The sequence below is a fragment of the Janthinobacterium sp. 1_2014MBL_MicDiv genome (genome assembly GCF_001865675.1).
Lineage (GTDB): Bacteria > Pseudomonadota > Gammaproteobacteria > Burkholderiales > Burkholderiaceae_D > Janthinobacterium.
In genome coordinates, this window is the sequence record NZ_CP011319.1 from 6,383,896 (window position 1) to 6,441,026 (window position 57,131).

Genomic DNA, 57,131 nt, shown 5'->3' on the forward strand with positions numbered 1-57,131 from the left:
CCAATTTTTTCTTTAAATGCCATTGTAACAATTACTCCGTAGTAGTTTTAATAACGACAAGCGGCACACGAGCACCGATAAAGCCATCGGATAGATGGCCTGCGGCGGCGTGTACGGTAGGCGGAACCACATCGGAAGGAGGTGGAAGACTACTTAGCGCAATATTGTTATAAATGCACTTTTGACTTGTCGAGACAAACATTATGTCTTCTCAGCAAGGAAAAATGCATATCAACCGTGTCGGATTTGGCAAGAAATCGCCGATACTGAAGAATATTCAATTTATTTGTTAAATCGCAGTTTTATATTTCAAAATATCACTGTTTTAAAAAATGAATAATGGCGTTTTTTTACAACATTAAATTAATGTATTGGCAATTCGATGTTTCGCCAACAATAATTCGATGAAAACTGTTGCATTACGGAATTTATGCAAAGTAAAAAAATGTAAAAAAAGCCCGCTGAAAGCGGGCTTGTCGAGGTGCTGCAGAGTGGAAGTCAGGCGGCTTGCTTGCCTGTCTTTCTGCGGCGCGCCATGAAGCCGACCAGGCCGAGGCCGGCCAGCAGCATGGCGTATGTTTCCGGTTCAGGCACTGCGGCCACCGGTGAAGCGAAAGTACCGGTAAAGGTAGAGTAATTGCCATACTGGTTGCTGGCAGATTGTGCGGTCGCGGCGCCATAGCCGAAATAGGTGCTGATGCCGACGGTGTTGGCGCCGACGGCAACATTGCTCAAGGTAATGCTGAAGTTGGCGGTCGAGCCTGGCGTGTACACGGATTGCGTGTATTGGCCCCACCAGGTATAGGCGGCATAGCCCGAGGGCGCCACGAGGTTTTGCGAGCCGTCGCCGCCCAGGTCGAGCTGGGCGCTGGTGCCTTGCGACCAGAAGCCGGGCGCGCCATTCAAGGGCGCGGGGGCGGTGGAGCTGACCAGCGTGGCGGAAACGGGCACGAAAATCGTGAAGCCGTCCAGGCCCGTCTGGCCGCCGATGCCCTGGTTATTGTTCAAGACGCTGTAATCGAAGGTCCACGTGTTCGCGCCTGCGGCCGTGGCCGATGCCGTCACGGTGTATTCATTCGTCAGGTTCGTCGTTGCGTGGGCGGCGCCGCTCAGCGCAAACGCGGCGGCCATGGCGCCCAGTTGGAACAGTTGTGCAGCCGATTTGCGCTTGGTCATGATGGGTTTCCCAGAAAGGGTTAGTCGATGACCTGAATATAGCATTGAACCCCAGGAAAAAATTGCAATTATGAACAAATATATTGTTTTTTTACTTTCTTTATTTCCGTATGGGAATTAATGGGCAAATTCTTTATTTTTCTGGAAATGTTGCAGCAGATTTTTGTTGTTGCGCTGCGACGTTGTCGCAGCGCAATGGCATTACAGCGGCTGGAACACGCCGGCGGCGCGGTTCTTCTGCACATTGTCCCAGGCGAAGATCTGGCCATTCATGGCCACGTACACGCCGGCTGGCAAGGTTTGCGCCACGCCGCAGGCAAAGCCCAGGTTGAACAAGGCGTCGGAATTGTCGATCTCGTACGGAATCATGGCGCCCGTCAGGATCACCGTCTGCTGCAGATTCGCCGCGCCCAGTACCTGCGCCGTTTCGCGCATGGTATCGGTGCCGTGGATGATGACGATGGCTTTTTCCTGTGCCGCGCGGCATGAGGCCAGCACGCGCTGGCGATCCGCATCCTGCATGTCGAGCGAGTCGAGCAGCGGCAATTGTTCCAGCGCCACGGGCGCCGTCATGCGCGCGCGGGCGATCGCTGCCGGCAAATGACTGTCGGAAAAGCCCAGGGTGCCGTTCAATTCGTTGTAGTGTTTGTCGAAAGTGCCGCCGGTGGCGAGTATGCGCAAAGTCATGATGTGGTCACGATGTCAGTGGAGAATGACGCGCATGATATCGTGGATTGCCACGATTGCGTCAATGACCGGTTCGATGCGGGTAGCGCTGATGGCGATAGCCTTGCGCCGCGTCTGGAAAATTCGGCCATCTGTGAGTACACTTGTTTCTTTGTTCGCCCAAGGGCCCGACTCCCGTATGAAAGCGCTCGCACCCGGCACCGTCATTTTTCACCGCCACCGCGGTTATGGCGTGATCACGTCCGTCAATCTGCTGACGGGCTGGATCGCCGCGCGATTCGGCAGCGAAGCGCGCACCCTGGACCTGAACCTGTCGACCGACGACGTGCAGTTCGCCGATGGCGAACCCATCCTGTTTCGCCGCGCGCCGCCCGACCGCATGCCGCACGCGCGCCTGATGGCCATGGTGCGCGAACTGCACCAGGCCGGCTATCAAAAACTGTACCTGTATTCCTGGCCGAAACCGTCGGGCCTGCACTGGCGCTGGCATTTGTTTACGGGGCCGCGCGACTGGATGCAGCGGCCATGGCGCGAAGGCTGGTATGGCTCGGGCGCCGACTACAACGTCAATCCCGTGATGGGCTGGGGCGATTCGCCCGGCGCCTCCACGGGCGAACTGATCGACGCGCTGGCGCGCTTCGACCCGCAGGGGCTGGCGCAGGCGCTGGGCCGCGACGACGACCACAGCGAGTGGTTTGCCCGCGTCTGCGACGCCTTGCTGCCGGACTATATGTATAGCCTGGACATGCAGCGGGCCGATGGCGCACCGCTGCAGGACATGCCGCCCGTGCCGGTGGTTGCCGTGCGCGCCGGCGTGGCGCCGTATGCGGGGCCGGCGATCGCCTGGCCACCCGGCTGGGCCGGCTTGTGGCGCGGCCGCCATGTGCTGCCCGCGCCCGCCATCAGCCTGACGGGCACGCCGGACCTGCTGAAGGGATTTCAGCGCTCCTGAGGGGCTTGCCGCGCATGCGTCAGCGCCGCGGGATTGAGCAGGCGCGTACATTGACCCTGCGCAAAATCGACGATGTTTTGCAAGGCGTAGCGGAAATACAGCTCATAGCTGTCGCGCTCGACATAGCCGAGGTGTGGCGTGGCCAGCACATTTGGCAGCAGCAACAGCGGCGAGCCGGGCGGCAAGGGTTCGTCCGTGAACACGTCCAGCGCAGCCGCGCCCGGGCATCCCCGCGGCAGCGCCGCTTCCAGCGCCCCTTCCGCCACCAGTTCGGCGCGGCTCGTGTTGACGAACAGGCTGCTCGGCTTCATGCGCGCCAGGTCCTCTGCCGTCACCAGGCCCCGCGTGGCGTCGGACAGGCGCAAATGCAGGGTCAGCACGTCGGCCTGTTCGAAGAAGGCCTCGCGCGATGGGGCGGCCGTGTCGCCTGCCGCCACGGCTGCCGCGCGGCTCGCTTCGCTGCCCCAGACGAGGATGGTCATGCCGAAGGCGCGGCCATAGCCGGCGATCAGCTGGCCGATCTTGCCGTAGCCCCAGATCGCCAGGGTGCGCCCCTTCAGTACCGTGCCCAAGGTGTTGCGCGCCGGTTCCAGCGACGCCGTCTGCCACAGTCCTTCCTGCAAATGCTGTGCGTAGGGCACGATCTTGCGCTGCGCCGCCATGATCAGGGCCCACGTCAGCTCGGCCGGCGCCGTGGGCGAGCCGATGCCTTCCGCGATGGCGATGCCCAGTTCCGTGGCGGCCGGCACGTCGATGTGCCCGCTGACCTTGCCCGTCTGTGAAATCAGTTTCAGGTTCGGCAGTTTCGACAGCAATGCCCGGTTGAAACTGCTGCGTTCGCGGATCAGCACCAGCGCATCGAACGGCGCCAGGCGGATGGCCAGCTGGCCCAGGCCCCGCGCCGTATTGCTGAACACTTTGACCTCGTGTCCATCAAGCAATTTGAAACAATCGAGGCTGCGCACGGCATCCTGATAATCATCGAGTATGGCAATTTTCATGGTGGATGGCCGATTTTAGTGAGGATTTGGTAGGGAAATAACAGGATACGGGAAATGCTGAATAGCCTACTACATTAGTCAAGCTATTCTCCTACATTTTTGCGAGAATAGCTGTTTTGCGGGTGTACAATCGCCGGCACTTTTGACGCTTCCTGATGAACGAAGTGCAAATGGAGCGCACAATGTTCCAGCAAGTCTGGAGCATGCTCCAGATAAATGCCGCCGGCGCGAACGCCGCGGCTGACACGACACCAGAGCCCTGCCGGCGTGACCTTGCCGCCCGCAGTGAGCCGCAGCCACCTCTCAACGATGCTGCCTGTCTTGCCGGAACGACCAGAATTTCTTTTATTGGTATTGGAGGTAATATGAATCAGCCCGTCATGGGTGGCGTCGCCGCACTCAACGTCCCAGCTTATATTAAACAACAGAAACTGATCAACTGGGTAGCCGACATTGCCGCGCTGACCAAGCCCGAGCGCATCTACTGGTGCGATGGCTCGCAGGAAGAGTACGAGCGCCTGTGCGCCGAGATGGTTGCCAGCGGCACCATGAAAAAACTCAACGCGGAAAAACGCCCGAATTCCTACCTGGCCTGCTCCGACCCGAGCGACGTGGCCCGCGTCGAAGACCGTACCTATATCTGCTCGGCAACGAAAGAAGCGGCCGGCCCGACGAACAACTGGACCGAGCCTGGCGAGATGCGCCACACTCTGAACGGCCTGTTCGACGGCTGCATGCGCGGCCGCACCATGTACGTCGTGCCTTTCTCGATGGGTCCGCTGGGCTCGCCGATCGCGCACATCGGCGTGGAACTGTCCGACTCGCCTTACGTGGCCGTCAACATGAAGATCATGACCCGCATGGGCCGTGCCGTGTATGACGTGCTGGGTACCGATGGCGAGTTCGTGCCCTGCGTGCACAGCGTGGGCGCGCCGCTGGCCGCCGGCCAGGCAGACGTGAAATGGCCGTGCAACAGCACCAAGTACATCGTGCATTTCCCGGAAACGCGCGAAATCTGGTCCTTCGGTTCCGGCTACGGCGGCAACGCCTTGCTGGGCAAGAAATGCTTCGCCCTGCGCATCGCCTCGAACATGGGCTACCAGGAAGCGCAAGCGTCCGACAGCAACCCGGGCTGGCTGGCAGAACACATGCTGATCCTCGGCGTGGAGTCGCCGGAAGGCAAGAAGCATTACGTGGCGGCTGCCTTCCCGTCGGCTTGCGGCAAGACCAACTTCGCCATGCTGATTCCGCCGGCAAGTTTTAACGGCTGGAAAGTAACCACCATCGGCGACGATATCGCCTGGATCAAGCCGGGCGCCGATGGCCGCCTGTACGCGATCAACCCGGAAGCCGGCTACTTCGGCGTGGCGCCGGGCACCAACGAAAAAACCAATTACAACTGCATGGCGTCCATGCGCGACAACACGATCTTCACCAACGTGGCGCTGACGGACGATGGCGACGTGTGGTGGGAAGGCTTGACCAAGGAAGCACCAAGCCACCTGATCGACTGGCAGGGCAAGGACTGGACGCCGGCCTCCGGCACCAAGGCCGCGCATCCGAATGCCCGCTTCACTGTTGCGGCAACGCAAAACCCGGTCATCGACGCGGCCTGGGACGACCCGGCCGGCGTGCCGATCTCGGCCTTCATCTTCGGTGGCCGCCGTTCGACCACCGTGCCGCTGGTGACGGAAGCGCGCAACTGGGTCGAAGGCGTCTACATGGCCGCCACCATGGGCTCGGAAACGACGGCCGCTGCCGTCGGCCAGATGGGTGTCGTGCGCCGCGATCCATTTGCCATGTTGCCGTTTATCGGCTATAACATGAGCGATTACTTCCAGCACTGGCTGGACATGGGCGTCAAGGTGGGTAAGGTCAACCCGGCCGCCCTGCCGAAGGTCTATTGCGTCAACTGGTTCCGTACGGACGAGGCGGGCAAGTTCGTCTGGCCTGGCTTCGGCGACAATATGCGCGTGCTGAAGTGGATGCTGGAGCGCATCGAAGGCAAGGCAGGCGGCGTGGAAAACCTGTTCGGCACGACGCCGCAGTATGGCGACCTGAACTGGGATGGCTTGCCATTCACGCAAGAACAGTTCGACACCATCACTTCGATCGACAAGGCCGCGTGGGTGGAAGAATTGAAATTGCATACGGAGTTGTTTGAAAAACTCGCGTATCATCTGCCGCAAGAATTGGCAGATCACAAGGCTGCGCTGGAAAAGCGGCTGAGTGCATAAGGTTTAATAGTGGGGGAGAAACACGCCGGCATAGACTGGCGTGCTATAAATGACACGCTGGCAATGACTGGCGTGCTAGCAAAAAGAGAAACGGCGCGGATTGCATGAGCAATCCGCGCCGTTTTTTTTGTGGCTTGTCGGTTCAGCGAGACATGGCCGGCACGAAATAGCGCAGCTTGGCGTCATCGTTCATTTTCGGGCACCGGCCAGGTTTTGCTGCCGGAAAGGATGGCGGCAGCAGCGTCGTTTCGTGCAGACGGCCCTCCATTTCCAGCACGCCGGCAAACCGGCACTTACTGCTGCAGCAGCGGCCCCAGGTATTTACCCGTCACGCTGGCCGGGTTCAGCGACACGTCTTCCGGCGTCCCCGTGGCGATGATTTGCCCGCCGCCGGCGCCGCCTTCCGGACCCAGGTCGACGATCCAGTCGGCAGTCTTGATGACGTCCAGGTTGTGTTCGATGATGACGAGGGTGTTGCCCTGGTCGCGCAGGCGGTGGATGACTTTCAGCAGCAAGTCGATATCGTGGAAGTGCAAGCCCGTCGTCGGTTCATCGAGGATGTACAGGGTGCGGCCCGTGTCGCGCTTGGACAGTTCCAGCGACAGTTTCACGCGCTGCGCCTCGCCGCCCGACAGCGTGGTGGCGCTCTGGCCCAGCTTGATGTAGCCGAGGCCCACGTCGAGCAGGGTTTGCAGCTTGCGCGCGATCAACGGTACGGGCTTGAAGAATTCATGCGCCTCTTCCACCGTCATGCCCAGCACTTCCGTGATGTTCTTGCCCTTGTATTGGACTTCCAGGGTTTCGCGGTTGTAGCGCTTGCCGTGGCAGACGTCGCACGGCACGTAGACGTCGGGTAAGAAGTGCATCTCGACCTTGATCACGCCATCGCCCTGGCACGCTTCGCAGCGTCCGCCCTTCACGTTGAACGAGAAGCGCCCGGCGCTGTAGCCGCGTTCCTTGGCCGTTGGCACGGTGGAGAACAGGTCGCGGATCGGTGTAAACAAGCCCGTGTACGTGGCCGGATTCGAGCGCGGCGTGCGGCCGATCGGCGCCTGGTCGACGGAGATGACCTTGTCGAAGTGTTCCAGGCCGCTGATCGATTCGTGCGGCGCCGGTTCCGTCTGCGAACCATACAGATGGCGCGACAGGGCCGGGTACAGGGTATCGTTGACGAGCGACGATTTGCCCGAGCCGGACACGCCCGTGACGCACGTCATCAAGCCTACCGGCAAGCTCAGCGACACCTTTTTCAGATTGTTGCCGGTGGCGCCCGTGATCACCAATTGCTTTTCCGGATTGCTGGCGTGGCGCTTGGCCGGCACGGCGATTTTCAGCTTGCCGTTCAGGTACTGCGCCGTCAGCGACTTCTTGTTCTTCAAAATGTCTTGCAAGGTGCCTTCGGCGATGATTTCGCCGCCGTGCACACCGGCGCCGATGCCCATGTCGACGATGTAGTCGGCCGTGCGGATGGCGTCTTCGTCATGCTCGACCACCAGCACACTGTTGCCGATGTCGCGCAAGTGTTTCAGGGTTTCGATCAGGCGGTCATTATCGCGCTGATGCAAGCCGATCGACGGTTCATCGAGCACATACATGACGCCGGTCAAACCGGAGCCGATTTGCGAGGCCAGGCGGATGCGTTGTGCTTCGCCGCCGGACAGCGTGTCGGCGCTGCGGTCCAGCGACAGGTAGTCGAGGCCCACATTGTTGAGGAATTTCAGGCGCGAAATGATTTCTTTCACCACGCGGTCGGCGATCTCTTTCTTCGCGCCCGTCAATTTCAGCTTTTCAAAGAATTCCAGCGTCTCGCGCAGCGGTTTGGCCGCCACTTCATAAATGGCGCGCTGCTGCTTGCCGGTGCCCACCTTGACGAAGCGCGCTTCCACGCGCAGGCGCGCGCCATCGCATGACGGGCAGCATTTTTCATTGATGAACTTGGCCAGTTCTTCCTTCACGGCCATCGAATCCGTTTCGCGGTAGCGGCGCTGCAGATTGTTGACCACGCCTTCGAACGTGTGTTCCTTGATGACGGTGCGGCCCCGTTCATTCACATAGCTGAACGGGATCACTTGCTTGCCGGAACCGTACAGCACGGCCTGCTGTGAATTCAAGTCCAGCTGTTCGAACGGCATGTCGAGGTCGAACTCGTAATAGGCGGCCAGGTTCGACAGCATCTGGAAGTAAAACTGGTTGCGGCGGTCCCAGCCCTTGACGGCGCCCGAGGCCAGCGACAGATTCGGGAACGCGACGATGCGTTTCGGGTCAAAGAATTCAATGTGTCCGAGGCCGTCGCATTCGGGACAGGCGCCCATGGGGTTGTTGAATGAGAATAGACGCGGTTCCAGTTCCTGCAGGGAATAGCCGCACACATTGCAGGCGAACTTGTTGGAGTACACATGTTCCTTGGCCGTATCCATTTCGTAGGCGACGGCGCGGCCGTCGGCCAGGCGCAGTGCCGTCTCGAAACTTTCCGCCAGGCGCTGCTTGATGTCCTGGTTCACCTTGACGCGGTCGATGACGACGTCGATCGTGTGTTTTTCCGTTTTCTTTAATTTCGGGAGGTCATCGACTTCATAGATTTTTGCCGCATGCGTGCCGCTTTGCACGCGAAAGCGCACGAAGCCCTGTGCCTGCATCTGCTCGAACAGGTCCACGTGTTCGCCCTTGCGGTTGGCGACGACGGGCGCCAGGATCATCAGCTTGGTGTCTTCCGGCATGGCCAGCACGGCGTCGACCATTTGCGACACGGATTGCGCGGCCAGCGCGTTTTCCGGATGGTCGGGGCAGTATGGCGTGCCCACGCGCGCATACAACAGGCGCAGGTAGTCGTGGATTTCCGTCACGGTGCCGACGGTCGAGCGCGGGTTGTGCGAAGTTGCCTTCTGTTCGATAGAGATGGCGGGAGATAGCCCTTCGATCAGGTCGACATCGGGCTTTTCCATCAGTTGCAGGAATTGGCGCGCGTAGGCCGACAGCGATTCGACATAGCGGCGCTGGCCTTCCGCGTACAGCGTATCGAAGGCCAGCGACGATTTGCCGGAGCCGGACAAGCCGGTAATCACGATCAGCTTGTTGCGCGGCAAATCGAGATTGATATTCTTGAGGTTATGCGTGCGAGCACCGCGAATGCGGATCTGTTCCATGTGATTGCCTTGCTTTCAGTGAGTGGTGCGGCCGGCGCATTGCGGGAGCTGCCAGATGAGGAGCCACAACGGGTCAACCTGTTACTATAGCCGGGTTTTGATCTGCATGCCTGTGGCGGCTGCGGGCGGATTGCGCCGCCAGGCCAGCGTGCCCCGGGAAAGATTGATACAGATGCGTGCAGACGTTTAAACACTGTATATAATACCAGTATTCAAGTTTCTTGTTTTCACCTGCCGTGAAAAAAACGTGCCGCCGCAAGCTCGTGGCGGCGCTTATAAAGCGTGTGCTTTGCGCGGGCTAGTCGCTTATAATCCTCGTTTAGCAAAAAATCTAACGCGCGCGAGTTCCGGCTCCCGCCGCAGTTCATCAGGAGTTATTCATGGCATCAGTCAACAAAGTCATCATCGTCGGCAATCTGGGCCGTGACCCGGAAATCCGCTACATGCCTAGCGGCGACGCGATCGCCAACATCGCCGTGGCCACTTCGTACAAATCGAAGGACCGCAACACGGGCGAACAAAAAGAATTGACAGAGTGGCACCGTATTTCGTTCTTCGGCCGCCTGGCGGAAATCGTCGGCCAATACCTGAAAAAAGGTTCGTCCGTCTACGTCGAAGGTCGCTTGCAAACCCGTAAATACACGGACAAGGACGGCGTCGAGAAGTACGCAACCGACATCATCGCGGAACAGATGCAAATGCTGGGCGGTCGTTCCGGCATGGGCGGCGACGCCGGCGGTGGCGATGACAGCTACGGCGGTGGCGGCGGCTACGAAGCCCCGGCCCCGCGCCAGGCGCCAGCCCCACGTCCAGCTCCGGCACCGGCGCCACGCCCGGCACCGAAGCCAGCACCGAACTTCTCGGACATGGATGACGATATTCCATTTTAAATCCGCCGTTCTGACGCCCTGTGTCAGACAATAAAAAAGCCGGCTTCATCAGTGAAGCCGGCTTTTTTTATGCAACGGCGGTAGACAGCAATCCGGGGCGGACTGTCGAATTCCACAGCAAGAAGCGGGTGGCGGCGCTGGCCGGATGCTGGTTTGATGGTGGTGTTGACACGGCCGGAGAACAGCATGGATTTTCGCATCACGGGTTTGTCGCCCGAGCCTTTTCTACCCTTTTTTGCCTTATCCGATGCCGAATTGATGGCGCTCGGCATGCGGCGCCATGCGGTCGACCAAAAACCTGGCTTTCCTGACCGCATAGAAATGGTGGAAGCCGAACTGGGCGAAACCGTGTTGTTGCTCAATCATGTGTGCCAGCCCGCCATGACGCCATACCGGGCTTCCCACGCCATCTATGTGCGCGAGGGGGCTACGCAAGCGTACGATGCCGTCAATCAGGTGCCCGAATCGATGCGGCTGCGGCTGTTGTCGCTGCGCGCCTATGCTGCCGATGGCATGATGCTCGATGCCGAGGTGGTGGACGGCGCGGCCGTGGAAACCGTCATCGCGCAGTTATTCGGCCATCCGGACGTCAGTTATATTCACGTCCATAACGCCAAGCGGGGCTGTTATGCAGGCCGCATCGACCGCGTCGCGCCGTGAGATGAGCGTTGAGTGCGCCGGCCGTTCCCTGCTTAATCGCGCAAGCCCATCTCCAGGGTGTAGCTGGCCACCGCATTCCTGCGCGCCGCGTTGCGCATCAAATACACCTGCACCGTGTACTCGCCATCGGCTGGCAGCTTCGCCTGGAAAGTGTTGCCGTTGCTCGAACCGACGAACAGGGCGTCGTCCTGGCCGGCCTGGCGGATGTTGAAGTAATTCGATGATTGATTGGTCTTGAGCTTGACGCTGAGGGTCTGGCCGGCCTTGCCCGTCAGCGTGTATTCGGCCGTGGCGTAGCCCTTGATCTTGCCCGTGACGCGATGCGCGGCCTTGTTCGCCGTCAATGCCACGCTTTCCTTGTGGACGGGATCGGCGCTCCAGGCCGGTGTGCCAAAGGCGAGCGCTGCCAGCAGCAGGCTGGCGCGGATGGGCAGGTGGCGGTGCAGCATGCGTTTCTCCTTGAACGTGGTGCCAGCGTGCGCTGGCGATACCGTCCATCTTACGCCAGCTGCCGCCATGTGCCAGTACGGCAGTGCGCGCATGGGGTGCGTGTATGGCGCGCGTAATGGCATGCTGCGGCGCGTTTTTTTCCACCTTTCTTGACCTGCGCGCTTTTTCCGGCCGCGCACGTTTCAAGAGGCGGCGGATTGAAAATTTCATGTAGGCTGAAGCGTCTCTTCGATGCGAAACCGGCCGCAGGCGCCGCAGTGCCGGACCGGTTTTGCAGCTCATCTTCCCTGTACTGAAAGGAACGCAATATGGGTATTTCCGGAAAAGTCGCGCTGGTCACGGGGGCCGCGCAAGGCATCGGCAAGGCCATCGCCTTGCGCCTGGCCAAGGATGGCGCCGATATCGCGCTCGTCGACCTGAACCAGGAGAAATTGGACCGCGTCGCCGCCGAAGTGCGCGCGCTGGGACGCCGCGCCGTCACCTGCATCGCCGACGTGTCGCAGCTGCACCAGGTGACCGAGGCGGTGGCGTTTGCCGAGAGGGAACTGGGCGGCTTCGACATCATCGTCAACAACGCCGGCATCGCGCAAGTGCAGCCGCTGCTCGACGTGACGCCGGAAGAAGTCGACCGCATCATGCGCATCAATGTGCAGGGCACCCTGTGGGGCATCCAGGCGGCAGCCAAGAGCTTCAAGGCACGCCAGCAGAAAGGCAAAATCATCAATGCGTGCTCGATCGCCGGGCATGACGGTTTCGCCTTGCTGGGCGTGTATTCGGCCACCAAGTTTGCCGTGCGCGCACTGACGCAGGCGGCGGCCAAGGAACTGGCGGCCGACGGCATCACCGTCAATGCGTATTGCCCCGGCGTCGTCGGCACGGACATGTGGGTCGAGATCGACAAGCGCATGGCCGAGCTGACGGGCGCCGAGCTGGGCGCCACGTACAGGAAATACGTGGACGGCATCGCGCTGGGACGCGCCGAGACGCCCGACGATGTGGCCGGCCTTGTGTCCTTCCTGGCCGGACCCGATGCCGATTACATGACGGGCCAGGCGCCATTGATCGATGGTGGCCTCGTGTACCGTTGATGGCTTGATCGCGCACAGGCAACGCATGAAAAACAGGCCGCGTCATCGTCGATGGCGCGGCCTGTTTGCGTTGGGTCAAGGCTCGCCTGGCCTGGTTCGGGCTTAGTGTATGCTGACTTCCTTGCGGTTGTCGCGCGCGACCCGGTCAATCATCTTGTTGTACGGATCGACGCCCACGTCGAACGGTTTGTCCTTCACCGTGATGGTCAGCACCGGGTCGCTGCCCTGCAAGACGCGCTTGTCCGTGAACAAGACTTTTTCATCCTTTTCCTTGGCGCCGGGCGCGCGCGCGAAGATGGCGATTTCCACCGGCTCGTCGTAGGCGCGCAGGCTTTCCTTGCCCTTGCCATCCGATTCCAGTTTGGCCAGGTGCAATTGCACGGTGACATCCCATTGTCCATCCTTGCGCTGCACGGCTGTCGCCTGCGTCACGCGGTTGTCGTAGAAGACGATCTTCTCGAACAGGTCCGTGATCAGCGCCTGCTTGTCCTGCGGCGCTTCGGCGCGGATGTACGCGAGCAGTTCCGACGCGGTGGTGAACGGCGCCTGCTGGTAGCCCTTGTCTTGCAGATAGCGTTTCAGGGCACGGTTCAAGGCGGCTTCGCCGATCTCGTCGCGCAGGCGGTAGAACACCAGGCTGCCCTTGTTGTAGTGGATGTATTGCTGGCCTTCCACGCGCGCCAGCGGCTGTTCCTCGATGGCTTCGCCGCCGCGTCCGCTCAGGTAGCGGTCCAGTTCATAGCGCAGGAAGCGGCGCATCTTGTCGCGTCCGTATTCCTTTTCCATCACCATCAGGGCCGAGTATTGCGCCAGCGATTCCATCAGCATGCTGGCACCCTGCACATTGGCACCGATGACCTGGTGGCCCCACCACTGGTGCGCCATTTCATGCGCGGTGACGTAAAACACGTAGTCGATGTCGTCCTTGTCGCGCAAGTCGGCGATGAAGCCGATGCCTTCCGAATACGGAATCGTATTGGCGAACGATTGCGCAAACGTCTGGTAGCCGGGGAACTCGAGGATGCGCACCTGCTTGTGCTGGTAGGGCGTGAACTCGGTGGTGTAGTAGTCGAGCGACTTTTGCACGGACGTGATCATGCGCTCCGTGTTGTAGCCATGTTTCCTATCGAAATAAATTTCGATCGGCATGCCGCGCCAGTCGCCTTTTTTGACTTCCCAGCGGGCCGACAGATATGCAAAGAATGGCATCATCGGCTGGTCCATCTTGTAGCGGTAATAGCGGCGCCCATCCTGTTCCCAGCTTTTTTGCAGGTAGCCGGGTGCCAGGGCGATCTGATCGCCGCTGGTGGAGACCGTGGTGTCGAAATGGATCCAGTCCGCTTCGCCGCCGAAGACCGTGTTGCCATAGGCGGATGCGTCTTCCCGCTTGGCCATGCGCTGCGGCTCGCCCAGGCCCCGCTTGCGGCGCTCGTTGCGGTCTATCAACTCCATGTCCTGCACGTAGCCGAAGTGGGGGAAATAAGCCTGGTTGTTGAAGAAGCTGCCATTCAGGTTGACCTGGTTGGGCGCGCCGCTGTTGGTAAAGCCCCGGTGCGTGACGGCCACCGTGAAATCCAGCGGCAAGCTGGCGCCCGGCGCCAGGGGCTGGGCCAGCTTGAGGATGCTGAAACCGAGTTCCCTGTCATCCAGTTCGACCCTGTGCGCGGGCAGGTTCAGCCACGCCGTCTGCAGTTCCGGATCGCGCTGGATGCGCAAGGTATCGAGCGCTTGGCCCGTCTTGTTTTGCAGCACGTAGTGACCCTTGATTAACACCTTGCGTTGCTCGGGATAGATATCCACGTCGGCCTGCACATCCGTGATCTTCGGCTGCGGCAAGTCCTTGTACTGCTTGTACAATTTTTCGTAGCGCGCCTGCTTGTCCATGGTGCGGTCCGACGTTTCGTATTGATTCAGCATATTGGTGTTGTAGAAGATCCAGCCACCGGTGCCGGCCCAGCACAGCAGCACCAGGCCCAGCGCGGCGCCCGTACGGCCCCGCAGGCGCTGGCCGGCCAGGCGCAGGCGCGCGCGCCAGCCGGCGGACAGGCCGCGCACCCAGAATGCCTGCGCCAGCATGACGAGGGCCACGGTAAACAGGCTCCAGTACAGCGCGAACCAGGCCCAGCCGGTCAGGAAGTGGCCATAGCCGTTCATGTCCGAGTACTGGATCGCAGGCAAGTTGGCGAAGTTGTACAGCTTGTGTTCAAAGTGCAGCATGCCCAGCACGGCTTGCGCCACCATCAGCAGGATCACCAGCAGGTAGCCGATGAACTTGTTGTTGGCCAGCACTTGCAGGGTGAGCGCGCACAAGCCCATCAGCACGAAGGCGAGGGCGCCCAGCAGGGTGCCTTTCAGGTACAGCCCCAGTTCCACGGGGGCGCCGCCCTTGACGAGCTGGAAGCCGATGACCGCGATGACGCCCACCAGCAGATAGCCGCCGATGACGCCGAGCAAGGCCGTGCATTTGGCCAGCAGCGGCACCCAGTTGGGCACGGGCATGGCGTCGCTGACGTCGGCGATCCTTGCCTGCCGCTCCTTGAAGATCAGTTCGCCCGCGTAAAACGTGACGATGATGATCAACAGGAAGCTGAAGCTGTTACTGATCTGTTGCAACATCAAATGCGTCATCGGATACACGGCCGTGCCGTACATATTCTTGCCGACATTTGCGCCGGCAATCAGGTTTGCCACGCCGAACAGCAGCATGACGAGGAAGGGCAAGCTCTTGAGGACGCCGGCCGCGTCGAAGCGCAGGATTTGCCACCATTGGCGCCAGGCCGTTGCGGCGGTAAACGCGGGGACGCTGCGCGGCAGCTGCGACGGCGCCGCGGCGAAGGCTGCGTCCGCTGATGCCTTGTGCTGGCCGAACAGGCGCTTGCCCGTGCCCGCGCGCTGCGGCTTGAAGAGCAGCACGGTGGCGGTAAACAGCACGGCGGCAATACCCAGCCATAACAGGCGGTTGGCCAGCAGGAAGCCGGACAGCGGCGGCAGGCCCGCATTCGCCTCGGCCGCCGTGAAATAGCGCGTCATGCGGCCAAAGGCGCGGATGCCGAACGGGTCGAGCAGCACGGCGATCCACTCATTGTTGATGTCGCGCGTGAAGGCGCCCGCCGTGCCCCACAGCACGAAAAAGCCCAGCACGCCCACATACACGAGCAGCATCGAGCGCGTGGTGGCCGCCAGCAGCATCAGCAGGGCGCCGATGAAGAGCAGGTTCGGGATCACCAGGACGGCGAAGCTCCACGCATACGTGTGCAGCGCAAACGCGCCCACGCGCTGCGGGTCGACCCAGGGCATCAGGGGACCGAGCATGGTGCCGAAGGCGATGCAGACAAAGATCGCCAGGCAGGCGACAAAGCCGGCGCCGAAGCGGCCGAACAGGTAGTCCCACTTGCGCATGGGCGTGGCGAACAGCATGTCGGCCATGCCGAAGTCGCTGTCGCGCAGCACGGCGCCGGCGATGAAGACGGTGACGAGCAACATCGCCAGCAGGCTGAAGATCGCCAGCAGTTGCGCCACCACGGTGGGCGCATTGCGGTTGATGTTGCCGATGGCGCCGCCGATCTGGATCGAATCGCTGCTGGTGGCGCCAAAGGCCATCAGGGCCAGGATGACGGCAAATACCCACAGCAGCGGCTGTTTCAGCTGGTAGGCCAGGTCAAACTTGAAAAATTCCTTCCACATGGCGGCCCCTTACGCGGCGACTGCGGCCGGCGCGGCGGCGCCATGGCGGGCAGCGTTGTTCACGTGCAAGAAGTACACGTCTTCCAGCGTCGCGGCAAATGGCGTGAAGCCGCTGTCGGGCTGGCTCTCGGCAAACACATTGATCTGCGGCTTGCCGCCCACCAGGCGCGTCGACAGCACATTGTGCGACTGCTGGTATTGCGCCAGTTCATCCGTGGTGACGCTGCGGCGCCAGACCTTGTTGCGCAAGGTGTCGATGGCCGCCTGCGGCTCGCCCTGCACCAGCACTTCGCCCTTGACGATCATGGCCATGCGCGGGCACAGGTCCGTCACGTCGGCCACGATGTGCGTCGACAGGATCACCACCACCTGCTCGCCGATCTTCGCCAGCAGGTTCAGGAAGCGGTTGCGTTCTTCCGGGTCCAGGCCGGCCGTCGGTTCATCGACGATCACCAGGCGCGGCGCGCCCAGCAGCGCCTGGGCGATGCCGAAGCGCTGGCGCATGCCGCCCGAATACGTGCTCAGGTTGCGCTTGCGCGCTTCCCACAGATTGGTCTGCTGCAACAGGGCGTGCACGGCGTCCTTGCGCGCGCCCTTTTCCGTCAAGCCTTTCAGGACGGCAAAGTGGTTGAGCAGGGTTTCCGCGCTGACCTTCGGATACACGCCGAAATCCTGCGGCAGGTAGCCGAGCTGGCGGCGCAGTTCTGTCTTGTCCTTGAGCACGTCGAGGCCATCGAAATGGATGCTGCCGCTATCGGGATCTTGCAGCGTGGCGATGGTACGCATCAGCGAGGACTTGCCCGCGCCATTCGGTCCCAGCAAGCCGAACATTCCATTCGGAATGTCCAGGCTGACATTGTTGATGGCCTTGACGCCATTGGCATACGTTTTGTTCAGCTGTTTGATCGATAGCATGTGCAGCACTCTCCTGAGCTTGGGGTGAAAGCCGGCAGATGCATGTCTGCCGGTCTGTGCAAGGGGATCGCCCTTCTCGTCAACCGCGATGGCGGATGTTACTTAAAAACAATAATGTATCGTCAATTGGATAAAAAATAAGATGTTTGCGACAAGAGGCGACAATGCGGGGATGAAATGCGGGAGAGCCGGCATGAATGACGCGGAGCCAGGATCACGCAGCGCATGCGTGTGCTCCTGGCCTGGGGCGGGACCGGTGACGCGCCGGCCGGCGCTTACAGCGAGCAAGCGGGCCTGCGGCGATGGTGTGATTCTGTTGAAATGCCGGCGCCGGGGGACTGGCGCCGTGGCCGGATCAGGCTTGCCGCGCTGTCGTGCGGAAAGCGGTGGCTGAAGGGGTTAGAAGCGTACTTTCACATACGCCGACGGTCCCGTCAGGCGCACGTTCAAGTCCGCGTCGCGTTCGCTGTCGCGGTGCAGCTTGATTTTCGAGATGCCATAGTCGGCGACGAAGCCGATGTTTTTGAATGGAAACCACTCGACGCCGATATTGCCGCCATAAATGTGGCCGTTGATGCGCCCGCCATTTTTCTTGATGCCCGACGCTTCCGCATACATGCGCAAGTCCGGCGTGAAGGCGTGGCGCCAGCCCACTTCCAGCAGCGGCGCGAATGCATGTTCGCCGATGGAATCGCGCGCCGTGGCCGTCTCGCCATTGACGACGCCGGTGGCCGTGCCGTTCAGGTTGGCATTATAGTAGGCGGCGCCCAGGCCGATGCCGAAGGTGTCGTTGCCGCTGCCGAGCCACCAGCGGTAGGACATCTTGGCCAGGTCCAGCTTCAGGTCCGCGTCCGCGGTGGCCGTGCCCGTGACGGGCTGGCCATTGATGGTGGTCTGGCCCGTCAGGGTGGGGGTGTAGGATTTGTCGTAGCGGTAGTAGTCGAATGCCAGGCCATGGTGGTCGCCGATCAGCAATTCGGCCTTGATGCGGGGTATCGTCGTGCGGCTGGGCTTCGATTCGGGCGCGTCGATGCGGCCAAACTCCGTGTCGGCACCGACATTGATGCGCGGATCGGCCGCGAAGGCGCCCACGGAAATGCTGACGCGGTCCAGGGTGGGCGACGGTTCCGCCCGTGCCGTGGCGGCGGCCGTGGCGACGCCCAATACGCCCAGCATCATGGCGCCGCGCAAGGCAAGGTGGTGCGGACGTGGGGGAGACAGGCGGGCGGACACGGACGTGGAAAACATGGATAACTCCTCAAGATAAAGTGAACACTGCCGCGACGCTGGGGCGGCCTGCATTGGACAGCAATGCAATGAGGAAATGGTAGCAATTGTTACTTTTAAATTACGTAGCCGCACGGCCCAAGTGGCCGTCGGACTTGTCCTACCGCAGGTAAGCCGCCTGTAAAGACTGGTTATGAGAGGAGGTAAGCGATGCAGGAAATCATGGAACTGGTCACGCCGCGGCTGCTGCTGCGGCAATGGCGCGACAGCGACCTGGCGCCGTTCGCGGCCCTGAATGCCGACCCCCGCGTGATGGAATATTTTCCTTCCACGCTGTCGCGCGAGGCCAGCGATGCCATGGCGCGGCGCTGCGGCGACCTGATCGCGGGGCGGGGCTGGGGCTTATGGGCCGTGGCCTTGCGTGAAACCGATCGCTTCATCGGCATGACGGGGCTGCATATTCCCGACGCGCAATTGCCCTGTTCACCGTGCGTGGAAATCGGCTGGCGCCTGGCCTTCGATTACTGGGGACAAGGTTACGCGCAGGAAGCGGCGCAGGCCGCCCTGCGGGCAGCTTACGAACGCTTGCAGCTGCCGGAAATCGTCTCGTTCACGGCCTTGCCGAATCGGCGCTCGAGCGCGCTGATGGCGCGCCTGGGCATGCGCCGCGAAGCCGCCACGTTCGAGCATCCGGCCCTGCCGCCAGGGCACGCATTGCGTACGCATTGCCTGTATCGCCTGACGCGCGCAGAATGGTGCGCAAGGGAGGGAGTTACGACATGAGAATCGCCGCCATATCCGATATCCACGGCAACCTGGACGCGCTTGACGCCGTGCTGGCCGACATCGCCCGGCGTGGCGTGGACGTGACCGTCAACCTCGGCGATATCGTCTCGGGCCATCTGCAGCCGCGCGCCACGGCGGCGCGCCTGATGGCGCTCGGCCTGCCGACCATCCGCGGCAACCACGAGCGCCAGCTGCTGGGCGATCCGGCCCGCATGGGCGTGTCGGACGCCTATGCGCGGGCACAACTGCTGCCGGAGCAACTCGCGTGGATAGACGCGCTGCCCGCCACCTTGCGCCTGCGCACAGACGTGCTGCTCGTGCATGGCACGCCAGGCAGCGACCTCGTGTACTTTCTCGACACCGTCACGCCGCAGGGCAGCCGCGCCGCCACGCCGGACGAGGTAGCCACGCGTGCCGGCGACACTGACGCGGCGCTGATCCTGTGCGGCCACACGCACATGCCGCGCCAGGTGCGCCTGGCCGATGGCCGGCTGATCGTCAATCCGGGCAGCGTGGGCTTGCAGGCCTACGACGACGACCATGGCTATCCGCACCTGATGCAGAACGGCACGCCGCACGCGCGTTATGCGATCGCCGAACAGGACGCGCATGGCGGCTGGACGGCGCAGTGGCACGCGGTGCAATATGACTGGGAAAAGGCGGCGCGGCTGGCGCTGGCCAACGGGCGGCCCGACTGGGTCAGGCCCTTGCGCACGGGCTTCGTCGGCGCCGCCTGAGATTGCTTAGCAGCTCGGCGCGCGCGTGACGGGCACGGGGACCAGCTCCGTCTTGCCTTCCCTGGCGATCACCTGGTTGATGCTGATGCTGCAGCGCTTGCCTTCCCACGAGAACGCGGCTTCGTAATCCTCGCCGGCGCGCGGCGTGAAGGTGATGTCGCCATGGCAGCTGGGCGATACCGTGTCATAGCGCACGCCGTTGGCCACGTAGAACGGCGAGACATCCTGGAAGCCCAGGCGCAGGCTGCTCGGCTTATCGGCGGGAATCTCATATTCGCGGAAATACGCTTTCGAGAAAAAGCCATCCTTGCGTGCCAGGTTTTGCGACGTTTCCGTCTCCGCCATGCCCAGGCTGACATTGCTGACAGTACCGATCAGGGAGCCGAAGGCGGAACCCATGCCGCCGCTGGCCTTTTCCACGCCATCGCTGAACATGCCGCGGATGCAGCTGCTGTCGCGGTAGAGGAAGGCGGTGGCGCCATTCTGGCCGAACAGGCGCAGGCGGCTGATGGCGGAGGTTGCCGGGGCCGCTGGTGCGCTGGCCGCTTCGGTGGAGACGGCGGGCGCTGCGGTGTTGACGGCGTCCTGGGCAAAACTGGCGGCGCAACATAACAGGGACAGCAGGAAAGCAGGTTTTTTCATTGGCTTCAGAAAATTATCAAAAAGAAACAATATATACCATATAGCAATATTATGTTGTTCTTTTGCATAGGCCTGCCGCCCCGCGTTCGCCTAGCGGAACTCTTCCGCCACCAGGTTGTACTTCTGCATCTTGTGATACAGCGTCTGTTTCGGCAAGCCCAGCACGCTGCTCACTTCGCTGACGTTGCCGGAATATGCGCGCAGTTCCTGTTCGATCAACGCGCGTTCGAAGCCATTGACTTGCTCGGCCAGCGACAGGGGACTGGCCTGGCCGCCTGCCAGCAGGCTCGATGCGCCACCGGCGATGCCGAGCACGAAGCGGTCGGCGATATTGCGCAGTTCGCGCACGTTGCCGGGCCAGGAATGCGCCATCAGGTTGCGCATCTGGGCGCTCGAGACGATGGGCGCGGCGCGGTTGTAGCGGGCCGCCGCGGCCAGCACGAAATGCTCGAACAGGATGGGAATGTCTTCGCGCCGTTCGCGCAGCGGCGGCAAATGCAGCACGATCAGGTTCAGGCGGTAGTACAGGTCGCTGCGGAATTTCTGCTGCTGCGACAAGTCTTCCAGGTCCAGCTTGGCCGCCGCGATGACGCGCACGTCGACGGGTGTGGGAATGTTCGAGCCCAGGCGTTCGATATAGCGCTCCTGCAGCACGCGCAGCAGTTTTACCTGCAGCGACAGGGGCAGGCTTTCGATTTCATCGAGGAAGAAGGTGCCGTGGTCCGCATGCTCGATCTTGCCCACCTGGCGCTTGGCCGCGCCCGTAAACGCGCCCGGCTCGTGGCCGAACACTTCGCTCTCGAAGATGCTTTCCGGTATCGCGCCGCAGTTGACGGCGACGAAGTTGTGCTTGCGGCGATGGCTGAAGTCATGCAGGCAGCGGGCCACCATTTCCTTGCCCGTGCCCGTGTCGCCATAGATCAGCACGTCGGCCGGTTCGTTGGCAACGTCGAGGATCAGGCGCCGTATGTCGCGCATCGCCACGGAATTGCCCAGCAGGCGCGCTTCGATGCCGCCGCCGTCCTCGAGCTGGCGGCGCAGGCTGTGCACTTCCAGCATCAGGCGCCGCGTTTCCAGCGCGCGCAGGATGACGTCGACCAGCTGGTCCGAGGAATACGGCTTTTCGATGAAATCGTAGGCGCCCGTGCGCATGGCGTGCACGGCCATCGTGATGTCGCCGTGGCCCGTGACGAGGATCACCGGCAGGTGCGGATCGAGCGTTTTCACGGCTTGCAGCAGCTCGAGGCCGCTCATGCCGGGCAGGCGCACGTCGCTGACGACGATGCCGGGGAAATCCGGCGTCAGCAGTTTATAGGCCAGTTCGGCCGAGTGGAAGGCCAGCACGTCCAGGCCGGCCAGCTGCAGTGCCTGCTCGCTGCCTTCGCGTACGGTGGGGTCGTCCTCGACCAGCAAGACCTTCAAGCCGTCAAACATGTTTTTCCTCCTGCGTTGCAATCTGTAGTTCGATGGTGAAGATGGCGCCGCCGCCGGCGGCGTTTTCGGCGCGCAGCACGCCGCCGAACTGGCGCGTGATCTGTTCGGAAATGGCCAGGCCCAGGCCCAGTCCCAGCCCCTGCGGCTTGGTGGTGAAAAACGGTTCGAACAGGTGTTCGCACACTTCCGTCGACAGGCCAGGTCCCGTGTCGGCCACGTGGATCAGCACCTGTTCCCGCGTGCATTCGACGGACACGCGCAGGCTGCGCACGTCGCTGCCATTCATGGCGTCGAGCGCATTCGCATACAGGTTCACCAGCACCTGCTCGAGGCGGTTGCTTTCGCACATGGCGAAGATGTCTTCGGGCGGCAGATGCAGGCTGAAACGCACATTTTCAACCTGCAGGCGGCGCTCGACGAGGAACAGCGCGTTGCTGATCGCCGTGGGGATCGAGACGGAGGTCAGGCTGGTCGTCGACTTGCGCGCAAAAATCTTCAATTGTCCCGTAATGGTCCCCATCCTGGCCGCAATTTGCGAGATCTTCGCCAGGTTGCGCCGCGCGTCGTCGAGCCGTCCGCGCTCGAGCAGGATGACGGCATTGTCGGACATGGTACGCAGTGCCGTCAGCGGCTGGTTCAGCTCGTGCGTGATGCTGGCCGACATCTGCCCCAGCACGGCCATCTTGCCGGCCTGGAAAAGTTCGTTTTGCGTGATGTGCAGTTTTTGCTCGGCCTTGCTGCGCACCTCGATTTCCTGGCTCAGGCTTTGCGTCATGGCATTGAGTTCCGACGTGCGTTCCTCGACCATGGTTTCCAGGTTGTCGTAGGCGTGCTGCAAGTCTTCGCGGGCGCGCAATTTCTGCGCCACGGCCGCGCGCCGCTGGCGCAGGTAAAAGAACAGCAGCATGAAAAAGCCCAGCAGTACGCAGGAGAAGGCGGCCGCTGCGCGCGCGCTGGCCTTCGCCTGCGCCAGGTCGGACAGGTAAATGAAGGTCCAGTCGCGCGGCGACTTGAGTTTGATCTGCGTCATGACGCTGGAACTGGTCTTCGGCGGCGCGTCGGCCCGCTCCTGCTCGCGCACGCTGATGACGCGCGCGCCGTTGCCCAGCTGGCGGTCGGAGACGAAGGGAATCGCCGCCAGCTGCTTCGAGTAATACTGGCGCGTGCGGTTCAGTTCATCGACGATGGCAGGCGAGAGCGGGGCCAGCGTCTTGTATTTCCAGTCCGGCATGGAACTGAGGAAGATCACGCCATGCTCGTCGGCCAGCATGACCTTGTCCGCGCCCTGCACCCAGCGTTTTTCCAGGTTTTCCAGGTTCACCTTGACCGTCGCCAGGCCCAGCATGCGGCCATTCTGGTAAATGCCATGGGCGAAGAAATAGCCGGGTTCCAGCCGCGTCGTGCCGACGCCATAGAAGCGCCCCGGCGTGCCGCGCAGGGCGTCCTGGGCATACGGGCGGAAGGCGATATTGTCACCGATGAAACTGTCCGGCTGCTGCCAGTTGCTGGCGGCCCGCGTGTTGCCGTCGAGGTTGCTGATGAAGATGGTCGACGATTTCGCCTGGGCATTCATTTGCTCCAGGTAATGGTTGACCGTGTCGACGAGCACGGGGTCTTCCGGGTGCTGCAGCAGGCGGATGACGTCGCGGTTCAGCTCCAGCGTCTTGGGCAGGAAGTCGTATTTTTCCAGCGCATTTTCCAGGCTGCTGACATACACCTCGAGGCGCTGCGCGCCGCTCGCCTGCAGCTTGCCGATGGCGATGCGTTCGGTCCAGAAATACACGAGCCAGACGGTGGCCAGGCAGGCGGCCAGCACCACGCCCCAGGCCAGCGTTTCGCGGCCCGACCGTTGCGACAGGCGCTGGCGCCAGGAAAGAGGTGGTTTGCTGCTGCTATTCATAGTCTGGTGCCAACTTGCAAGAACCGACAGTATCGCATCTTGATGTGTCTCAACATAAAAAAAGCCGCCGGATGTGCATCCGGCGGCTCACGCTGTTATTTCACGGACCTCTCGACGTCCGACAAAATCGTCGCGAGCGGCAGTGAGTTGTGGCTGAGATACGCAACCGTACTCGAGTACGGTGAGCATCGCCGGCCGCAAAGCGCGCCGCGCAGCAGATTTTGCCGACGTCCTTAGAACGTGTGGCGCATGCCCAAGTTGAAACCGCTGTTGCCGGTGCCATTGTCGGTGGCATTGCCGACGACAAAGGTGGCGCCGTTCTTGTTGCTGATGTGGCCATAACCGGTGTACAGGTCGCTGCGCTTGGACAGGGCGTAGTAGGCGCCGATGGCCCACTGCTGGGCGTCACGGTTCAGGTTGCTCTTGTCGTTGTGACGGATATACGACGCGACCAGCTTGGTGGCGCCGAACGGGGCACTGAAGCCGACCAGGATGTCGTTGCTCTTGCTGTCGTCGAGGGCGCGGTTGTCCGCGTAGCCGAAGTTGCCTTGCAGGACGCCGAAGTCATAGCGCGCGGCCAGCAGGGTGTTGCGCGTTTGCTGTGTCGCCAGCGCATTTTCCTTGCGGTGATGCGTGAGCGTCACGTTCAGCGGGCCATCGATGTAGTGCACGGCGCCGCCCATGCTGCGGTTTTTCGCATTGTCGCCCGCCACTTCGCCGAAACCGTAGGCCAGGTCGGCCGACAGGTGGCTCCAGCTTGGCGTGGTGTATTGCATCATGTTGTCGACGCGGATATTCGTTGCCATCAGGTTCGATGCCGTGCCGGCCAGGCCGATGACGAAGGGGTCGGCCACGTCGCGCAGGGCCAGGTAGTACGGCGAGTACTGGCGGCCCAGGGTGACGGCGCCGGCGCTGCCGGACAGGCCGACATACGCCTGGCGGCCGAACAGCAAGCCGCCCTGGCCCGAGGTGCCGGTATCGATATTGAAACCGCTTTCCAGCACGAAATTGGCGTACATGCCGCCGCCCAGGTCTTCCTTGCCCTTGAAGCCGATGCGCGAGCCGGAGGCGACGCCGGAAGCGACGCGGTTCAGGCGGTCGCCGGCCGCGTCCTTGTCGAACACCAGGCCGGCATCGGCCACGCCATAGATGGTCACGCTCGATTGGGCCAGCGCGCCGCCGGAAGCTGCACCAAGGGCCAGCAGGGTAAACAGGACTTTTTTCATGAGAATCTCTCTAGTAAGGGGGATAACTACTGATCGCACTACCTGACTGCTTGTTACTCAACATTGAAAACAAATAAATGGCCCGCTTGTGGCGGGCCATGGCGCTATCAGGCCTTGCTAGCGTGGTCCGCTTCGCCCCAATGGCTTTCCGTATTCTGGTTGGCCGCGTTGGCGGCCGCCGCTTCTTCTTCCGTGGCCAGGCCACCTTCCCACTTGGCAACGACGGCCGTGGCGACGGCATTGCCGACCGCGTTGGTGGCCGAACGGCCCATGTCGAGGAACTGGTCGACGCCCATCAGCAGCAGCAGGCCCGCTTCCGGAATATTGAACTGGTTCAGGGTAGCGGCAATCACCACCAGCGAGGCGCGCGGCACGCCGGCCATGCCCTTCGAGGTCAGCATCAGCAGCAGCAGCATGGTGATCTGCGTGCCGATCGACAGGTCGATGCCGTAGGCCTGGGCGATGAACAGCACGGCGAAGGTGCAGTACATCATCGAGCCATCGAGGTTGAAGGAGTAGCCCATCGGCAGCACGAAGCTGGAAATCTTGCGGTCCACGCCGAACTGGTCGAGCGCCGTCAGCAGTTTTGGATAGGCCGCTTCCGAGCTGGCCGTCGAGAATGCCAGCAGGAACGGTTCGCGGATCAGGCCGACCAGCTTGAAGACGCGCGGGCCGATGACGAGGAAGCCGGCGGCGATCAGCAGTGCCCACAGGCACATCAGGCCCAGGTAGAAACCGCCCATGAATTTGGCGAACGTGACCAGCACGCCCAGGCCATGGGTGGTGATGACGGACGCCATGGCGGCAAACACGGCCAGCGGGGCCAGGTTCATGATGGTGCCGGTGATGCGCAGCATGACTTGCGCCAGCTGGTCGACGACGGCCGTCAGGGTCTTGCCCGACTCGCCCAGGCCGGCCAGTGCGCCGCCAAAGAAGATGGAAAACACCAGCACTTGCAGGATTTCATTGTTGGCCATGGCCTCGATCGGCGATTTCGGCACCAGATGCGTGAAGAAATCCTTCAAGGTAAAGGCGGCCGTCTTCAAGTTGGTCGAGGCGTGGATATCCGGCAATGGCAAGCCCAGGTTGGTGCCGAGCTGCATCAGGTTCGACAGCACCATGCCCAGCGCCAGCGACACGAGCGAGGCGACGACGAACCAGCACATGGCTTTCAGGCCGATACGGCCCGCCGTCTTGCCGTCGCCCATGTGGGCGATGCCGACCGTCAGCGTGGAGAACACCAGCAGCGCGATGATCATCTTGATCAGGCGCAGGAAGACGTCGGTGACGATGGAGATATTGCCAGCGATCTGGGCGCTGACTTTGGCATCAGGGAAGGCGGTGTTGCATCCATAGCCGACGGCGATGCCGAGGATCATGGCAATCAGGATGTACAGGGTTAATGGCCGTTTCTTTTTCATTTTGACTCCTCCAAATGAAGCGCCGCTGTGAGCGGATTATTGATAGCGAGCAACTCAAGCTTGGAGTCAATATTTCTCAAAAACAAGCCCTTGCATGCTGGCGATTATTTGCAGCAAAACCTGTACATAGCAAAGGATATGCCTGAAATGCTTTTTCGACAGAACCTTTCATAAGTTATTGATTTATAGAACTTATTTAAATTCAAGAATGTTGCTATATTGCCGCACTGCGCGAAATATTGGACGGGGGAGGCGATCGCTGTATGACTTTTCATACGCTAGTCGTGGCAGGGCGCCGTTGCGCGAAAAAGACAAGATTATCAGGACAATAAAAAAGCCCCTCCGAAGAGGGGCTGCTGTCGCGCGCAATACCTGTTCTGTCGACTCAGGTAAGCTGCAATATCTTGCTGCGATTTCCGACTTCTATACGCGGCGCTCTGCGATGTTGCCCGCTGCTGGCAGCGGGCCCCTCGCAGAGCCTCCGCTTGTCATGATTTCACGAACATTACTCAGAACTTGATATTCGCCGTCAGGCTGAACGAACGCGGCTGGCTTGGCGTGTAGCGGAAGCCGGACTTGTTGATGGCCGCCACATAGGTTTTGTCGGCCAGGTTGTAGGCGTTCAGCTGCAGGTCGAGGTTCTTGTTGACCGGATACGTCGCCATGGCGTCGAAGACCCAGTAGGAATCGACGCGTGCCGGTGTGCCGACGGCGCCATCGGTGCCGCGCAGCATTTCACCGACGTAACGGGCACCGCCGCCGATCTTCAGGCCGAACGGCAGGGTGTACGAAGTCCAGCTGGTGAACGCCTGCTTGGGCGTGTAGCTGAGGTTGTTGATGCCGCTGGCCGTGACGACCTTGCCCGACTCGACCTTGGTATTCATGCGCGTATAGCCTGCGCTGACCAGCCAGTTATGCATGATTTCGCCCACCACGCCCAGTTCCAGCCCTTCCACGCGTTTTTTACCGGTCTGGTAATAAATGGTGGGGATGACGGGATCCTGTTCCACTTCATTCTTGACGGTGGTCTGGTAGACGGCGGCCGAGAACGACAGTTTTTGCTTCAGGAAGTCCCACTTGGTGCCGATTTCCTTGGTGAGCGTTTCCTGCGGATCGTAGCTCGGGTTTTGCGCGCTGCTGGCGCCTGTGCTCAGGGCGAAGTTGACGCCCGGTGGCGCTTTCGACGTGGCCAGCAAGGCATACACGCTGCTGTCCGGCGTCGGTTTGTACATGGCCGAGATCTTGCCGTTGGCCAAGGTGTCGCTCAGGGTCAGGTGGGTGGGGATGGGCGTGCCCACTGGCAGCTTTTGCACCTGGCCCTGGGCCACGGCCGTTTGCAGCGTGACGGCGTCATACGTGGTGTTGAAATGGTCGAACCGCACGCCGCCGTTGAACAGCCACTTGTCGCCGAACTTGATGGTGTCGAACACATACAGGCTTTGCGTGTTGACTTCGCCTTCCGTGAAGGCGCCGCTGCGCACGGGGTTGTAGCCGGTGACGGGGTCGCGCGGGTTCGGATGGTACAGGTTCGCTGCCGGCAAGGTGCCCAGGGTGGCTGGCACATAGCTGTAGTTGGTCTGCTTTTCGCTGGTGAACTCGGCGCCGGCCACCAGGGAGTGCTTGAGCACGCCCGTGTCGAATTGCGCGCTGACCACGGTCTGGTTGGTCAAGATCGTGTTTTCCTGGTCCTTCACGGTGCGCAGCGAGCGCGCCAGGGTCCAGGTCGCAGGGTTGTCTTTTACCGCCCCGTTCGTTTCCGTATTCAGGTTGGCGGTATTGGCCATGAAGGCCGTCAGCAGGTAGTCCTGCTTGGTCTTGCCGTAGCGCGTGGTGTTCTGGAGCTGCACGGTCGGCGAGAAATCATGGTCGATGCGCAAGGTGCCCATGTCGGCCTTGACCTTGTCGTAGTCCGAGGTGGAGCCGTAGAAATTCTTTGGATCGACCCTGGCGGCGCTGTTCAGGTAGGTACGGATGACCGGCTTCTCCTTCGTGGCGACGTCCGGCGTCGAATAGCCGGGCAAGCCGATGGTCGGCACGCCGCCGTCGGGCACGTTGTCCTGGTCGACGTGCAAATAGCTGGCCGTGATGCGCGTCGGCTTGCCGATGCCGAAGGTGACGGTGGGGGCGAAGGCCCAGCGCTTGTTCGTGACTTCATCGCGCGCCGGGTTGCCGCTGTCCTGCGTCATCAGGTTCAGGCGCAATGCCGTGCCCGAATCGCTGTCGAGGACGCGGTTCCAGTCGGCCGTGGCGCGTTTCTGCTTGCCGCTGCCGGCCGTCAGCAGGGAATTGAATTTGTTTTCCATGGTGGCCGTCTTGCTGACCAGGTTGATCGAGCCTGTCGGCGAACCGCGGCCGCTGTCCGTGCCCGCCGGGCCCTTCAGCACGTCGATCTGTTCGATGTTGAAGACGTCGCGCGAGATCGAGCCGACGTCGCGCACGCCATCGACATAGATGCTGCCCGACGAATCGAAGCCGCGCATGTAGACGGCGTCGCCCGTGTTCGTGTTGCCGTTTTCACCAAGGAAAAAAGTACCGACGCCCGGCGTGTTGCGCAGCGCTTCCGTCAGGGTCAGCGCGCCTTGCTGTTCGATCAATTCCTTCTTGATCACGACGATGGTTTGCGGCGTGTTGACCAGTTCTTCCGTGTATTTCGGCGACGAGGCTTTTTCGGCCTTGAAATCATTTTCCTTGGAACCCACGACCTTGACTTCGTTCAGGGTTTGCTGCGATGCCGGGACGCTCTGGCCGGCCGGGTCGGCAGCCTGGGCGGCAACGGGCAGCAGCATCACGGCCAGGGCGGCGCCGATATGCTGGTTGAAACGGGATTGGACGTGTTTGCGGCTCTTGATTGCCATCTTGCTCTCTCGATAAGGTCAGGGTAGTGGTTCCTGGCTGGCGCTGCGCACAGTGCTATTGCACGCGGGCAAGTGGCTGGCTGGGGAAACGGGTTGTGTGACATTGTAATAATTGGGCGCTATTTCGTAAATGAGAATCGTTATCAGTCTCGTTTACGCAACGAATTGAATGTGCCAGGAAAAAAACACTGTGATGCCGCATGAATGCTTGCTTTGCTGCCCAGCCGCTGCTATGCGCGCAGGCGTCCGGGAGCGGGAGTATGATGAGCAACCTTTACAAATTTCCGCCAAGCATGCTCCATACTCCCGACGCTTTTGTCCCCCTGATCGATGTGCCCGAACCGGCGCCCGCCGCCGCCGAGACGCTGACGTTTGTCTTTCATCGCGGGCGCGTGCTGCTGCGCACGCCGGAACTGGCCTTGCCGACGCAGGCCGAGGTGGCCGCGCTCGATATCGACCTGAGCCAGGCCCAGCCTGTGGGCGTGTGGCAGGGCCGTTATTGCCAGACCGTCTGGCGCGACGACGATGCCTTGCCCCTCGATGGCGGCGTGGCCTGGCATGGCTTGCGCTCGCTGTTCAATGCCGTCGACGATGGTTTCCTGGGCCTGGCCAGCCGCGCCGCGCAACTGGCCGAATGGGCACGCACGCACCGTTATTGCGGCGTCTGCGCCACGCCCATGCAGCGCGCGCGCGGCGAGCGCTGCTTCCAATGCGCCGCCTGCGGCATGCTCGCGTATCCGCGCATTTCGCCGGCCATGATGGTGCTGATCCGCAAGGGCGAGCAGGTGCTGCTGGCCATGCACAGGCATTCGCCATCGCAGCGTTTCAGCCCGCTGGCCGGTTTCCTGGAAGCGGGCGAATCGATCGAGGAAGCCGTGCACCGCGAAGTGATGGAAGAGGTGGGGCTGCGCGTGCATAACTTGCAGTATTTCATGAGCCAATCGTGGCCATTTCCCCATTCGCTGATGATCGCGTTTACGGCCGATTACCTCGATGGCGACATCCGCCTGGACGAGGACGAGATCGCCGAGGCGCGCTGGTTCGGTCCCGGCGATGCGTGGCCGGAAGCGACGTCCAGCGTATCGATATCCGCGTTGCTGGTGCGGGCCCACCGGCCGCCGGCGCCAGAGTAAAAGCAATGGCTGTCGGGGCAGCCTGTCACATTTTCTATATACTGGCGGCAATTGCAAATTTTAGGGTGTTTTAGCATGTCTCAAGAATTCTCCGAAAACGACTGGCGCCGGCTGATCAGCAGCTTTGGCGAAGACCCGCAGCGTCCTGGCTTGCTGGAAACGCCGGCGCGCGTGACCAAGGCCTGGAAGCACTGGACTTCCGGCTATGGCCAGGATCCGGTCGACTTGCTGAAGGCTTTTGAAGATGGTGCGGAACAGTACAACGAGCTGATCGTCGTGCGCGGCATCCCCGTCTACAGCCATTGCGAACATCACCTGGCGCCGTTCTTCGGCAAGGCCACCATCGGTTACGTGCCGAACGGCAAGATCGTCGGCCTGTCGAAACTGACGCGCCTCGTCGACTGCTTCTCCAAGCGCCTGCAAGTGCAGGAACGCATGACGATGCAGATCGCCAACGCGCTGATGGACGTGCTGGAACCGAAATCGGTGGGTGTGGTCGTACGCTGCCGCCACCTGTGCATGGAAAGCCGCGGCATCCGCACGCCGGGCGAGGAAACCATCACCTCGGCCATGCTGGGCGAGATGCAGCCGAATCTGGCGCTGCGCACGGAATTCCTGGCGTTGGCGCGCGAAACCTGATTTTCGCCGAAGATGCATGAGGAAGGCGGCGCGATGCCGCCTTTTTTATTTCCCTTTTGATTCCCTTTCGGCCAGGTAGCGCGCCGGCGGCTTGCCCACGGCCTTGCGGAACATGGTGACAAAACCGCTGGTGTTTTCATAGCCGAGTTCCAGCGCCACCGCTTTCACGCTGTGTCCCACCGCCAGGCGCTGCAGGGCCACGATGACGTGCAGTTGCCGGCGCCAGCGGCCCACGCTCATGCCGATCTCTTCCAACGCCTGCCGGGTCATGCTGCGCTCGCTCATGCCGATGCGTTTGGCCCACTCGGCCAAGGTGCTCTTGTCGGCCGGCTGCGCCAGCAGCAGGGCGGCCAGGCGGCGCAGGCGCGCATCGCGCGGCATCGGCAGGTGCAAGTCTTCCACGGGGGCGGCCGCCAATTCATCGAGCAGGGTGGCCACCAGGCGTTCCTGCGCGCCATGCAGCGCATACAGGGTGGGAAAGCCGGCCGCCTTGGCGATCAGTTCGCGCAGCAGCGGCGAGACGGCCAGGGTGCAGCAGACGGCGGGCAAGGCGGGCGCCATGGCCGGCTCGACAAACAGGCAATAGCACTCGGCCTCGCCCACGCCCTGTGCCGCATGCATCAGGCCGCCCGGTATCCATACGGCGCACTGGGGCGGCACGATCCATACCCCGCTGTCTACCTCGCAATGGATGACGCCGCGCGTGGCGTACAGCAGCTGTCCCTTGCGGTGCTGGTGCGGCGCCTGCTCCCATTCCTCGCGCACGCTGGCCAGGCCCACGGCCAGCAGCGGACGCAGCACGCCATCGACGTCGAAATCCATGAGGGAAGCGGTGGCGTCAAGGCCCAGCTGGGCGGAGAGCATGCTGGGCAGGAGGGGATGGGGCATGGCAGGGGCTTTGGCTGGATTGAATAATATTGTGGCTATTTTATGCAATGACGTCCGACCGCGCCACCGGTATCGTGTGCTGATCCGCAGCCCCGCTTCAACGGCAACCGCCGCCGCCAGTGTTCTGATGAAGGTAAGGAGGAACGGCAACCCCCATTGAAGGAGTCATCACCATGCAGCTTGATCTATCCACTTTCCCCCTCGTCTGGATGCGCCGCGCGGCAGCGCCCGCCCAGCCCGATATCCTGTTCGCCCAGTTCGACGCGCTGCTGGCGCGCCGGCAAGCATTTGTCATCCTCAGCGAGGAAGGCTTTGACGAGGATGGGCATGAACACCCGCAGGAGGAGCGCAAGCGGGCTGCACTGTGGATGAAGCAGAACAAGGCGGCCATCCGCGCCTACATCCAGGGCATGGTGCTGGTCGAACCGAGCGCGGCCAAGCGTCTGGCCGGCAAGGCCTTCGCCGTGATGTTCGGCAAGTTCTGGGGCTATCCCCTGCATTTCGGCACCAGCCGCGACGACGCGCTCGACATCGCCCAGCATTTGCTCAAGGCGTGGCTGCCGCCAAGGGAGGGCTGACAAACTCAAGAGCACCTGACAAAACCGTAGCGAGCGGCAGTGATTTGTGGCTCAGAAGCGCAACCGTACTTCTAGTACGGTGAGCATCGCAGGCCGCAAAGCGCGCCGCGCAGTAGGTTTGGTCAGGTGTTTTAGTAGCGGTAGTCGTTGATGAAATGCTTGGTGAAGTTGTACTTGCTGCCGCCATCGAGCAAGTCGACCAGGCGCTTCGGCGCCGAGGCCGACATGAAGGCGTCGGCCGCGCCGCCCGTGCTGCGGAATTTCATGCCGGGGCTGAGGATCTGGTTGGCGCCGATTTTCAGGTGCTGGAAGCTCTTCGTCTTCTCGTTGTTGAGGATGAAGTGCAATTCCTGCTTGAAGGTGAGGAAGGGAATCTTCAACCACCAGCCCTCGTCCGTGCCATAGCTGGCGACGCTGGCAAAGTGCGTGTTCTTGTCCGTCAGGGTGGGCTTGCCCAGGCGGTCATTGATGCGTTTCATGGCTTCATTCTTGGTCATGCTGTTCTTTCGTGATTCGATCTATCCGGCGTGCATTCTGACACAGGCGCGCCGCCGCGTGCCGCGTATCGCTTCACAGCAGCAAAATCAGCGAGCCGAGCACGATCAAGCCGCCACCGATGGCCGCCTTCAGGGTGAACGGCTCGCCCAGCACGAGCCAGCCGGCCAGCATCACCAGCGCCACGCTGAGCTTGTCGACGGGCGCCACCAGCGAGACGGGGCCCAGTTGCAGCGCGCGGAAATAGCAGAGCCACGACAGGCCCGTGGCGACCCCCGACGCGATCAGGCACGTCCAGCCCACCCAGTTGCCGCCGCCCGGGCGCTGCCATTCCGAGCGCAGCGAGATGATGGCCGCCGTTACCAGCAGGATGACGCCCGTGCGTATCAGGGTGGCCATGTTGCTGTTCATCTCAGCGACGCCCAGCTTGCCCAGGATGGCCGTCATGGCCGCGAACACGGCCGACAGGATGGCAAAGCCTTGCCAGGTCAAGGTAGTCGACATGCTGCTCCTTGTGCAGTGGGGAAGGTGCTGTGACTGTAGCGGAAAAGAGCGACGGGCGCTTGCCGCAGTTTTATTGCGACGCAACATGTCTTGTCGCATCGCATTAACAACACTGCGCTAAAAATTGCTGTATGGCATTGTAAATATCGGTAGTTCAAGCGTATGCTGGAGTCGTCTGAACGGTGCCGCCAGAGCACCGTCGCCGCCGCATTCCTGGCCGCAGAGCTGGAAGCGGGCACGCCCCCTTCGCCGCACACACAGTTGGAGACACCGCATGAAGAAATTGACGTTCCAGCAGAAGTTATGGATTCCCCTGATTTGCAGCTTGCTGTGCATTACGGTTATTTTTGTGTACAACGCCCTGGAGATCCGCAAGATCCGTATCGAGGAGCGTAGCGCCGACTTGAGCAATGCCGCCGACCTGGGCCTGGGCGCCGTGAAGATGTTCGGCGAGCTGGCCGCCAGCGGTGCGCTGAGCAAGGAAGAGGCGCAGAAGCAGGCCACCGCCGTCATCAAGAGCATGCGTTTCGGCGACACCGGTTATTTGTCCATCATCAACCTCGATGCCGTGGTGGTGATGAATCCCGCCGCGCCGCAAACGAATGGCAAGAACATGTCGGACTTCAAGGATGCCAACGGCACCTATCTGTACCGCGACATCGTCGCCGTCGGCAAGAGCGATGCGGGCAAGGGCTTCGTCCACTATTATTTCCCCCGTCCCGGACAGAAAACCCCGGAACCGAAGATGAGCCGCGTGGTGGCCTACAAGCCGTGGGCCTGGACCCTCGTCGTGGGCGTGTACATGGACGATATCGACGCCGCCTTCCGCCAGTCGCTGCTCACTTCGCTGGGCGTGCTGCTGCTGGTGTGCGCGCTGCTGGCGGCCGTCGTCGTGGTCATCAACCGCAGCCTGCGCCATGCGCTGGGCGGCGACCCGGAATACGCGGCCGAAGTGGCGGAAAAGATCGCCAACAACGACTTGAGCGGCAGCGTGCGCACGCATGCCAGCGACCGCCACAGCGTGCTGTACGCGATGAAGACCATGCAGGCCAACCTGGTCGATGCGATCAGCGAAATCCGCCACAGCGCCGAAACCATCGCCACGGCGTCGAGCGAGATTGCCAGCGGCAATATGGACTTGTCGGCGCGCACGGAAATGCAGGCCAGTTCGCTGGAAGAAACGGCCGCCTCGATGGAGGAGCTGACGTCGACCGTGTCGCAAAACACGGGCAACGCCGTGCAGGCCAATGAGCTGGCGCAGTCGGCCTCGAAAGTGGCGCGCCAGGGCGGCGCCGTGGTGGCGCAAGTGATCGGCACCATGGATACCATCAACGCGTCGTCGCGCAAGATCGTCGACATCATCGGCGTCATCGACGGCATCGCCTTCCAGACGAATATCCTCGCCCTGAACGCGGCCGTGGAAGCGGCGCGCGCCGGCGAGCAGGGGCGCGGCTTCGCCGTCGTTGCTTCGGAAGTGCGCAACCTGGCCCAGCGCTCGGCGAGCGCGGCCAAGGAAATCAAGGAACTGATCGGCGCTTCCGTCGACAGCATCGCGGCCGGCAGCACGCTCGTCGCACAGGCGGGCACGACCATGGATCAGGTGGTGGCCAGCGTCTCGCGCGTGACCGACATCATGGCCGACATCACGGCCGCCTCGCATGAGCAAAGCACGGGCATCGGCCACGTCAACCAGGCGATCACGGAGATGGATAGCGTGACGCAGCAAAATGCGGCCCTCGTGGAAGAGGCGGCGGCTGCGGCGTCCAGCATGCAGGACCAGGCGGCCGTGCTGGCGCAGCTGGTGGCGCGCTTCAAACTGTCGGCGCAGGAACAGGGGACGGCGCCGCGTCTGGCCGCTACTGCCGCCGCGCCGCGCGCCGTGGCGAAAAAGCCGCTGCGCAGCCTGGCGGCGCGCTAAGGTCTTACTGGGCGGGCGCTGCCGCTTGCGGCGCCGGTTCGAATGTCAGCTGGTCATCGACGACCACGAATTGCCCGACCGGCTGGCCCAGGTCGGCTTTCGGGTCGTTTTCCATTTCCGTCAGGCTATTGCAGGTATTCGTTTCCGCCTGCCACAGCTGCTTGCCCATGCGGATATTCCACACGCCTTCGCCGGCCGCAAACAGCTCGACCTTGATGTCGGCGGGCGCGTCCGTCGACAGGGTGTGCAGGCGCTGGCAGTGCGGCAGATTGGTGGCCATCAGCTGCACTTCCACCGTATCTTGCCAAAAGTAACTTTGCTGGCGGCGCACGGTCAGGGAATGGTCGTGGCCATCGAACATATAGATGGCGAAGTCCTGGACACAGCCTGACAGCAGGACGGACAGCATGACGATCAGGAGTTTGCGCATGGTCGGCTTTCGTTGATGGTTCCCAGGAATGGCGAAAAATAATGGCAATGGCGAGAGTGGGCGCTTGCTCTATCGCTCCGGGGCGCGCCCGCCATCTTGTTTTTCGCTGACGTGGCATTATATCCATGCACACCAGTTGCGGCGCGACAATAGCGCGACTATCGTCCTACCGCGCCTGTCCCATCCCACCGACCTGGAAAGACCGCGATGATCGACCTGTATTACTGGACCACGCCCAACGGGCACAAAGTGACGATGTTCCTGGAAGAAGCGGGCATCCCCTACAACATCATTCCCGTGCATATCGGCAAGGGCGAGCAGTTCCAGCCCGAGTTTCTCGCCATCGCGCCGAACAACCGGATTCCCGCCATCGTCGACCAGGCGCCGGCCGATGGCGGCGCGCCGCTGTCGCTGTTCGAGTCGGGCGCCATCCTGCAATACCTGGCCGAGAAAAGCGGGCAATTCCTGCCGGACGACGTGCGCGGCCGCGCCGAGGTCATGCAGTGGCTGTTCTGGCAGATGGGCGGACTGGGACCCATGGCCGGGCAGAACCACCATTTCGTGCAATACGCGCCCGAACCCATCGAGTACGCGATCACGCGCTATGTGAATGAGACGAACCGTCTATATGGCGTGCTGAACAAGCGCCTGGCCGACCGCGCCTTCGTCGCCGGCGACAGCTATTCCATCGCCGACATGGCGATCTATCCGTGGATCGTGCCGCACGCGCGCCAGCGCCAGAACCTGGACGAGTTCCCGCATCTGGCGCGCTGGTTCGCGGCGATTGCGGCCCGCCCGGCCACCGTGCGCGCGTATGCCCGCGCCGCCGAGATCAATGTGCAGCCGACCGTCAGCGGTGACGCGAAAAGCGTGCTGTTCGGCCAGACGGCAAAAACCGTCAGCTGACATTTTTATCATCTTCGCGGCCGGTTGGCGGGCGTAAAATGGGGCATTCCCCCTGACGAAAGCGGCCATGCGCATCCTGGTAATCGAAGACGAACCGAAGACGGGCGACTATCTGCTGCGCGGCTTGGCCGAGTCGGGCTTCACGGTGAGCCTGGCGCGCAACGGCCGCGACGGCCTGCACATGGCCGGCACGCAGGCGCCCGACCTCATCGTGCTTGACGTCATGCTGCCGATCATGGATGGCTGGCAAGTGCTGCGCGCGCTGCGCCTGCAGGAAGGCGGCGCCGACGTGCCCGTGATCTTCCTCACGGCGCGCGACGAGGTGCAGGACCGCGTGAAAGGGCTGGAGCTGGGCGCCGACGATTACCTGGTGAAGCCGTTCGCGTTTGCCGAATTGGTGGCGCGCATCCGCACCCTGCTGCGCCGCGGCCCGCCCCGCGAGGACGAGGTGATCCGCATCGGCGACATGGAAATCGACGTGATGAAGCGCAAGGTCAGCCGGCAGGGCCAGCGCATCACCCTGACGGCCAAGGAATTCGGCCTGCTGCACCTGCTGGCGCGGCGCCAGGGTGAAGTGCTGTCGCGCTCCATCATCGCCGCGCAAGTATGGGACATCCATTTCGAGAGCGACACGAATGTCATCGACGCGGCCATCCGCCGCCTGCGCAGCAAGCTCGACGACCCGTTCGAACCCAAGCTGATCCACACCCTGCGCGGCATGGGGTATGTCTGCGAATTGCGCGCGCCCACGGTTTCTGACAGCGGCGCCGCCCCATGAAGCTGGCGCAGCTACGCCGCTCGCTGACCCTGCGCGTCACGCTCGTGTTCGTGCTCATTGTGGCGCTCGTGTCGGCCGGCCTGGGCATGCATCTGTACCGTTCATTCGTGGCGGAAATCGAGCGCCGCGACGATATTTTATTGCTGGGAAAATTGCGGCAAATCCAGCAGTTGCTGGGCAATGCGGGCACCCTGGACATCATCCGCGAGCGGCCCCAGTATTTTCGCGACACCATGAGTGGGCAAGAGAATTCGCTCGTGCGCATCGTGCGCGCCGATGGCACGCGTTTGATCGATGTCAATCCGTATGGCGAGAACGTCGCGCATGCTGTTCCCGTGGCCGTCGATGCGCCAGTGACGGCCAGCGCGATTGTCAGCTGGACCAGCCGCGACGGCTATCCGGCGCGGGTCGTGGCGGCCAGCGCGCGCATCGGCGATCCGGCGCAGATGGCCGATATTTCCATCGCCAGGGTCTATGGCGACCGCAGCGTCATGTTTGCCGCCTACCGCTGGCAGATCGTCGTGTCGGTAGCCGTCAGCGCGCTGGTGGCGGCCTTGCTGGCGAGCGTGATGCTGTTGCGCGGCTTGCGGCCGCTGCGCAATATCGCCGCCCATGCGGCGCTCGTGCGGCCTGGCAAGCTGGGGCAGCAGCTCGAGGCGCGCGGCGCGCCGACGGAGTTGCTGCCGTTGATCCATGGGCTCAATGCCATGCTGGCGCGGCTGCAGGAAGGGTATGCGCGGCTGTCGCAGTTTTCCGCCGATCTTGCGCATGAATTCCGCACGCCCGTCACCAATCTGCTGGGACAAAGCCAGGTGATGCTGGCCCGTCCGCGCAGCGCGCAGGACTATGAACAGCTGGTGTCGTCGAATGTGGAAGAACTGGAACGGCTGTCGCGCATGATCGACAGCATGCTGTTCCTGGCGCGCGCGCAGCAGGAAGAGGTGGTGCTGGTCAAGCAAGCCTTGCCGGTGCAGGACGAGTTCCTGCGCCTGGCCGATTTCTTTGAAGGCCTGGCCGAGGAGCGGGGGCTGGCGCTGGCTTGCCACGGCAGCGGCACGGTGACGGCGGAGCCGCAACTGCTGCGCCGCGCGCTGGGCAACTTGCTGTCGAACGCGATCCGCCACGCGGCGCCGGGCAGCACGATCTTGCTGCGTTCGCACGCGACGCGCGAGGGCGTGGAGCTGAGCGTGAGCAATCTCGGTCCCGCCATCCCCGCGCGCCACCTGCCACACCTGTTCGAACGCTTTTACCGCGCCGACCCGGCCCGCAGCGATTCGGCCGCTTCCACGGGCCTGGGCCTGGCCATCGTCACGGCCATCATGCAGTTGCATGGCGGCAGCGCGACGGTGGCATCGGATGCGGCGGCCACGACGTTTACCTTGGATTTCCCGCTCCAGTAGTGCAGCGCGCAGGTCGGATGAGGCCAAGGGCCGTCATCCGACGCAGTGTTGGCGGTAGCGCAGATATCGGATTACGCGCAGCGTTGCCGCGCTAATCGGACCTACGCAGGAAGGCATGGCCAGGTGACGTCAACCCATCTCCACCAAGAACTCATGCATGCCCGTATGCGGCAATTGCGCGCAGGCGGGCGCAAAATGCGGCAACTGTCCCCACAGCAAGGGGTTGCCGACGATGTACACATGATGCTGGGCGCGCGTCAGGGCCACGTTGAGCAAATTCGGCGTGGCGGCCGCCCACTGCGCGGCGCCGGCCGTGCTGTCATCGGCGCCGAGGACCAGCATCACCACGCTTTGTTCCTTGCCCTGGAAGGTGTGCACGGTGCCCACCATCTGGCTGCTCCACTGGCGCAGTTCGCGCGCCGTGGGCGCCTTGCCGTAGCCGAGGCGGCGGTCCCAGTCCAGGTCCATGATGCGCGAACGCAATTCGTTGCGCACGGCCTTGAAGGGCGTAATGACATACATCTCGGGCAGCTTGCCGTCGCGGCGATACAGTTTCAGCAGCACTTCCAGCACGAAATCGAGCTGCACGGGCACCACCTGCTTGTAGCTGACGGGACCGGCGGCATCGATCCAGCGGCTGGGACCACGCGTGAGTCCGCGCGCGCCGGCTGGCGGCGTGCGTTCGCTCAAGCCATAGACCATCTTGTCTTCATAGGCGATGCTATTGGCCAGCGAAAACATCGGTTCCACGCAGCGGCGGTGCACGCGCAGTGGGCTGCCTATCCACAACGGCCGTTCGCTGCTGGCTGCCACCGTCACGCCATAGCGGTTGGCGCGGTCGGCCAGGGTTTGCACGGAAACGGAGGTCGGTGCGTAGCTGCCGTCCTGCGTATGCGGCGACAGGGCGGACAAGGTCTGCACCAGGCGGCCCGGCACCGTGAAGATGGGTTCGATCTGCAGCGGGTCGCCGACGACGACGGCACGCTTGGCGCGCCACAGGCTGCCCAGCGCCGCCTGTGGCGGCGCCTGGCCCGCTTCATCGATGAACAGCCAGCCCAGCGATTCGGGACCCATGCCCTGGAACTGACGCGCGAACGAGGCGAACGTCGTCGATACGACGGGCACGACCATGAACAGGCTGTGCCATACCATGGCGATGTGCGACTGCTCATAGGCGCGCTTGTTTTTCAGCAATTTCGACACGGCCAGCAAGTTGCCGCCAAAGCCAGGTCCGCCCTTCTTCGCCACTTCCGCCAGCCATGCTTCATGCAGGGCCAGGGCCTTGGCGAACAGGCGCGAGCGCAAGCGGGCCAGCGCCGGTTCATGCCACAGGCCGCCAATTTGCAGCGCCTCGCCATCGAGCTCCTCCAGGGTAGCGGGCGCGACGATGGTGGGGAAGCGCATGCGCGCGCGGCGCAGCAGTTCCGTGCTGTCGTCCCATTCGCGCTGGCGCGACTGCGCCGTGCGCAGGGCGATATGCAGGCTGTTGCGGGCGCGCTCGCAGCGCGGCTCCAGTTCGCCTTTCAGCAGCAGCTTGATGGCGGAGACGTCGCGCGCGGCCTGGCGCTGCGCCTCGGCGTTGGCGACGACGGCCTCCTTGTAGGCGCGCGCCGGTGCCGTACGGAACAAGCGGGCGAAAAAGCCCGGCTGCGTCAGGGCCACCAGGCGTTCCTCTTCCAGCAATTCCTTCTTGCTGGCGAGCAAGGTGTCCTGCTGCGCCAGCGCGGTGGCCAGGGCGCCATTCGCCCCATCCATCTCTTGCTCTGCCGCAATCAGCGCCTGCTGGCTGCTGTCGATGAATTGCGCTTCCGTGCACGTGCCCACGGCTTGCCACAGGGCCGCGTACTGGGCGTGCTCGGCCAGTGCCTTTTCCACCACGTGTTCCGTCTCGCGAAATTCGCGCGCCGCCTGGGCGAAGCTGACGCCCTGGTAGCTGGCCAGCCACTGGCGGATATTCTGCGCGTTCGGCGTCTTGCGCGGCGTATTCTTGTCCCAGTCGTCGTCATAGAAATTGCTGACGAAGCGGCGGCGATTCGCGCTATTGCCCAGCGCACACGACATCAAGCCCCACGGCGCTTCTTCCTCGGTCAGGGGGCGATTGGCGCCATTGCCGTCGGCCACGACGCGGCGCGCCACGCTTTCAAAGTAACGCGTGCGCGCCCATTCCTTGCCCAGCTGTTTCGGTTTCGGCAAGTCGCCGGAAATGTTTTCCACGGCCGCATTGTTCGACGAGGCGACGACCATTTCAAAGCCCGTCAGTTCCGGCCGCAAGCGGGCGATGGTGATCGGATCGCGCACGCCTTCGAAGGCCACGGCCACCTTGCCGATGAAGGCGTCGGCGGCGCGGTCCAGGCAGGACAGCACGCTGGCGCGGCGCACGATGTTGTCGGCGAACAATTCGCGCAGCAAGGTCGTCTTGCCGGTGCCCGGCGGGCCGTTGACGGAAAAGATGCCGCGTTCGCTCAAGCCCGTGCGCGCGCCGTGGATGGCGAACTGCTGCATCAGGCTCATGGCGTAGCTGGCGTCTTCCAGCCAGTGGCCGCGGTTCATATTGGCCGGATTGAGCATGGCGGCCAGCGCCTCGCGTCCGGCCGGGCTGTACAGGTCGATGCGCTCGTCCTGCGCCAGCGGCGTCAGGTAGGCGGCCACGGTGGCAGGCAGCTTGCCGCCGCGCAAGGTGCGGATGATGTGCTCGAGGTCATCGAGGTAAAAACTGTTGAGGATATCGATGGACGGCTCCACCGCGTCGCCAAAGTCCAGGGTGCGGTTGGCGCTCGCTTCCGTGGCGTCGAGCGCGTCGCCGGCGGGGCGTTTCTTGCGCGTGCGCACTTGCAGCACGGCCAAGGGCTGGGCGGCGGATGGGTGGAAGTTGGCCCAGTCCATCAGCAGGTCGGCCAGCGCCGCGATGTCCATGCCGGACAGCGGCGACGATACATTGCCCGCCTCGTCCGTGATTTGCTGGGCAGCGCGGCTGGCCGCGAAGTTGCGCAGGCGGTCTTGCAGCGCCAGCTGGCTGTCGCTGAAGGCGTCCAGGCTCAGGCCGGACCAGTCCGGCGTGCGGGCGCGCCCCAGCGCCCACGGCAGCGTGGAAATGGAGACGGGGTCGAACTGCGGCTCGCCCAGCGCATTGAGGCTCAGGCGGGCAAAGCACGAGCGTCCGTTCAGCTCTGTTTTTTCCGTTTCGGCGATATTTTCCGGACCGCCCGAAGGCGGACAGGCCTTGTTGATTTCCGCCTTGTCGAACACGCCGAGGAAGAGCTGGAAACCGTCGATTTCGCGGTCGGACGGCACTTGCCATTGCGTGGCGAACTGCGGCGGCAACTGCGCCAGCTGTTCGCGGTGAAGGAGACGCACGGTGGACTGGTCTTCAACTTCCGTGATTTGATTCAGGTCAAACGGGATAAAGAATTCGATCTTGTGCCAATACTCCAGGATAGCCAGGAGGCGCTGCTGTTCTGCCTGATTCATGATGACCAATATTTTGTAAAGCGAGCGAGGATTGTAAAGCGTATGCGCGGTGCACGTTTTGCACTTTTGCCTATTGCGCGGCCTTTGCCGCAAAAAAAGTGGTATTAGCAGACGAAAAAAAGCCAGGCAGCAACTTCCTGCCTGGCTTTCCCGTAGCGAGGATGTTGCTACTCGTTAAAACTCTTCCCATTCGCTCTCGGCGGCGGCATTGCTGCGGCGCGCTGGCGCGGCCGGGATCGCCTTGCGCGCGGGCGCGGGCCTGGCCGCCGGCGGCGCGATTTTTGCCGCTGCCGCGGCTGTGCGCACAGGGCTGAGTTTGCTTACGCTGGCGACATGGTTGCCCGTTTTAAAGAAGCCCACCACGTGCGCCAGTTCACCCGCCTGTTCCTGCATGCTTTGCGAAGCGGCGGCCGCTTCTTCCACGAGGGCGGCGTTTTGCTGCGTCACTTCATCCATCTGGGCGATGGCCATGTTGATCTGTTCGATGCCTATCGTCTGTTCGTGCGTGGCGGAAGTGATTTCGCCCATGATGTCGGTCACGCGCACGATGCTGTCGACGATGTCGCCCATGGTCTGGCCCGCTTCATTGACGAGGCGCGAACCCGTGTCCACGTTGGCGACGGAAGCGGCGATCAGTTCCTTGATTTCCTTGGCGGCCGAGGCCGACCGGTGCGCCAGGTTGCGCACCTCGGTGGCGACGACGGCGAAGCCACGGCCCTGTTCGCCGGCGCGCGCCGCTTCGACGGCCGCGTTCAAGGCCAGGATGTTGGTCTGGAAGGCGATGCCGTCGATGACGGCGATGATGTCGACGATCTTGCGCGACGACTCGTTGATGGTGCCCATGGTGTCGACCACTTGCGAGACGATGCTGCCGCCGCGCATGGCCACTTCCGACGCGCTTTTCGCCAGCTGGTTGGCCTGGCGCGCATTGTCCGCATTCTGTTTCACGGTCGAGGTCAGTTCTTCCATCGACGACGCCGTTTCTTCCAGCGAACTGGCTTGCTCTTCCGTGCGGGAAGACAGGTCGAGGTTGCCGGCGGCAATTTCGCTCGACGCCGTGGCGATGGCGTCCGTGCCATGGCGCACTTGCGCCACCACGCCCAGCAGGCTGTCGTTCATGGCTTTCAGGGCGCCCAGCAGGCGGCCCGTTTCATCGGTGGAATTGACGACGATGTGCGACGACAGGTCGCCCGAGGCCACGGTTTCGGCCACGGCCACTGCCGCATTGATGGGACGGGTGATCGAGCGCGTGATGATCCAGGCGACAAAGGCGCCCAGCAGCACGGCCACGCTGCCCAGGGTGATCATGAAGGCGCGCGCGCTGACGCTCAGCGCTTCCGCGTCGGCCGCCGCCTGTGCCGCCTGCTCGCCCTCGTACGCGACGAGGCTGTCGAGCGCCGACAGCACGCGTTTCAGGCTGGGCGCCGCCTGCTGCGTCAGCGCGGCGATCGCTTCTTCCGTCTGGCCCGCATTGCGCAGCTCGATGACCTTGTTGTTCAGCGGCGCGCCCGATTTCAGGGCCGCGTCCAGTTCGGCCATCAGCGCCGTTTCCTTGTCCGTCGCAATTTTCTTTTGCAGGGTTTCCTTGGCGGCGCCGTATTTCTTGCGCGCTTCGCCGATCTTCGCCAGTTCCGCCTGCACCAGCGCTTCCGTCGGCGCCACCACGACGCTGGTGATGGCGAGGGTAATGTTGCGCACGTTGTCGCTCATGGTATTGGCCGCCGCCATCTTGACGTTTTTGTCGGCAACGATGTCATGCGTGCGCTCGCTCAGTTGCGCCATCGAATACAGGCCGACGAGCAAGACGGCTACCAGCAAGCCGAGGACGACAGCAAACCCGATCCCGAGCCGGGTGCCGATTTTATAGTGTGTGAGTGACATGATTGCTTTCGTGTTTCTGAAGTAAGAGGAAACGTCGGACAGGCCAAGGCTACGGGTTTATACGTAAGACGGCGAGCCTGTAATTGTTCCTCAAAATTCCACACGGCAATACAAATAATTGTATCAAGTTAGCGAAAAATTAAAGAATTGGCAGCAAATGAAATAAGTTGTCGTGTGGAAACAACGAGCGCGCCGGCTGGCGGCCAGTCAGGCGTCCGGAAAGACGCGGGTGGCGAGGAAATCGATGAAGGCGCGCAGCTTTGGCGTCAGGTGGCGGCTGCTGGGCCACAGGATGCGGAAGGCGCCGTCGTGCTGGCGGTGTGCGCCCAGCACGGCATGCAGGCGGCCCGCGCCGAGTGCCGCGCGCACGGCAAAGTCGGGCAGGGCGGCGATGCCCAGGCCGCTTTCGGCAAAGTGCAGCAGGGTATCGACATTGTTGCAGTTCAGCAGCACCGGCAAGCCGGCCGCGTGCAGGGCCGGCCATTCGGCCAGGGGCCAGGCCTCGACCTTGCCGCTGCTGGGAAACTTGTACAGCAGGCACGTGTGACGGGCCAGCTCGGCGGGCACGGCTGGCGTGCCGTGCTGCGCCAGGTAGGCGGGTGCCGCCACCAGTTGCAGCTGGAACTGGCCCAGCTGGCGGCTCATCAGGCGGCTGTCGGCGCTTTCGCCCGCGCGCACGACGGCGTCATAGCCTTCCTCGATCACATCGACCCGGCGGTCGCTGAAATCGAGGTCGAGTTCCACCTGCGGATAGGCGCGCGCGAACGCGGCCAGCACGGGGTTGAGCAGGCTGCCCACCTGCGGCAGGCTGACGCGCAGGCGGCCCCGGGGCGCACTCTTGCTGTTCGACAATTCCTGCTCGGCCGCCTCGATCTCGCCCAGGATGCGCCGGCAGCGTTCGAGAAATACCGTGCCTTCGCTGGTCAGCGCGATGCTGCGCGTGCTGCGGTGAAACAGGCGCACGCCGAGGCGCTCTTCCAGCCGCGCGATGCTCTTGCCGATGGCCGAGGCGGAAATGCCGAGCACGCGGCCCGCCGCCACAAAACTGCGCGTTTCGGCCGCCTGCACGAAGGCCGTGAATCCCGCCAGATTATCCATTTTCACCCTTGATTGCGGATGTCGGAGTCCGCTCAGACAGAAACTATAGCCTGTTTTTCTTTTATCTAGGCCGTCTTACGCTGGAGGCCTGATCATTTGAAAGGCTGCGGTATGACTCCCGACTTCTCTTGCGCGGCGCTGTCCGCCCGTATCGATCCCTTGCTGGATGCCGTGTTGCGCCAGCAGCGCCTGGTGGGCGCCGTGCTGCTGGTGCGCCACCGTGGCCAGGAAATCTACCGGCGCGCCGCCGGCCAGCTGGACCGCGAGGCGGGCACGCCCATGCGCGAGGACGCGCTGTTCCGCCTGGCGTCCGTCAGCAAGCCCATCGTTTCGACGGCCGCGCTGGCGCTGGTGGGGCAGCATCGCCTGGGGCTGGACGACCGGGTGGTGCGCTGGCTGCCGTATTTTGCGCCGCGCCAGCCGGATGGCATGGTGGCGGCGATCACCGTGCGGCACTTGCTCACGCATACGGCAGGGCTCGACTATGGCTTCTTCCAGCCGTCGGGCGGTGCGTATGCGCGGGCGGGCGTCTCGGATGGCATGGATGCGTCCGCTATTTCACTGGAGGAGAACCTGCGCCGCCTGGCCACGCTGCCGCTCGCATATGCGCCGGGCGAACGCTGGGCGTATTCGATCGCCACCGATGTGCTGGGCGCCGTGATCGAGCAGGCGGCCGGCATGCCGCTGGCGCAGGCGGTGGCAGCGCTGGTGACGGCGCCGCTGGCCATGCGCGACACGGCTTTCCATGCCACGGAGCCGGCGCGCCTGGCCGTGGCGTATGCGGACCGCGCGGCGGGAGAAACGCAGCCGCGCCGCTTGCTGGACGCGGGGGAAGAGCATTTGCCGTTTCTCGACGGCATGGCCGGCTTTACCCTGTCGCCGGCGCGCGCCCGCGATGCGCACGCGTATCCATCGGGCGGTGCCGGCATGGTGGGGTCGGCGCCCGACTTCATGCGCCTGCTGGAAACCTTGCGCCAGGGCGGCGCGCCGCTGTTGCCGCCAGAGCTGGCGCGCCAGATGGGAGAAAGCCAGACGGGCGGTTTCGACTTGCCGTTCTGGCCCGGGCGCGGCTTCGGCCTGGGGTTTACGGTGCTCAACGATGCGCAACTGGCCGCCACGCCGGAAGCGGCGGGCAGCTGGCGCATGGGCGGCACGTATGGCCATTCCTGGTTTGTCGACCCGGCCCGTGAATTGTCGGTGGTGGCGTTCACGAACACGGCGCTGGAAGGCATGGCGGGACCGTTTGTCGATGCGCTGTGCCAGGCCATTTATGGCGGCAACGACGCTGGCGTCGGAGCGCTGCGATGACGCGCCCGCATCCGGTCGTCTTTCTCGCACTGGGCCTGTTTGGCGTGTACTGCATCGAGTTTGGCGTCGTCGGCATCTTGCCGATGATCATGCAGCGTTTCGATGTGACGGCGGCGCGCGCGGGGGCGCTGGTGAGCCTGTTCGCGCTGGTGATCGCCGTGGGCGGTCCCTTCCTCGTCCTGCTGGCCACGCGCTGGCGCCGCAAGCGCGTGCTGGTGGTGTCCCTGCTGGTGTTCGCGCTGGCCAGCGTGGCGTCGGCGCATGCGCCGCGTTTCGAGCTGCTGCTGGCGCTGCGCGTGGCGCCGGCCCTGTTCCATCCCGTGTATTTCTCGCTGGCCATGGTAGCCGCCGCCGCCCTGTATCCGCCGCAGCAATCGGCGCGGGCCGGCGCGCATGCATTCACGGGCACCAGCATGGGCATGGTGCTGGGCATCCCGCTGACCACCTGGATCGCCGCGCAATATGGCTATGAGGCATCGTTTCTCGCCTGCGCCCTCGTCAATGCGCTGGCGGCGCTGGGTGTGTTCCTGTTCTTGCCCGAGACGCCGCGGGAAGCGCCGCTGGCGTACGGCCGCCAGCTGGCCGTGCTGCGCAAGCCCGCATTGTGGCTGACGATTGCCGCCGCCGTGCTGGTGTTTGCCGCCATGTTTGCCGTGTATGCGTATGCGGCCGCGTATCTGCAGCAGGTGGCGCTGTTGACGGCGCGCCAGACGGGGCTGGCGCTGGTGGTGTTTGGCGTCGGCGGCGTGGCGGGCAATCTGTGCGCGGGGCGCCAGCTGGGCACGCACGTGCTGCGCACGGTCTTGCTGCAGCCCGTGCTGCTGGGGCTGGCGTACTGCCTGCTGTACCGTTATGCGGGCGCGGACATCGGCTGGCCCGCCTGGATGGTGTTGCTGCTGTTCTGGGGCGCGGCGCACACGAGCGGCCTGATCGTCACGCAAGTGTGGCTGAGCAGCGAAGCGCGCGAGGCGCCCGCGTTCGCCATCGGCGTGTATATCGCCGCCATCAACCTGGGCGTGACGCTGGGGGCACTGGCGGGCGGCGTGGCCATCGCCCGCCACGGCTTGCAGGCGGCGCTCGGCTGCGGCGTGCTGCTCGGCGCGCTGGCGCTGGCATTGATCGCGCTCAAGGCGTGGCTGTATCGCTTGCCCATGCGGCAGCTAGATATGGTTGGGGATGCGAAACAGTAAATCCGTGTCGCCGATGTCCACGCCCGCTTGCGACAGCAGGGTGCTGGCCTGTCCCCGGTGATGCGTCTGGTGGTTGAAGAAATGCATGAGCAGGCTGAAAAATTCGCGCCGGTTCGGTCCCTTGCTGTTGCGGTAATCGAGCAGGTGGTCGAGGTCGGCTTCCGCGATGGAGGCGGCCCAGTCGACGATGAGCTGGTCCAGCCATCGCCGGTGCGCGTGCATGGCGGCAAAATCGTCGGCCGCGAACAGCGGCTGTGTCAGCGAGCTGGGCGGCGTGATGGCGCGGATGGGATCGAGCAGGGGAAAGCCGGCCGGGTGCTGCGCGTAGCGCTGCAGCCACAGGGTGTCGCCCACCATCACGTGGTTCAGGGTCGCCAGCAGGGAACCAAAAAAAGCGCCCCGCTCGCGCTGCAGCTCTGCAGGCGGCAGGCCGGCCGCCGCCGCGTAGACCTTGGCATTCATCCACTGGTTGTAATCGGCCATCAGGCAAATGTGGGCACAACGAGACATGACGGCTCCTTCAAGTGGATGAAAAATAAGCTTAAACGGATTTCAGGAACGCGCGTATGCCAGCGAGCAACATTTCAATGGCCATCGCCGTCAAGATCAAGCCCATCAGGCGCTCGAACGCCGTCATGACTCTTGGACCCAGCGCCCGCTGCAGGCGTTCGGCGCACAGGAAGACGGCCAGCCAGACGACGGCCACGGCCGTCAGACCCGCCACGTGGGCGATGACTTCGTTCATTTCATGCGAGGAAAACAGCAGCACGGTAGCCAGCGCGGACGGGCCGGCCAGCGCGGGGATGGCCAGTGGCACGATGAACGGTTCGCCGCCCATCTCGTGGTCGCTATTGCCGGCGCTCGGTTGTGGAAACACCATGCGCATGGCGATCAGGAACAGGATCACGCCGCCGCCGATGCGCAGCGCCACTTCCGACAATTGCAAGGCGTTCAGGAAATGGCGGCCGAAGAACATGAACAGCAGCAAGATGCCGAAGGCAATCATGCATTCGCGCACCACGACTTTCCAGCGCCGTTCGACGGGCACCCGTTTCAGGGCGTTGACGAACAGGGAAACATTGCCGAACGGGTCGGTGACGAGCAAGAGCAGGATAAATGTCTGGAAGAAATTCTGTGTCATGGTGATGGCTGAAAAGGATCAAAACCGTTGCCAGGATGGGCGCGGTTTCATTAAGGCTTGCGATGATAACAAGCCTGCCGGCAATCGCCCATGATTATTGATGCATAGCAGCATTTATTTACGCCGCGCTTGCCTTGGCCTGGTAAAACGCCGTTGGCGTGGTGCCGAAATGCTTCCTGAACATGGCCGTAAACGCGCTCTGGCTCGTGTAGCCGTTGTCCATGGCCACGTCGATCACCTTGCCGCCGCGCGCCAGCTGTTCCAGCGCGCGCAGCAGCCGGGCTTGCTGGCGCCACTGGCCAAAGCGCATGCCCGTCTGTTTCTGGAACAGGCGGTGCAGGCTGCGCTCGGTAATGGCCAGTTCCTGCGCCCAGGCGGCCACCGTCACCTGCTCACCCGGCGCCGCCATCAGCCGCGCGCAGATGCCGCGCAGGCGCGCATCCACGGGTAACGGCAGATACAGGGGCAGCACGGGCAGGCTATCGAGTTCATGCAACAGCAATTGCAGCAAATGCCAGTCGCGGCTGCCTTCCGTGAAATCGGGCGCGATATCGACGGCCGCCACGACCAGCTGGCGCAGCAGGGGACTGATGTCGAGCACGCAACTGTGGCGCGGCAGCAGCGGCGAGTTGGCGCAGTCGACAAACACCGTGCGCATCTTGACGTCGCCGCTCATGCGCACCTGGTGCGCGACGCCCGGCTGCAGCCATACGCCGCGCGTGGGCGGCACCACCCAGCGCCCGCCCTGCGTCTCGATGGTCATCACGCCTTCTATGGCGTACAGCAACTGCGCATGCGTGTGGCGGTGCACGGAAATGACGTGGCCATGTGCATAGTCGACGGCCAGCGCCATGGCGCGCGCGGTGACGGGCAGCAATTCCTGAAAGGCGGGCGAGCTACATTCCATGTCTATGGGCGTCAGTTTTACGATAGGTACAGACATATTAGCGCGAGAAGGCGCGGCGCGCCTGCGGCATGATGAATACCCGCAATTATTTATGGAGCCTCGCATGCCTGTGCGCGCCTATCTGTATCCCTTCCTGGCCATGCTGCTGTGGGCCGGCAACGTCGTCGTGTCCAAGCTGGCCGCGTCCAGCATCGCCCCCACGGCCATCACCTTTTACCGCCTGGTGCTGGTGCTGCTCGTGATGACGCCGTTTATTGCCCGTCCCCTGTGGCGCAACCGCGCGGCGCTGCGGCGCCAGTGGTGGCAGCTGGCGCTGTGCGGCCTGATGTCGATGGCGCTGTTCCAGAGCCTGTCCTACCGCGCCGCCGAATCGACGACGGCCACCAACATGGCCATCGTCACGGCACTGGCGCCCCTGATGACGGCCATCCTCAGCGTGCTGCTGCTGGGCGAGCGATTGACCCTGGGCATGGCGGCCGGCGGCGTGCTGTCGTTCGGCGGCTTGCTGTACCTGGTGGGGCGCGGCGACGTGCTGGCCCTGCTGCACGAGGGAGTGCATGCGGGCGACGCCTTGATGCTGCTCGCTTGCCTGATCTTTGCCCTGTACGGCGTGCTGTTGCGCCGCTGGCGCTTATCGGTTCCCGCCTGGCAAGCCATTTATTGCCAGGCGCTGGCGGCCCTGGCCTGCATGCTGCCGTTTTTCCTGCTGCTGCCAGCGGGCAGCGCCAGGCTCGACGCCACCACCCTGCCCCTGATCGGCTATGCGGGCATCGGTTCCTCCATTGTCCTGTCCTACCTGTGGATCGAGGGCGTCAAACTGCTGGGGCCGAACCGCTGCAGCATCTATGTCAACCTGCTGCCGATCCTGACGGCGCTGCTGGCGATCGTCTGGCTGCATGAAAGCATGCGTATTTACCACCTGGTCGGCGGCGGCATCTCGCTGCTGGGCGTGCTGCTGGCGCAAACGGTGCAGCGGCCCCTGTTCGGCCGGCGTGCTCGGGTGTCGGGCCTTGCCTGAATGGCCATGCATAATGGCGGTTTTCGGTAGCGGAGCTGGCATGCGGCAAACAGTATTGATGAGCACGATGGCGGCGCTGCTGGCGCTGGGCGCCCTGGCGCCGGTCCAGGCCGCGGCGCGCTTCTATGCAGGCCAGCCGATGGCCACCGCCAGTGTTGTCGAGCGCCGCGACGGTGGCGTGGTGCTGGCCTTCTTGCGCGAAAATGGCGAGGTCAACGGTTACTACTGCCAGTGCAATGGCGACAGCGAAAAACGCATGAACCTGGACAGGTACGGCCAGGCCAGCATCGAAGCCGTGTTCCAGCTGGACCTCGACAGTGAAGGCGAAACCACCTTCGTCCTCAGCCGCAGCGCCGGCAACCGTGCCTATGGCTTGCATGCCTATCGCTACGAGCGCAGCGGCGGCAGGATGTTCAAGGTTGCCGCCCTGCAGCCGACCCTGGACGCCATCGTGCGCGGGGCCAGGTCCATGGACGAGGCGCGGCTGCGCGCCGCGCTGGCATCGCTGCAGCTGATCGATTACAGCATTGCGTATGCGCCCACGGGCGTGGCCGAATTCGACGCCATCGAGCATGGCCATGGCAAGCTGGTCGGCTATTTCAGTATCGATGGCGAGTTATTGTCCGGCAAGCCGACGGCAGCGCCCGCGTTTGCTTATAAAAAAACGTTTCAGGAAAAGGCGGGCCATTTCCTCACGGTCACCTATCTGCTGGGCAAGGGGTGGGAAGGGGGCCGCGCGCCCAGTTATCACGTCAGGTGGATCAGCTGGGAAACGCAGCCCCAGCGTTTTGCCGCCAGCCAGGATGGACTATTCATCGAATACGAGGTGAATTGCTGCACGGGCAGCGTGTTTGCGCGTGGACAATATGCGCAGGGTAAGCGCACGGGGCAGTGGCACTACGAGGAGCCGCTCACCATCCGTTCGTCTGGCGCCTTTGTCGACGACAAGGCGCAAGGCCAGTGGACGTATGAAAGCGGCGAGGAAACGACGACAGGCCTGATGCTCAACGGCCAGCGCACGGGGCGCTGGCAAGTGAGCGAAGGCGTGGCCGAGTGGCGAGAAGAGGGCAAGGGTAATTACCAGGGCTACGATACCTTTGCCAGGGACAGGCTGGACGGCCCCAGCGAGCGCCGCATCGGCACGGTGGTGCACTGGCAGGGCAACTATGTGAATGGCAAGAAGCAGGGCCAGTGGCTCCAACCTGGCGGTGGCGGCAACTACGTCGATGACGTGAAACAGGGACCGTGGAAGCAGGCGACGCCGGATGGCGGCTGGCAAGTGCTGACCATGCACGATGGCGAACCGGACGGCAAGCTGGAGCAATACGCGGCCGATGGCCGGCTGCAGCTGGTTGAACATTATCGCCTGGGCGTGCTTGACGGCCCGATGGAAAGTTTTTATCCGGATGGCAAGCGGCGTTACCAGGGCACGTTTACCGACGGCAAGCGCGATGGCGCGGAAACCCTGTTTTATGCGGACGGCGAATCGCCGCAATTTCACCGCCACTGGAAGCAGGGCGTGCTGCACGGCGTCAGCATCGAGAATTTCCAGAACGGCAAGCCGAAGCAGATAGGCAGTTACAACATGGGCAAGAAAACGGGGCGGCAGCAATATTTCCGCGACGATGGCCAGCTCATCGAAGAAACCATGTATTAACTTGTTGACTAACATAAATGGCATGCCGGCGCGACCTCGTGCGTCGCCGGAACGCCAGTTCTGCGCAAAAAACATCATCTCCTTGTTACAAAGCGTGAAAATCCATACTGGATATTGCTACTGGTAATCTTTTTCTGTATCTTGCAGTCAGGAAATTAAAAATACAGAAAACCTCAACCCTGTTGCTCTGTATTGCACTCCTGACGATATGCGCTGGCCGCCTTTCCCCCTGCTGCCGCACACGCCGTATCGACCTGTCCTGAACAATTCACCTGACCCGCCTATCTGGCGTTTGCCGCGATCTTCGTTGGCAAGCGTGTGGATGGTTGCGCCCTTACCGAGGAAGAGCATGTTGTCGAACATAACAATAAAGATGCGCCTGATTGCCACCATGAGTGTGCTGGGCCTGCTGATCGCCGTACTGGGCGCCATGAGCATGATCGGGCTGAAATCGGCCAACAATAGCCTCAACGAGGTGTACAGCAACCAGCTGGCATCGACGCAGGCCATCGGCGAATCGCAGATTTCCCTGGGCCGCGCCCGTTTCACGATGGACCGCGTGATGGTGCATCCCGATGCCGCCGACGCCAAGGATACCCTGGCCCGTTCCGAACAATTCCTGGAAGCGTCGAACAAGGCCTGGAAACTGTATCTGGGCTTGCCGCAAAGCACGGAAGAGAAGCGCCTGTCCGACGACATGGACAAGAAGCGCAGCGACTATATCAACAATGGCGTGCTGGCAATGGGCAAGGCTTTGCGCGAGGGCAATATCGCGCAGGCGGACAGCCTGATGATGACGGGCTTGTCACCCCTGTATCGTAGCCTGGATCAGGCGGCTGAAACCTTGACGCAATACCAAGCAAGCTCGGCTGCCAAGATGTACGCCGACAGCCAGGCCAGCTACCACACGCAAGTGACGATGGCCATCATCGGCATCGTGGTGGGCGGCTTGCTGATCGTCATTTCCAGCATTCTTTTGCTGCGCGCCATCTTCGGCCCGCTGGACCAGGCCTTGCGCCACTTCGGCGCCATTTCCGACGGCAACCTGGCCAATGACATCGTCATCGCGCGCCACGATGAGATGGGCGCCTTGCTGACGGGCTTGAAACAGATGCAGGAACGCCTGTCGACTACCGTGCGCGGCGTGCGCGACGGCAGCGGCGCCATCGCCACGGCCAGCAATGAAATCGCTTCGGGCAACCTGGACCTGTCGAGCCGCACGGAACAGCAGGCTTCGAGCCTGGAAGAAACGGCGTCCTCGCTGGAAGAGCTGACGTCGACCGTCAAACAGAACTCGGACAATGCGCGCCAGGCGAACCAGCTGGCCGTCTCCGCCTCCGAGGTGGCCGTGAAGGGCGGCGCGCTGGTGGCGCAAGTGGTCGACACCATGGGTTCCATCAGCGAATCGTCGAAAAAGATTGCCGACATCATCGGCGTCATCGACGGCATCGCCTTCCAGACCAACATCCTGGCCTTGAACGCGGCCGTGGAAGCAGCGCGCGCCGGCGAGCAGGGGCGTGGCTTTGCCGTCGTCGCCACGGAAGTGCGCAACCTGGCGCACCGTTCGGCCAGCGCGGCCAAGGACATCAAGATGCTGATCGAAGCGTCGGTGCAGAATGTGGGCGCCGGTAGCGAGCTGGTCAGCCAGACGGGCACGACGATGGACGAGATCGTCTCCAGCATCCGCCGCGTGACGGACATCATGGGCGAAATCAGCGCCGCCGGCCGCGAACAGGAACTGGGCATCGGCCAGATCAACCAGGCCGTGGCGGAGATGGATACCGTGACGCAGCAGAATGCGGCGCTGGTGGAAGAAGCGGCGGCCGCGTCGGAATCGATGCAGGAGCAGGCGGCCGCGCTGGCCGAGATGGTCAGCATCTTCACGCTGGACGCCGCGCACAGCGGTCCGGCCGCGGCCAAACCCGCCTTGCGCAAGCCGGCCGTGGCGGCCGCCGCCAGCCCGGCCGCGCCGCGCCCGGCCCTGCGCCTGGCGACGGCCCGCGCCGCGGCAGCACCTGTCGCTGCTGCAAAACCGCGTCCCGCCAAGCCCGCCGCGGATAGCAGCGGCGAATGGGAAGAGTTTTAACAACACCTAAAAACCTGCTGCGCGTCGCAACTTGCGGCCTGCGATGCGCAATGTGCTCTGGCACCGTGCGCTCCTCGGCCACGAGCTGCTGTCGCCCGCCACGGTTTGTTAGGTATTGTTGACTTTGAATGATTGTTGTTCCAGGGTGACCTTGCTGCCCTGTTCCTGCAAGAGCGCCGCCTCGGCTAAGGCCTGGGCGCGCGCTTCTTCCGCCGCCTGTTCGGCTTTCTCGAAGGCATCGTGGCGCGCCTGTAAGGCCGCCCGGGCGCGCACGAAGACGATCTTGATGGCCGCCATCACGGGCACGGACAGGAAGATGCCCACCACGCCGCCGAGCTGGTCGCCGGCCAGCAAGCCGACGATCACCATCAGCGGGCTCACTTCCACGCCTTCGCTCATCAGATACGGGTTGACCACGTAATCCTGGAACAGGCGGTAGGCGGCGATAAAGCCGATCAGCCAGAACACGTGCTCGTAGCCGCTGAAACCGGCCACGACGACGGCGATGATGGCGGCCGCCAGCGGGCCGGCAAACGGGATGAATTCCAGCAAGGCAGCGGCGCCGGCCAGCAACAGGCCGTATGGCACGCCCATCAGCGAAAAGGCGATGCTGTAGGACACGAAGGTGGCGATCGACAGCAGCAGCAGGGCGCGCACATAGCGCGACAGCAGCACATCGAGGTCGTCGATGATGGCGCCCCACAGTTTCTTGTTCGGGCGGTTCAGCAGCGAGAGCAAGCCATCGCGCATGTCCGGGCCTTCCTTGATCAGCAAAAAGCTCAGCACGGGCACCAGCACCAGATAGATCAGGTTGCTGGCCGCGTGCATCACGCCCAGGCTGATTTCCTTCGCCAGCGGCATCGCCTGCCCCGTACCGCTGCTCAGCTGCTCCTGCATGAAGGACAAAATGCGGGCGCGCAACGGTTCCATGAACTCGGGCAGCGGGATGCGTTCGGCAAAGTTATTGCCTTTGAGCAGAGTCGGCAATTGTGCGCTGAGCTTGGTAGCCTCTTCCTCGATGCGGGCGCCGAAAATCGAGCCCAAAATGGCCACCAGCAATACCACCACGAGGAAGACGATGCCGATGGCGGCCGTGCGCGGCAAGCGCTTCGGGCCATGGCGCTCCAGCAGCTCGATCAGCGGATACACGAGGTAGCTGAAAAAAATCGCAAACACCACCACGATCAGGGTCGACGACACCTGGTAGGTGATGAACAGCAAGAGGAGGATGAGGAAGGCCGTCCACACCATCTTGGCGACGCGCAAGTTAAAACCGAACATAGGAGTTCCTTCAGACAGAATGCTACTCAAGCGTGGCTTTGCTTGATGGGGGAGGTGGGCAGGGCAGGGATCGGGCAGCGCCGCACGGTGGGAAATCATACCGCAAAATGCCAAAATGCCATGTTCCTGTGCGCGATGGCAATGCTTTCCGCTGTCCGTACCCGCCGCCGGCCTATTTTCCGCGCCAGCTGGCCACAGTGATGAAGACGCCGTTCTCCTTGTCCGGTTCGCGCAGGGTCACCGTGTAGCGGCCGCTGGTGTCGTTGCCGCTGAACACCACTTTTTCGTCATGGCCCTGCACGTGCGCGCCCTTGGCCAGCCTGGCGTAGGTGTTGAGCACCCAGTGGAAATCGGCATAGCTGCGCACGGTGATGTCGGCGTCGGGCACGGCCTCGTCACCGGCTGCGGCAGCCTCCGTGGGCGTGCGCATGGGCAAACCGGCCAGGCTTGCCGGGGCGACGATCTTGCCGCCGCTGGAGCTGCTGTTGAACTCGGCGGCTGGCAGCAGCAAATGCAGCAGGCTGGCGGGAAAGCCGGGCGGCACGTCGCGTGGCTCCCAGCCGGGCTGGCCGGGGCGCGTGGTGATGTATTCCACCGCAGCAATCATTTGCCGTGGTTCCCCTGCGGCTTGGGCCTGGGCCAGCATGGGCGGCAACTGTCGCGCCCACACCAGCAGCGGTGCGGCCATGTCATCCTCCGCACCCGGCGGCACGAACAGCGTCAGCACGGCGTGCGTGGATGGCAGGCAGGCGGGCGCCGCATTGCCGGTATCGGCCTGGCAATGCCCGTTGACCAAGCCCAGCGCCAACAGCTTGCGTTGCGGGTCGAACAGCATGGCGGCGCGCTGCGCGCCGAGCGCGCCGGGATTGATGGATGCCAGCACCGAACGCCCGTCGGGCAGCATGGTGCGCTGGATATCATGCAAGGAACGCATGCTGTCGAGCACCTGCAGCGCGATCAGGGTATCGCCCTGCGTATAGTTGCCGCGCGCATAGCCGAGCAGTTTGAAGACGTCGGCGCGGATCTCGGGATGCGCGTTCAGCGGCAGCGGCGGCGATGGCACGGGCACGGTGGCGGCCACGAAGGCGGCATCCTCGGCCGCCTGCGCCAGCGCCAGCGCAGGCGAGCCCAGGGCGGCGCACAGCGACAGCAGAGCAATGATGGTGTTTACGGGGGCGTTCAATGGCGGTCCTTGTCGAGTCGCCATGCTGGTCCGTGTGCCGGCATGCGCGCGGCGCGATCTTAGCATTTCAGGAATGAAATGCTTTCTGCTAAGCTTGGCTATTGAATCACCGTCCCGCGTTGCCATGGCCCAG

At 62.9% G+C, this 57,131-nt stretch carries 48 protein-coding genes (2 of these 48 only partly in view); 20 read left to right on the forward strand and 28 right to left on the reverse strand.

Annotated elements, in window-relative coordinates; all coding sequences use genetic code 11:
• From YQ44_RS27690 to YQ44_RS27700, 3 genes are all read right to left on the reverse strand, one after another.
• Window positions 1-23, reverse strand: partial view of a TonB-dependent receptor gene (locus YQ44_RS27690; RefSeq protein WP_071326105.1) — the beginning only. It extends 2,713 nt beyond the left edge of the window; the window shows 23 of its 2,736 coding nt (coding positions 1-23); it begins with the start codon at window positions 21-23; its stop codon lies off the left edge, out of view.
• A 475-nt stretch (window positions 24-498) separates the two neighbouring features.
• The gene (locus YQ44_RS29640) at window positions 499-1,176 is read right to left on the reverse strand and encodes an FxDxF family PEP-CTERM protein (RefSeq protein WP_071326106.1); all 678 of its coding nucleotides are present in this window, start codon (window positions 1,174-1,176) and stop codon (window positions 499-501) included.
• A gap of 201 nt (window positions 1,177-1,377) precedes the next feature.
• The gene (locus tag YQ44_RS27700) at window positions 1,378-1,863 is read right to left on the reverse strand and encodes an asparaginase domain-containing protein (protein WP_034781194.1); all 486 of its coding nucleotides are present in this window, start codon (window positions 1,861-1,863) and stop codon (window positions 1,378-1,380) included.
• Window positions 1,864-2,041: 178 nt separating this feature from the next.
• Between YQ44_RS27700 and YQ44_RS27705 the strand changes: the two genes are divergently transcribed.
• Entirely contained in the window at window positions 2,042-2,815 is a 774-nt protein-coding gene (locus YQ44_RS27705) for an L-asparaginase (RefSeq protein ID WP_071326795.1), read from the forward strand.
• Here YQ44_RS27705 and YQ44_RS27710 read toward each other — a convergent pair.
• Window positions 2,803-3,816 (reverse strand): D-2-hydroxyacid dehydrogenase family protein, encoded by a 1,014-nt coding sequence (locus YQ44_RS27710; protein ID WP_071326107.1) that lies wholly within the window; start codon window positions 3,814-3,816, stop codon window positions 2,803-2,805. The genes YQ44_RS27705 and YQ44_RS27710 overlap by 13 nt on opposite strands.
• A 365-nt stretch (window positions 3,817-4,181) precedes the next feature.
• Between YQ44_RS27710 and YQ44_RS27715 the strand changes: the two genes are divergently transcribed.
• Window positions 4,182-6,053, forward strand: a complete 1,872-nt coding sequence (locus tag YQ44_RS27715; RefSeq protein WP_071326108.1) for a phosphoenolpyruvate carboxykinase (GTP) — start codon at window positions 4,182-4,184, stop codon at window positions 6,051-6,053.
• A gap of 293 nt (window positions 6,054-6,346) precedes the next feature.
• Here the strand turns inward: YQ44_RS27715 and uvrA are convergent, their stop codons facing one another.
• Window positions 6,347-9,196: an excinuclease ABC subunit UvrA gene (gene uvrA / locus YQ44_RS27720; RefSeq protein ID WP_071326109.1), complete on the reverse strand. Its 2,850-nt coding sequence runs from the start codon at window positions 9,194-9,196 to the stop codon at window positions 6,347-6,349.
• A gap of 380 nt (window positions 9,197-9,576) precedes the next feature.
• On the opposite strand from uvrA, the gene ssb reads away from it, so the two are divergent.
• Window positions 9,577-10,086, forward strand: coding sequence for a single-stranded DNA-binding protein (gene ssb / locus YQ44_RS27725; RefSeq protein ID WP_034781209.1), 510 nt, complete (start codon window positions 9,577-9,579; stop codon window positions 10,084-10,086).
• Window positions 10,087-10,109: 23 nt separating this feature from the next.
• Here the strand turns inward: ssb and YQ44_RS29425 are convergent, their stop codons facing one another.
• Window positions 10,110-10,358, reverse strand: coding sequence for a hypothetical protein (locus YQ44_RS29425; RefSeq protein WP_198043845.1), 249 nt, complete (start codon window positions 10,356-10,358; stop codon window positions 10,110-10,112).
• Between YQ44_RS29425 and YQ44_RS27730 the strand changes: the two genes are divergently transcribed.
• A complete protein-coding gene (locus tag YQ44_RS27730; RefSeq protein ID WP_198043846.1) occupies window positions 10,357-10,746 on the forward strand; it encodes a DUF1203 domain-containing protein in 390 nt (129 codons plus the stop codon). The genes YQ44_RS29425 and YQ44_RS27730 overlap by 2 nt on opposite strands.
• Window positions 10,747-10,778: 32 nt before the next feature.
• On the opposite strand, the gene YQ44_RS27735 is transcribed toward YQ44_RS27730, so the two are convergent.
• Window positions 10,779-11,195: a hypothetical protein gene (locus tag YQ44_RS27735; protein WP_071326111.1), complete on the reverse strand. Its 417-nt coding sequence runs from the start codon at window positions 11,193-11,195 to the stop codon at window positions 10,779-10,781.
• A 309-nt stretch (window positions 11,196-11,504) separates the two neighbouring features.
• Here YQ44_RS27735 and YQ44_RS27740 point away from each other — a divergent pair, with 309 nt between their 5' ends.
• A complete protein-coding gene (locus YQ44_RS27740) occupies window positions 11,505-12,284 on the forward strand; it encodes an acetoin reductase (protein ID WP_071326112.1) in 780 nt (259 codons plus the stop codon).
• A 102-nt stretch (window positions 12,285-12,386) separates the two neighbouring features.
• Here YQ44_RS27740 and YQ44_RS27745 read toward each other — a convergent pair whose 3' ends face one another.
• From YQ44_RS27745 to YQ44_RS27755, 3 genes are all read right to left on the reverse strand, one after another.
• The gene (locus tag YQ44_RS27745; RefSeq protein WP_071326113.1) at window positions 12,387-15,968 is read right to left on the reverse strand and encodes an ABC transporter permease/M1 family aminopeptidase; all 3,582 of its coding nucleotides are present in this window, start codon (window positions 15,966-15,968) and stop codon (window positions 12,387-12,389) included.
• A gap of 9 nt (window positions 15,969-15,977) precedes the next feature.
• Window positions 15,978-16,883, reverse strand: a complete 906-nt coding sequence (locus YQ44_RS27750; RefSeq protein WP_071326114.1) for an ABC transporter ATP-binding protein — start codon at window positions 16,881-16,883, stop codon at window positions 15,978-15,980.
• Between the two features lie 399 nt (window positions 16,884-17,282).
• A complete protein-coding gene (locus YQ44_RS27755; protein WP_083412077.1) occupies window positions 17,283-18,131 on the reverse strand; it encodes a MipA/OmpV family protein in 849 nt (282 codons plus the stop codon).
• 189 nt (window positions 18,132-18,320) lie between these two features.
• Between YQ44_RS27755 and YQ44_RS27760 the strand changes: the two genes are divergently transcribed.
• Window positions 18,321-18,893 (forward strand): GNAT family N-acetyltransferase, encoded by a 573-nt coding sequence (locus YQ44_RS27760; RefSeq protein ID WP_071326115.1) that lies wholly within the window; start codon window positions 18,321-18,323, stop codon window positions 18,891-18,893.
• On the forward strand, window positions 18,890-19,633 hold the full coding sequence (locus YQ44_RS27765) for a metallophosphoesterase family protein (protein WP_071326116.1): 744 nt from the start codon (window positions 18,890-18,892) through the stop codon (window positions 19,631-19,633). The genes YQ44_RS27760 and YQ44_RS27765 overlap by 4 nt, the downstream gene beginning before the upstream one ends.
• 6 nt (window positions 19,634-19,639) lie before the next feature.
• Here YQ44_RS27765 and YQ44_RS27770 read toward each other — a convergent pair whose 3' ends face one another.
• From YQ44_RS27770 to YQ44_RS27795, 6 genes are all read right to left on the reverse strand, one after another.
• Window positions 19,640-20,275 carry a hypothetical protein gene (locus YQ44_RS27770; protein ID WP_071326117.1) on the reverse strand — a complete coding sequence of 212 codons (636 nt, stop codon included), beginning with the start codon at window positions 20,273-20,275 and terminating at the stop codon, window positions 19,640-19,642.
• A gap of 90 nt (window positions 20,276-20,365) precedes the next feature.
• Window positions 20,366-21,709 carry a sigma-54-dependent transcriptional regulator gene (locus YQ44_RS27775; RefSeq protein WP_071326118.1) on the reverse strand — a complete coding sequence of 448 codons (1,344 nt, stop codon included), beginning with the start codon at window positions 21,707-21,709 and terminating at the stop codon, window positions 20,366-20,368.
• Window positions 21,702-23,609, reverse strand: coding sequence for a sensor histidine kinase (locus YQ44_RS27780; protein WP_071326119.1), 1,908 nt, complete (start codon window positions 23,607-23,609; stop codon window positions 21,702-21,704). The genes YQ44_RS27775 and YQ44_RS27780 overlap by 8 nt, the downstream gene beginning before the upstream one ends.
• Before the next feature lie 233 nt (window positions 23,610-23,842).
• Window positions 23,843-24,835 carry a porin gene (locus YQ44_RS27785; RefSeq protein ID WP_071326120.1) on the reverse strand — a complete coding sequence of 331 codons (993 nt, stop codon included), beginning with the start codon at window positions 24,833-24,835 and terminating at the stop codon, window positions 23,843-23,845.
• Between the two features lie 107 nt (window positions 24,836-24,942).
• Complete coding sequence (locus tag YQ44_RS27790; protein WP_071326121.1) at window positions 24,943-26,256, reverse strand: dicarboxylate/amino acid:cation symporter; 1,314 nt, start codon at window positions 26,254-26,256, stop codon at window positions 24,943-24,945.
• Between the two features lie 509 nt (window positions 26,257-26,765).
• Window positions 26,766-29,111 carry a catecholate siderophore receptor Fiu gene (locus tag YQ44_RS27795; protein WP_071326122.1) on the reverse strand — a complete coding sequence of 782 codons (2,346 nt, stop codon included), beginning with the start codon at window positions 29,109-29,111 and terminating at the stop codon, window positions 26,766-26,768.
• A gap of 293 nt (window positions 29,112-29,404) precedes the next feature.
• Between YQ44_RS27795 and nudC the strand changes: the two genes are divergently transcribed.
• Window positions 29,405-30,244, forward strand: coding sequence for an NAD(+) diphosphatase (gene nudC / locus YQ44_RS27800; protein ID WP_083412201.1), 840 nt, complete (start codon window positions 29,405-29,407; stop codon window positions 30,242-30,244).
• 75 nt (window positions 30,245-30,319) lie between these two features.
• Window positions 30,320-30,883, forward strand: a complete 564-nt coding sequence (gene folE, locus YQ44_RS27805) for a GTP cyclohydrolase I FolE (RefSeq protein WP_071326123.1) — start codon at window positions 30,320-30,322, stop codon at window positions 30,881-30,883.
• A 45-nt stretch (window positions 30,884-30,928) separates the two neighbouring features.
• Here folE and YQ44_RS27810 read toward each other — a convergent pair whose 3' ends face one another.
• On the reverse strand, window positions 30,929-31,747 hold the full coding sequence (locus YQ44_RS27810; RefSeq protein ID WP_071326798.1) for an AraC family transcriptional regulator: 819 nt from the start codon (window positions 31,745-31,747) through the stop codon (window positions 30,929-30,931).
• Between the two features lie 197 nt (window positions 31,748-31,944).
• Here YQ44_RS27810 and YQ44_RS27815 point away from each other — a divergent pair, with 197 nt between their 5' ends.
• The gene (locus tag YQ44_RS27815) at window positions 31,945-32,349 is read left to right on the forward strand and encodes a hypothetical protein (protein WP_071326124.1); all 405 of its coding nucleotides are present in this window, start codon (window positions 31,945-31,947) and stop codon (window positions 32,347-32,349) included.
• Between the two features lie 131 nt (window positions 32,350-32,480).
• On the opposite strand, the gene YQ44_RS27820 is transcribed toward YQ44_RS27815, so the two are convergent.
• Complete coding sequence (locus YQ44_RS27820) at window positions 32,481-32,846, reverse strand: hypothetical protein (RefSeq protein ID WP_046683244.1); 366 nt, start codon at window positions 32,844-32,846, stop codon at window positions 32,481-32,483.
• Window positions 32,847-32,919: 73 nt separating this feature from the next.
• Window positions 32,920-33,348, reverse strand: a complete 429-nt coding sequence (locus tag YQ44_RS27825; RefSeq protein WP_071326125.1) for an EamA family transporter — start codon at window positions 33,346-33,348, stop codon at window positions 32,920-32,922.
• Window positions 33,349-33,622: 274 nt separating this feature from the next.
• On the opposite strand from YQ44_RS27825, the gene YQ44_RS27830 reads away from it, so the two are divergent.
• Window positions 33,623-35,266 carry a methyl-accepting chemotaxis protein gene (locus tag YQ44_RS27830; RefSeq protein WP_071326126.1) on the forward strand — a complete coding sequence of 548 codons (1,644 nt, stop codon included), beginning with the start codon at window positions 33,623-33,625 and terminating at the stop codon, window positions 35,264-35,266.
• A 4-nt stretch (window positions 35,267-35,270) separates the two neighbouring features.
• Here the strand turns inward: YQ44_RS27830 and YQ44_RS27835 are convergent, their stop codons facing one another.
• Entirely contained in the window at window positions 35,271-35,696 is a 426-nt protein-coding gene (locus YQ44_RS27835; RefSeq protein WP_071326127.1) for a hypothetical protein, read from the reverse strand.
• Window positions 35,697-35,903: 207 nt separating this feature from the next.
• Here YQ44_RS27835 and YQ44_RS27840 point away from each other — a divergent pair, with 207 nt between their 5' ends.
• The 3 genes from YQ44_RS27840 (at window position 35,904) to YQ44_RS27850 (ending at window position 38,780) form a co-directional block, all read left to right on the forward strand.
• Window positions 35,904-36,602 (forward strand): glutathione binding-like protein, encoded by a 699-nt coding sequence (locus YQ44_RS27840; protein WP_071326128.1) that lies wholly within the window; start codon window positions 35,904-35,906, stop codon window positions 36,600-36,602.
• Between the two features lie 67 nt (window positions 36,603-36,669).
• Complete coding sequence (locus tag YQ44_RS27845) at window positions 36,670-37,380, forward strand: heavy metal response regulator transcription factor (protein WP_071326129.1); 711 nt, start codon at window positions 36,670-36,672, stop codon at window positions 37,378-37,380.
• A complete protein-coding gene (locus YQ44_RS27850; protein WP_071326130.1) occupies window positions 37,377-38,780 on the forward strand; it encodes a heavy metal sensor histidine kinase in 1,404 nt (467 codons plus the stop codon). Before YQ44_RS27845 ends, YQ44_RS27850 begins: the two co-directional genes overlap by 4 nt.
• 129 nt (window positions 38,781-38,909) lie before the next feature.
• Here the strand turns inward: YQ44_RS27850 and YQ44_RS27855 are convergent, their stop codons facing one another.
• From YQ44_RS27855 to YQ44_RS27865, 3 genes are all read right to left on the reverse strand, one after another.
• A complete protein-coding gene (locus tag YQ44_RS27855) occupies window positions 38,910-42,248 on the reverse strand; it encodes a DEAD/DEAH box helicase (protein ID WP_232251012.1) in 3,339 nt (1,112 codons plus the stop codon).
• Between the two features lie 174 nt (window positions 42,249-42,422).
• Entirely contained in the window at window positions 42,423-44,129 is a 1,707-nt protein-coding gene (locus YQ44_RS27860) for a methyl-accepting chemotaxis protein (RefSeq protein WP_071326132.1), read from the reverse strand.
• Window positions 44,130-44,336: 207 nt separating this feature from the next.
• Window positions 44,337-45,227: a LysR family transcriptional regulator gene (locus YQ44_RS27865; protein ID WP_071326133.1), complete on the reverse strand. Its 891-nt coding sequence runs from the start codon at window positions 45,225-45,227 to the stop codon at window positions 44,337-44,339.
• Between the two features lie 111 nt (window positions 45,228-45,338).
• Between YQ44_RS27865 and YQ44_RS27870 the strand changes: the two genes are divergently transcribed.
• Complete coding sequence (locus tag YQ44_RS27870) at window positions 45,339-46,535, forward strand: serine hydrolase domain-containing protein (protein ID WP_071326134.1); 1,197 nt, start codon at window positions 45,339-45,341, stop codon at window positions 46,533-46,535.
• A complete protein-coding gene (locus tag YQ44_RS27875; RefSeq protein WP_071326135.1) occupies window positions 46,532-47,725 on the forward strand; it encodes an MFS transporter in 1,194 nt (397 codons plus the stop codon). Before YQ44_RS27870 ends, YQ44_RS27875 begins: the two co-directional genes overlap by 4 nt.
• Here the strand turns inward: YQ44_RS27875 and YQ44_RS27880 are convergent.
• The 3 genes from YQ44_RS27880 to YQ44_RS27890 all read right to left on the reverse strand — a co-directional run bounded on the left by YQ44_RS27880 (window position 47,696) and on the right by YQ44_RS27890 (window position 49,773).
• Window positions 47,696-48,235, reverse strand: a complete 540-nt coding sequence (locus YQ44_RS27880; RefSeq protein WP_071326136.1) for a DinB family protein — start codon at window positions 48,233-48,235, stop codon at window positions 47,696-47,698. The genes YQ44_RS27875 and YQ44_RS27880 overlap by 30 nt on opposite strands.
• 31 nt (window positions 48,236-48,266) lie before the next feature.
• Window positions 48,267-48,866 (reverse strand): MarC family protein, encoded by a 600-nt coding sequence (locus tag YQ44_RS27885; RefSeq protein WP_071326137.1) that lies wholly within the window; start codon window positions 48,864-48,866, stop codon window positions 48,267-48,269.
• A 118-nt stretch (window positions 48,867-48,984) separates the two neighbouring features.
• Window positions 48,985-49,773, reverse strand: coding sequence for an AraC family transcriptional regulator (locus tag YQ44_RS27890; protein WP_156894992.1), 789 nt, complete (start codon window positions 49,771-49,773; stop codon window positions 48,985-48,987).
• 103 nt (window positions 49,774-49,876) lie between these two features.
• Here YQ44_RS27890 and YQ44_RS27895 point away from each other — a divergent pair, with 103 nt between their 5' ends.
• The 3 genes from YQ44_RS27895 to YQ44_RS27905 all read left to right on the forward strand — a co-directional run bounded on the left by YQ44_RS27895 (window position 49,877) and on the right by YQ44_RS27905 (window position 54,534).
• Window positions 49,877-50,791 carry a DMT family transporter gene (locus tag YQ44_RS27895; protein ID WP_071326139.1) on the forward strand — a complete coding sequence of 305 codons (915 nt, stop codon included), beginning with the start codon at window positions 49,877-49,879 and terminating at the stop codon, window positions 50,789-50,791.
• 40 nt (window positions 50,792-50,831) lie between these two features.
• On the forward strand, window positions 50,832-52,448 hold the full coding sequence (locus YQ44_RS27900) for a toxin-antitoxin system YwqK family antitoxin (protein WP_198043847.1): 1,617 nt from the start codon (window positions 50,832-50,834) through the stop codon (window positions 52,446-52,448).
• 349 nt (window positions 52,449-52,797) lie between these two features.
• Window positions 52,798-54,534 (forward strand): methyl-accepting chemotaxis protein, encoded by a 1,737-nt coding sequence (locus tag YQ44_RS27905; protein ID WP_071326141.1) that lies wholly within the window; start codon window positions 52,798-52,800, stop codon window positions 54,532-54,534.
• A 108-nt stretch (window positions 54,535-54,642) separates the two neighbouring features.
• Here YQ44_RS27905 and YQ44_RS27910 read toward each other — a convergent pair whose 3' ends face one another.
• Window positions 54,643-55,815 (reverse strand): AI-2E family transporter, encoded by a 1,173-nt coding sequence (locus YQ44_RS27910; protein WP_071326142.1) that lies wholly within the window; start codon window positions 55,813-55,815, stop codon window positions 54,643-54,645.
• 172 nt (window positions 55,816-55,987) lie between these two features.
• A complete protein-coding gene (locus tag YQ44_RS27915; RefSeq protein WP_071326143.1) occupies window positions 55,988-56,998 on the reverse strand; it encodes a hypothetical protein in 1,011 nt (336 codons plus the stop codon).
• A 124-nt stretch (window positions 56,999-57,122) separates the two neighbouring features.
• Between YQ44_RS27915 and YQ44_RS27920 the strand changes: the two genes are divergently transcribed.
• Window positions 57,123-57,131 carry the 5' portion of a hypothetical protein gene (locus tag YQ44_RS27920; RefSeq protein ID WP_071326144.1) on the forward strand. Its footprint extends 351 nt past the window's final position, so 9 of the gene's 360 nt are visible here — the first part of the coding sequence; the start codon lies at window positions 57,123-57,125; its stop codon lies off the right edge, out of view.

Coding starts and splice junctions, on each gene's coding strand:
- YQ44_RS27875 (WP_071326135.1), top strand. CDS start 46,532: ATGACGCGCCCGCATCCGGTCGTCTTTCTCGCACTGGGCCTGTTTGGC.
- YQ44_RS27750 (WP_071326114.1), bottom strand. CDS start 16,883: ATGCTATCGATCAAACAGCTGAACAAAACGTATGCCAATGGCGTCAAG.
- YQ44_RS27910 (WP_071326142.1), bottom strand. CDS start 55,815: ATGTTCGGTTTTAACTTGCGCGTCGCCAAGATGGTGTGGACGGCCTTC.
- YQ44_RS27850 (WP_071326130.1), top strand. CDS start 37,377: ATGAAGCTGGCGCAGCTACGCCGCTCGCTGACCCTGCGCGTCACGCTC.
- YQ44_RS27835 (WP_071326127.1), bottom strand. CDS start 35,696: ATGCGCAAACTCCTGATCGTCATGCTGTCCGTCCTGCTGTCAGGCTGT.
- YQ44_RS27730 (WP_198043846.1), top strand. CDS start 10,357: ATGCGGCGCCATGCGGTCGACCAAAAACCTGGCTTTCCTGACCGCATA.
- YQ44_RS27760 (WP_071326115.1), top strand. CDS start 18,321: ATGCAGGAAATCATGGAACTGGTCACGCCGCGGCTGCTGCTGCGGCAA.
- YQ44_RS27865 (WP_071326133.1), bottom strand. CDS start 45,227: ATGGATAATCTGGCGGGATTCACGGCCTTCGTGCAGGCGGCCGAAACG.
- YQ44_RS27845 (WP_071326129.1), top strand. CDS start 36,670: ATGCGCATCCTGGTAATCGAAGACGAACCGAAGACGGGCGACTATCTG.
- YQ44_RS27880 (WP_071326136.1), bottom strand. CDS start 48,235: ATGTCTCGTTGTGCCCACATTTGCCTGATGGCCGATTACAACCAGTGG.
- YQ44_RS27885 (WP_071326137.1), bottom strand. CDS start 48,866: ATGACACAGAATTTCTTCCAGACATTTATCCTGCTCTTGCTCGTCACC.
- YQ44_RS27700 (WP_034781194.1), bottom strand. CDS start 1,863: ATGACTTTGCGCATACTCGCCACCGGCGGCACTTTCGACAAACACTAC.
- YQ44_RS27900 (WP_198043847.1), top strand. CDS start 50,832: ATGCGGCAAACAGTATTGATGAGCACGATGGCGGCGCTGCTGGCGCTG.
- YQ44_RS27815 (WP_071326124.1), top strand. CDS start 31,945: ATGCAGCTTGATCTATCCACTTTCCCCCTCGTCTGGATGCGCCGCGCG.
- YQ44_RS27820 (WP_046683244.1), bottom strand. CDS start 32,846: ATGACCAAGAATGAAGCCATGAAACGCATCAATGACCGCCTGGGCAAG.
- YQ44_RS27765 (WP_071326116.1), top strand. CDS start 18,890: ATGAGAATCGCCGCCATATCCGATATCCACGGCAACCTGGACGCGCTT.
- uvrA (WP_071326109.1), bottom strand. CDS start 9,196: ATGGAACAGATCCGCATTCGCGGTGCTCGCACGCATAACCTCAAGAAT.
- YQ44_RS27790 (WP_071326121.1), bottom strand. CDS start 26,256: ATGAAAAAGAAACGGCCATTAACCCTGTACATCCTGATTGCCATGATC.
- YQ44_RS27785 (WP_071326120.1), bottom strand. CDS start 24,835: ATGAAAAAAGTCCTGTTTACCCTGCTGGCCCTTGGTGCAGCTTCCGGC.
- folE (WP_071326123.1), top strand. CDS start 30,320: ATGTCTCAAGAATTCTCCGAAAACGACTGGCGCCGGCTGATCAGCAGC.
- YQ44_RS29640 (WP_071326106.1), bottom strand. CDS start 1,176: ATGACCAAGCGCAAATCGGCTGCACAACTGTTCCAACTGGGCGCCATG.
- YQ44_RS27735 (WP_071326111.1), bottom strand. CDS start 11,195: ATGCTGCACCGCCACCTGCCCATCCGCGCCAGCCTGCTGCTGGCAGCG.
- YQ44_RS27715 (WP_071326108.1), top strand. CDS start 4,182: ATGAATCAGCCCGTCATGGGTGGCGTCGCCGCACTCAACGTCCCAGCT.
- YQ44_RS27780 (WP_071326119.1), bottom strand. CDS start 23,609: ATGAATAGCAGCAGCAAACCACCTCTTTCCTGGCGCCAGCGCCTGTCG.
- YQ44_RS27705 (WP_071326795.1), top strand. CDS start 2,042: ATGAAAGCGCTCGCACCCGGCACCGTCATTTTTCACCGCCACCGCGGT.
- YQ44_RS27825 (WP_071326125.1), bottom strand. CDS start 33,348: ATGTCGACTACCTTGACCTGGCAAGGCTTTGCCATCCTGTCGGCCGTG.
- YQ44_RS27770 (WP_071326117.1), bottom strand. CDS start 20,275: ATGAAAAAACCTGCTTTCCTGCTGTCCCTGTTATGTTGCGCCGCCAGT.
- YQ44_RS27860 (WP_071326132.1), bottom strand. CDS start 44,129: ATGTCACTCACACACTATAAAATCGGCACCCGGCTCGGGATCGGGTTT.
- YQ44_RS27855 (WP_232251012.1), bottom strand. CDS start 42,248: ATGAATCAGGCAGAACAGCAGCGCCTCCTGGCTATCCTGGAGTATTGG.
- YQ44_RS29425 (WP_198043845.1), bottom strand. CDS start 10,358: ATGCCGAGCGCCATCAATTCGGCATCGGATAAGGCAAAAAAGGGTAGA.
- YQ44_RS27740 (WP_071326112.1), top strand. CDS start 11,505: ATGGGTATTTCCGGAAAAGTCGCGCTGGTCACGGGGGCCGCGCAAGGC.
- YQ44_RS27905 (WP_071326141.1), top strand. CDS start 52,798: ATGTTGTCGAACATAACAATAAAGATGCGCCTGATTGCCACCATGAGT.
- YQ44_RS27810 (WP_071326798.1), bottom strand. CDS start 31,747: ATGCTCTCCGCCCAGCTGGGCCTTGACGCCACCGCTTCCCTCATGGAT.
- YQ44_RS27840 (WP_071326128.1), top strand. CDS start 35,904: ATGATCGACCTGTATTACTGGACCACGCCCAACGGGCACAAAGTGACG.
- YQ44_RS27745 (WP_071326113.1), bottom strand. CDS start 15,968: ATGTGGAAGGAATTTTTCAAGTTTGACCTGGCCTACCAGCTGAAACAG.
- YQ44_RS27775 (WP_071326118.1), bottom strand. CDS start 21,709: ATGTTTGACGGCTTGAAGGTCTTGCTGGTCGAGGACGACCCCACCGTA.
- YQ44_RS27895 (WP_071326139.1), top strand. CDS start 49,877: ATGCCTGTGCGCGCCTATCTGTATCCCTTCCTGGCCATGCTGCTGTGG.
- YQ44_RS27870 (WP_071326134.1), top strand. CDS start 45,339: ATGACTCCCGACTTCTCTTGCGCGGCGCTGTCCGCCCGTATCGATCCC.
- YQ44_RS27710 (WP_071326107.1), bottom strand. CDS start 3,816: ATGAAAATTGCCATACTCGATGATTATCAGGATGCCGTGCGCAGCCTC.
- YQ44_RS27890 (WP_156894992.1), bottom strand. CDS start 49,773: ATGGAATGTAGCTCGCCCGCCTTTCAGGAATTGCTGCCCGTCACCGCG.
- YQ44_RS27755 (WP_083412077.1), bottom strand. CDS start 18,131: ATGTTTTCCACGTCCGTGTCCGCCCGCCTGTCTCCCCCACGTCCGCAC.
- YQ44_RS27795 (WP_071326122.1), bottom strand. CDS start 29,111: ATGGCAATCAAGAGCCGCAAACACGTCCAATCCCGTTTCAACCAGCAT.
- nudC (WP_083412201.1), top strand. CDS start 29,405: ATGCTCCATACTCCCGACGCTTTTGTCCCCCTGATCGATGTGCCCGAA.
- YQ44_RS27830 (WP_071326126.1), top strand. CDS start 33,623: ATGAAGAAATTGACGTTCCAGCAGAAGTTATGGATTCCCCTGATTTGC.
- ssb (WP_034781209.1), top strand. CDS start 9,577: ATGGCATCAGTCAACAAAGTCATCATCGTCGGCAATCTGGGCCGTGAC.